General features: G+C 42.9%; 61 protein-coding genes (2 of these 61 cut by a window edge). All 61 read right to left on the reverse strand.

The genetic code is table 11. The features are described from left to right. Positions 1 to 1,796: the 5' portion of a PolC-type DNA polymerase III gene (locus P343_RS21955; protein ID WP_051384704.1), read on the reverse strand. It extends 2,515 nt beyond the left edge of the window; 1,796 of the gene's 4,311 nt are visible here — the first part of the coding sequence; it begins with the start codon at positions 1,794 to 1,796; the stop codon falls past the left edge of the window. A gap of 389 nt (positions 1,797 to 2,185) precedes the next feature. After that, positions 2,186 to 3,829, reverse strand: coding sequence for a proline--tRNA ligase (locus P343_RS21960; protein ID WP_023508872.1), 1,644 nt, complete (start codon positions 3,827 to 3,829; stop codon positions 2,186 to 2,188). Between the two features lie 128 nt (positions 3,830 to 3,957). After that, positions 3,958 to 5,220 (reverse strand): RIP metalloprotease RseP, encoded by a 1,263-nt coding sequence (gene rseP / locus P343_RS21965; protein ID WP_023508873.1) that lies wholly within the window; start codon positions 5,218 to 5,220, stop codon positions 3,958 to 3,960. 19 nt (positions 5,221 to 5,239) lie between these two features. Next, on the reverse strand, positions 5,240 to 6,388 hold the full coding sequence (dxr, locus tag P343_RS21970; protein WP_023508874.1) for a 1-deoxy-D-xylulose-5-phosphate reductoisomerase: 1,149 nt from the start codon (positions 6,386 to 6,388) through the stop codon (positions 5,240 to 5,242). A gap of 15 nt (positions 6,389 to 6,403) precedes the next feature. Continuing rightward, complete coding sequence (locus P343_RS21975; protein WP_023508875.1) at positions 6,404 to 7,195, reverse strand: phosphatidate cytidylyltransferase; 792 nt, start codon at positions 7,193 to 7,195, stop codon at positions 6,404 to 6,406. After that, positions 7,192 to 7,977 (reverse strand): isoprenyl transferase, encoded by a 786-nt coding sequence (locus P343_RS21980; protein ID WP_023508876.1) that lies wholly within the window; start codon positions 7,975 to 7,977, stop codon positions 7,192 to 7,194. Before P343_RS21980 ends, P343_RS21975 begins: the two co-directional genes overlap by 4 nt. 109 nt (positions 7,978 to 8,086) lie before the next feature. Then, the gene (gene frr / locus P343_RS21985; RefSeq protein ID WP_023508877.1) at positions 8,087 to 8,647 is read right to left on the reverse strand and encodes a ribosome recycling factor; all 561 of its coding nucleotides are present in this window, start codon (positions 8,645 to 8,647) and stop codon (positions 8,087 to 8,089) included. Positions 8,648 to 8,650: 3 nt separating this feature from the next. Continuing rightward, positions 8,651 to 9,376, reverse strand: coding sequence for a UMP kinase (gene pyrH / locus P343_RS21990; protein WP_023508878.1), 726 nt, complete (start codon positions 9,374 to 9,376; stop codon positions 8,651 to 8,653). 157 nt (positions 9,377 to 9,533) lie between these two features. Then, a complete protein-coding gene (gene tsf, locus P343_RS21995) occupies positions 9,534 to 10,415 on the reverse strand; it encodes a translation elongation factor Ts (protein ID WP_023508879.1) in 882 nt (293 codons plus the stop codon). Positions 10,416 to 10,509: 94 nt separating this feature from the next. Next, the gene (gene rpsB, locus P343_RS22000; protein WP_023508880.1) at positions 10,510 to 11,265 is read right to left on the reverse strand and encodes a 30S ribosomal protein S2; all 756 of its coding nucleotides are present in this window, start codon (positions 11,263 to 11,265) and stop codon (positions 10,510 to 10,512) included. Between the two features lie 145 nt (positions 11,266 to 11,410). Continuing rightward, positions 11,411 to 11,998, reverse strand: coding sequence for a hypothetical protein (locus P343_RS22005; protein ID WP_023508881.1), 588 nt, complete (start codon positions 11,996 to 11,998; stop codon positions 11,411 to 11,413). After that, the gene (locus P343_RS22010; protein ID WP_023508882.1) at positions 11,995 to 12,786 is read right to left on the reverse strand and encodes a FliA/WhiG family RNA polymerase sigma factor; all 792 of its coding nucleotides are present in this window, start codon (positions 12,784 to 12,786) and stop codon (positions 11,995 to 11,997) included. The genes P343_RS22005 and P343_RS22010 overlap by 4 nt, the downstream gene beginning before the upstream one ends. A gap of 32 nt (positions 12,787 to 12,818) precedes the next feature. Beyond that, complete coding sequence (locus tag P343_RS22015) at positions 12,819 to 13,301, reverse strand: chemotaxis protein CheD (protein ID WP_023508883.1); 483 nt, start codon at positions 13,299 to 13,301, stop codon at positions 12,819 to 12,821. Beyond that, positions 13,298 to 13,912, reverse strand: a complete 615-nt coding sequence (locus P343_RS22020; RefSeq protein WP_023508884.1) for a chemotaxis protein CheC — start codon at positions 13,910 to 13,912, stop codon at positions 13,298 to 13,300. Before P343_RS22020 ends, P343_RS22015 begins: the two co-directional genes overlap by 4 nt. Before the next feature lie 3 nt (positions 13,913 to 13,915). Next, positions 13,916 to 14,389: a chemotaxis protein CheW gene (locus P343_RS22025; protein ID WP_023508885.1), complete on the reverse strand. Its 474-nt coding sequence runs from the start codon at positions 14,387 to 14,389 to the stop codon at positions 13,916 to 13,918. A gap of 13 nt (positions 14,390 to 14,402) precedes the next feature. Then, complete coding sequence (locus P343_RS22030; RefSeq protein WP_023508886.1) at positions 14,403 to 16,472, reverse strand: chemotaxis protein CheA; 2,070 nt, start codon at positions 16,470 to 16,472, stop codon at positions 14,403 to 14,405. Position 16,473: 1 nt separating this feature from the next. Beyond that, complete coding sequence (locus P343_RS22035) at positions 16,474 to 17,556, reverse strand: protein-glutamate methylesterase/protein-glutamine glutaminase (protein ID WP_023508887.1); 1,083 nt, start codon at positions 17,554 to 17,556, stop codon at positions 16,474 to 16,476. After that, a complete protein-coding gene (locus tag P343_RS22040) occupies positions 17,553 to 18,443 on the reverse strand; it encodes a P-loop NTPase (RefSeq protein WP_023508888.1) in 891 nt (296 codons plus the stop codon). The genes P343_RS22035 and P343_RS22040 overlap by 4 nt, the downstream gene beginning before the upstream one ends. 1 nt (position 18,444) lies before the next feature. Then, positions 18,445 to 19,539, reverse strand: a complete 1,095-nt coding sequence (locus P343_RS22045) for a flagellar biosynthesis protein FlhF (RefSeq protein ID WP_023508889.1) — start codon at positions 19,537 to 19,539, stop codon at positions 18,445 to 18,447. Beyond that, a complete protein-coding gene (flhA, locus tag P343_RS22050; protein WP_023508890.1) occupies positions 19,536 to 21,569 on the reverse strand; it encodes a flagellar biosynthesis protein FlhA in 2,034 nt (677 codons plus the stop codon). The genes P343_RS22045 and flhA overlap by 4 nt, the downstream gene beginning before the upstream one ends. Before the next feature lie 18 nt (positions 21,570 to 21,587). Continuing rightward, entirely contained in the window at positions 21,588 to 22,667 is a 1,080-nt protein-coding gene (gene flhB, locus P343_RS22055) for a flagellar biosynthesis protein FlhB (RefSeq protein ID WP_031263596.1), read from the reverse strand. 14 nt (positions 22,668 to 22,681) lie between these two features. Further along, entirely contained in the window at positions 22,682 to 23,455 is a 774-nt protein-coding gene (fliR, locus tag P343_RS22060) for a flagellar biosynthetic protein FliR (RefSeq protein ID WP_031263598.1), read from the reverse strand. An 18-nt stretch (positions 23,456 to 23,473) separates the two neighbouring features. Beyond that, complete coding sequence (gene fliQ, locus P343_RS22065; RefSeq protein WP_023508893.1) at positions 23,474 to 23,743, reverse strand: flagellar biosynthesis protein FliQ; 270 nt, start codon at positions 23,741 to 23,743, stop codon at positions 23,474 to 23,476. A gap of 16 nt (positions 23,744 to 23,759) precedes the next feature. Then, positions 23,760 to 24,434 (reverse strand): flagellar type III secretion system pore protein FliP, encoded by a 675-nt coding sequence (fliP, locus tag P343_RS22070; RefSeq protein WP_023508894.1) that lies wholly within the window; start codon positions 24,432 to 24,434, stop codon positions 23,760 to 23,762. Continuing rightward, the gene (locus tag P343_RS22075; RefSeq protein WP_023508895.1) at positions 24,427 to 25,116 is read right to left on the reverse strand and encodes a flagellar biosynthetic protein FliO; all 690 of its coding nucleotides are present in this window, start codon (positions 25,114 to 25,116) and stop codon (positions 24,427 to 24,429) included. The genes fliP and P343_RS22075 overlap by 8 nt, the downstream gene beginning before the upstream one ends. Positions 25,117 to 25,122: 6 nt before the next feature. After that, positions 25,123 to 25,485 carry a response regulator gene (locus P343_RS22080; RefSeq protein WP_023508896.1) on the reverse strand — a complete coding sequence of 121 codons (363 nt, stop codon included), beginning with the start codon at positions 25,483 to 25,485 and terminating at the stop codon, positions 25,123 to 25,125. 103 nt (positions 25,486 to 25,588) lie between these two features. Further along, positions 25,589 to 26,788 (reverse strand): flagellar motor switch phosphatase FliY, encoded by a 1,200-nt coding sequence (gene fliY / locus P343_RS22085; protein ID WP_023508897.1) that lies wholly within the window; start codon positions 26,786 to 26,788, stop codon positions 25,589 to 25,591. Next, positions 26,781 to 27,779 carry a flagellar motor switch protein FliM gene (fliM, locus tag P343_RS22090; RefSeq protein WP_023508898.1) on the reverse strand — a complete coding sequence of 333 codons (999 nt, stop codon included), beginning with the start codon at positions 27,777 to 27,779 and terminating at the stop codon, positions 26,781 to 26,783. Before fliM ends, fliY begins: the two co-directional genes overlap by 8 nt. Positions 27,780 to 27,811: 32 nt before the next feature. Continuing rightward, the gene (gene fliL / locus P343_RS22095) at positions 27,812 to 28,246 is read right to left on the reverse strand and encodes a flagellar basal body-associated protein FliL (protein ID WP_023508899.1); all 435 of its coding nucleotides are present in this window, start codon (positions 28,244 to 28,246) and stop codon (positions 27,812 to 27,814) included. Further along, positions 28,225 to 28,503: a flagellar FlbD family protein gene (locus tag P343_RS22100; protein ID WP_023508900.1), complete on the reverse strand. Its 279-nt coding sequence runs from the start codon at positions 28,501 to 28,503 to the stop codon at positions 28,225 to 28,227. The genes fliL and P343_RS22100 overlap by 22 nt, the downstream gene beginning before the upstream one ends. A 17-nt stretch (positions 28,504 to 28,520) precedes the next feature. After that, complete coding sequence (locus P343_RS22105) at positions 28,521 to 29,300, reverse strand: flagellar hook-basal body complex protein (RefSeq protein WP_023508901.1); 780 nt, start codon at positions 29,298 to 29,300, stop codon at positions 28,521 to 28,523. Positions 29,301 to 29,371: 71 nt separating this feature from the next. Continuing rightward, positions 29,372 to 29,767, reverse strand: coding sequence for a TIGR02530 family flagellar biosynthesis protein (locus tag P343_RS22110; protein WP_023508902.1), 396 nt, complete (start codon positions 29,765 to 29,767; stop codon positions 29,372 to 29,374). Next, positions 29,760 to 30,233 carry a flagellar hook capping FlgD N-terminal domain-containing protein gene (locus P343_RS22115; RefSeq protein WP_023508903.1) on the reverse strand — a complete coding sequence of 158 codons (474 nt, stop codon included), beginning with the start codon at positions 30,231 to 30,233 and terminating at the stop codon, positions 29,760 to 29,762. The genes P343_RS22110 and P343_RS22115 overlap by 8 nt, the downstream gene beginning before the upstream one ends. Before the next feature lies 1 nt (position 30,234). Then, positions 30,235 to 31,545: a flagellar hook-length control protein FliK gene (locus P343_RS22120; RefSeq protein WP_023508904.1), complete on the reverse strand. Its 1,311-nt coding sequence runs from the start codon at positions 31,543 to 31,545 to the stop codon at positions 30,235 to 30,237. 30 nt (positions 31,546 to 31,575) lie between these two features. Beyond that, positions 31,576 to 32,202 (reverse strand): MotE family protein, encoded by a 627-nt coding sequence (locus P343_RS22125; RefSeq protein ID WP_023508905.1) that lies wholly within the window; start codon positions 32,200 to 32,202, stop codon positions 31,576 to 31,578. 17 nt (positions 32,203 to 32,219) lie between these two features. Continuing rightward, positions 32,220 to 32,657 (reverse strand): flagellar export protein FliJ, encoded by a 438-nt coding sequence (gene fliJ / locus P343_RS22130; RefSeq protein ID WP_023508906.1) that lies wholly within the window; start codon positions 32,655 to 32,657, stop codon positions 32,220 to 32,222. After that, a complete protein-coding gene (gene fliI / locus P343_RS22135; RefSeq protein WP_023508907.1) occupies positions 32,647 to 33,975 on the reverse strand; it encodes a flagellar protein export ATPase FliI in 1,329 nt (442 codons plus the stop codon). The genes fliJ and fliI overlap by 11 nt, the downstream gene beginning before the upstream one ends. Continuing rightward, positions 33,972 to 34,733, reverse strand: coding sequence for a flagellar assembly protein FliH (gene fliH / locus P343_RS22140; protein WP_023508908.1), 762 nt, complete (start codon positions 34,731 to 34,733; stop codon positions 33,972 to 33,974). The genes fliI and fliH overlap by 4 nt, the downstream gene beginning before the upstream one ends. Next, a complete protein-coding gene (fliG, locus tag P343_RS22145; RefSeq protein ID WP_023508909.1) occupies positions 34,726 to 35,742 on the reverse strand; it encodes a flagellar motor switch protein FliG in 1,017 nt (338 codons plus the stop codon). Before fliG ends, fliH begins: the two co-directional genes overlap by 8 nt. 13 nt (positions 35,743 to 35,755) lie before the next feature. After that, positions 35,756 to 37,348 (reverse strand): flagellar basal-body MS-ring/collar protein FliF, encoded by a 1,593-nt coding sequence (gene fliF, locus P343_RS22150; RefSeq protein WP_023508910.1) that lies wholly within the window; start codon positions 37,346 to 37,348, stop codon positions 35,756 to 35,758. Between the two features lie 36 nt (positions 37,349 to 37,384). Continuing rightward, positions 37,385 to 37,681 carry a flagellar hook-basal body complex protein FliE gene (gene fliE, locus P343_RS22155; RefSeq protein ID WP_023508911.1) on the reverse strand — a complete coding sequence of 99 codons (297 nt, stop codon included), beginning with the start codon at positions 37,679 to 37,681 and terminating at the stop codon, positions 37,385 to 37,387. A gap of 10 nt (positions 37,682 to 37,691) precedes the next feature. After that, the gene (gene flgC / locus P343_RS22160) at positions 37,692 to 38,138 is read right to left on the reverse strand and encodes a flagellar basal body rod protein FlgC (protein ID WP_023508912.1); all 447 of its coding nucleotides are present in this window, start codon (positions 38,136 to 38,138) and stop codon (positions 37,692 to 37,694) included. Position 38,139: 1 nt separating this feature from the next. Next, entirely contained in the window at positions 38,140 to 38,520 is a 381-nt protein-coding gene (flgB, locus tag P343_RS22165) for a flagellar basal body rod protein FlgB (protein ID WP_023508913.1), read from the reverse strand. Positions 38,521 to 38,905: 385 nt separating this feature from the next. Continuing rightward, positions 38,906 to 39,682, reverse strand: coding sequence for a GTP-sensing pleiotropic transcriptional regulator CodY (codY, locus tag P343_RS22170; RefSeq protein WP_023508914.1), 777 nt, complete (start codon positions 39,680 to 39,682; stop codon positions 38,906 to 38,908). Between the two features lie 503 nt (positions 39,683 to 40,185). Further along, entirely contained in the window at positions 40,186 to 41,493 is a 1,308-nt protein-coding gene (gene trmFO / locus P343_RS22180) for an FADH(2)-oxidizing methylenetetrahydrofolate--tRNA-(uracil(54)-C(5))-methyltransferase TrmFO (RefSeq protein ID WP_023508916.1), read from the reverse strand. Positions 41,494 to 41,554: 61 nt separating this feature from the next. Then, positions 41,555 to 43,639: a type I DNA topoisomerase gene (topA, locus tag P343_RS22185; protein WP_023508917.1), complete on the reverse strand. Its 2,085-nt coding sequence runs from the start codon at positions 43,637 to 43,639 to the stop codon at positions 41,555 to 41,557. Positions 43,640 to 43,801: 162 nt separating this feature from the next. After that, complete coding sequence (gene dprA / locus P343_RS22190; protein WP_236620314.1) at positions 43,802 to 44,611, reverse strand: DNA-processing protein DprA; 810 nt, start codon at positions 44,609 to 44,611, stop codon at positions 43,802 to 43,804. Between the two features lie 278 nt (positions 44,612 to 44,889). After that, entirely contained in the window at positions 44,890 to 45,183 is a 294-nt protein-coding gene (locus P343_RS22195) for an EscU/YscU/HrcU family type III secretion system export apparatus switch protein (RefSeq protein ID WP_023508919.1), read from the reverse strand. Next, the gene (locus P343_RS22200) at positions 45,180 to 46,706 is read right to left on the reverse strand and encodes a hypothetical protein (RefSeq protein ID WP_023508920.1); all 1,527 of its coding nucleotides are present in this window, start codon (positions 46,704 to 46,706) and stop codon (positions 45,180 to 45,182) included. Before P343_RS22200 ends, P343_RS22195 begins: the two co-directional genes overlap by 4 nt. A gap of 23 nt (positions 46,707 to 46,729) precedes the next feature. Further along, positions 46,730 to 47,491 (reverse strand): ribonuclease HII, encoded by a 762-nt coding sequence (locus P343_RS22205; RefSeq protein ID WP_023508921.1) that lies wholly within the window; start codon positions 47,489 to 47,491, stop codon positions 46,730 to 46,732. Positions 47,492 to 47,556: 65 nt separating this feature from the next. Continuing rightward, on the reverse strand, positions 47,557 to 48,426 hold the full coding sequence (gene ylqF, locus P343_RS22210; RefSeq protein ID WP_023508922.1) for a ribosome biogenesis GTPase YlqF: 870 nt from the start codon (positions 48,424 to 48,426) through the stop codon (positions 47,557 to 47,559). A gap of 114 nt (positions 48,427 to 48,540) precedes the next feature. Next, complete coding sequence (gene rplS, locus P343_RS22215; protein WP_023508923.1) at positions 48,541 to 48,882, reverse strand: 50S ribosomal protein L19; 342 nt, start codon at positions 48,880 to 48,882, stop codon at positions 48,541 to 48,543. Positions 48,883 to 49,021: 139 nt separating this feature from the next. Further along, entirely contained in the window at positions 49,022 to 49,771 is a 750-nt protein-coding gene (gene trmD / locus P343_RS22220) for a tRNA (guanosine(37)-N1)-methyltransferase TrmD (protein ID WP_031263601.1), read from the reverse strand. Further along, positions 49,761 to 50,288: a ribosome maturation factor RimM gene (gene rimM, locus P343_RS22225; RefSeq protein ID WP_023508925.1), complete on the reverse strand. Its 528-nt coding sequence runs from the start codon at positions 50,286 to 50,288 to the stop codon at positions 49,761 to 49,763. The genes trmD and rimM overlap by 11 nt, the downstream gene beginning before the upstream one ends. A 108-nt stretch (positions 50,289 to 50,396) precedes the next feature. Beyond that, positions 50,397 to 50,627 carry a KH domain-containing protein gene (locus tag P343_RS22230; protein WP_023508926.1) on the reverse strand — a complete coding sequence of 77 codons (231 nt, stop codon included), beginning with the start codon at positions 50,625 to 50,627 and terminating at the stop codon, positions 50,397 to 50,399. Positions 50,628 to 50,647: 20 nt separating this feature from the next. Continuing rightward, on the reverse strand, positions 50,648 to 50,920 hold the full coding sequence (rpsP, locus tag P343_RS22235; protein ID WP_023508927.1) for a 30S ribosomal protein S16: 273 nt from the start codon (positions 50,918 to 50,920) through the stop codon (positions 50,648 to 50,650). Positions 50,921 to 50,964: 44 nt separating this feature from the next. Beyond that, a complete protein-coding gene (gene ffh / locus P343_RS22240) occupies positions 50,965 to 52,308 on the reverse strand; it encodes a signal recognition particle protein (RefSeq protein WP_023508928.1) in 1,344 nt (447 codons plus the stop codon). A 12-nt stretch (positions 52,309 to 52,320) separates the two neighbouring features. Further along, positions 52,321 to 52,656, reverse strand: coding sequence for a putative DNA-binding protein (locus P343_RS22245; RefSeq protein WP_023508929.1), 336 nt, complete (start codon positions 52,654 to 52,656; stop codon positions 52,321 to 52,323). Between the two features lie 162 nt (positions 52,657 to 52,818). Continuing rightward, entirely contained in the window at positions 52,819 to 53,820 is a 1,002-nt protein-coding gene (gene ftsY, locus P343_RS22250) for a signal recognition particle-docking protein FtsY (RefSeq protein ID WP_023508930.1), read from the reverse strand. Between the two features lie 49 nt (positions 53,821 to 53,869). Further along, the gene (smc, locus tag P343_RS22255; protein ID WP_023508931.1) at positions 53,870 to 57,442 is read right to left on the reverse strand and encodes a chromosome segregation protein SMC; all 3,573 of its coding nucleotides are present in this window, start codon (positions 57,440 to 57,442) and stop codon (positions 53,870 to 53,872) included. A gap of 185 nt (positions 57,443 to 57,627) precedes the next feature. Continuing rightward, positions 57,628 to 57,671: the end of a ribonuclease III gene (gene rnc / locus P343_RS22260; RefSeq protein ID WP_023508932.1), read on the reverse strand. It continues 685 nt past the right edge of the window; 44 of the gene's 729 nt are visible here — the last part of the coding sequence; the start codon falls outside the window, past its right edge — the gene reads right to left on this strand; it ends in the stop codon at positions 57,628 to 57,630.

A 57,671-nucleotide genomic window follows, 5' to 3' on the forward strand; every position in this document is an offset into this window, starting at 1 on the left:
TCATTGAGCTGGTCATGGTAACTCATGCCTTTTTCTGCGGCGTCCTTCAACATTTTCCAGGCTAGATAGCCGGTCGCCTCAGTGTCGTAGATCGCGCGGTGATGATGAGTGAGCTCAATATTGAATGCTTTACAGAGCGTGTCCAGCTTGTGGTTTTTAAATTCCGGATAGAGAAAACGGCCAAGTTCAAGCGTGTCAATGACCGGATTTGAGGCTTTTTCGTACCCGAGTTTCTGATAAGCTGTGTTTAAAAAACCCATATCAAAGGTCGCATTATGGGCAACTAAAATAGCGTCCCCGGCAAATTTTCTGAACTCCTCCACGACTTGGTCCGCATCAGGAGCGTCCGCCAGCATTTCATCCGTAATACTGGTTAATTCAATTATTTTCTGTGAAAGTGGATGGTGAGGATTTGCAAATTGGTCAAACTTTTCCAACACTTCACCATTTTTTATCTTAACTGCGGCTAGTTCTATTATCGTGTCATAAACTGCCGATAGGCCGGTCGTCTCGACGTCGAACACAACATAGGTATCATCAGAAAGCAAACGATGTGCCGTGTTATAAGCGATCGGAACACCATCGTCGATCAGATTGGCTTCGACGCCATATAACACCTTAACTCCATTTTTCTGTCCTGCAGAATATGCTTCAGGATATGATTGCGCAACTCCATGATCGGTGATTGCTATGGCACGATGACCCCAGTCCTTAGCCCGCTTAATTAGCGCAGAAGCTGTGACCACAGCATCCATCTGACTCATGACAGTATGGGCGTGAAGTTCAACACGTTTATGCCCTTCAGGAGCGGTGTCCTCTAGTTTATTTGGGCTGATTTCCTCTATATCGTTAGCGATCATGACAAGATCTCTTACAAAGCTGTCATTCTGAACGCCACCGCGTACTTTTACCCACATGCCTTTATGAAGCCTTCCGAATTTTTCCGCATCCTCCTTGTCACGAGAAAAAACTTTAACCATTAATGAATCGGTATAATCTGTGATCTTAAATAGAAGCAAGGTGCGGCCGCTTCGCAGCTCACGGGTCTCAGAATCGAAGATATATCCTTGTATCGTGATTCTACGTTCTTCATCCTGTATCGTTTCAATTGAGACAGGTTCATCATGAATATCATAGCCAACTTTAAAAGGTCCTTGTGCTGCTTCTCCTGAACTTTCATCAGCGTCTTTTTTCTTTTGTCGTTCAATCATCGCCTGAACTACTTTTTGCTGATCTTCTGCCTCACGTTGTTTGACAAATGAATCATAGGCTTTTGAACGGTCTTCGGAATCAATTTTAATATCTAGTGAAAGCGGAGGAAATCCATAGACACGAATTTTTTCATTCAGTGCTTTAGGAATTTTTCTTCTTAATAGTCCTGATTCTGTTTCACTGTTCGCTGAAAGTGTAAGGAGCCGATCATGAAGCTCCGGCTGCTGTCGATTCAGACATACTTTCAATGCGGGAAACTCAGTACATAGTTGTGTGCTGACCGCCTGCCAATAATCAGCAAAAAGTCGGTCCGCGCCATTAGTATCCCTCGCCTGAAAAGACAAAGTCACTTTGGAAACAACGGATTGAAAGTGTTGTTGGAGGCTGGATTCAAGCCACTCATACACTTGAAAAGGGATCACACCATTCAGCAAAAAATCAAAATGCCAACGGCGTTCTGTACGAAAGACAGACAATTTTTCAATTTCGCCTTGATCGAAATACTGTTCAACCCATTCGCGGGGCGTTTCGATATGCTCAAGAAGCATCATCAAGCGGCCATGTTTCGATGTCGGATCAGTCATCAACAATCCTCGTCTCCTTTCTTTCTATTATTCTACTAAATCTAAAAGGTGAATGCCATCAGCTTGACGGACACTATCCGTTACATGAAGATCAAGCTGCTATGATCAACATGATAGAACCCTTGTTATATACTGTTTAAACAAGAGAATCTGTTATTGAAAATTCTCGATCATCGGAAATCCGCATGCTTTCTGCGGACGAACCGTAAGTATCCTCGTTCGGTACCTTGCTGCGGGGTCTCACCTGGCTCTCAATCAGCGAGTACCGTCTCGCAAGAGTTTCGAAAATTTCTTTTCTATAAAATATTGAGCATGATCAACGGTAAAAATGATCACAGTCTAACAAAAAGAAAAAAGGAGCTCTAATGGCTCCTCAATTCGTCCCTTGCTTAATCAAGCGCGTTCATTAATTCATCGACGTCTGTTGACAAAGCTTCAACACTTGTTTCAATTCTTTCCTTGTTCTTGCGGGAAGCAAGTTCAACGATCTGATCAGCCGCCTTTTTCCCGACAATCACTTGTACCGGACAGCCGATTAATTCGCTATCGGCAAATTTGACCCCTGGGCGTTCTTTGCGATCATCCCAAAGCACATCATAGCCTTGTTCCATGAAGAACTGATACAGCTTCTCCGATAGTGAATATTGGTCTTCATTCTTCGGATTTACCGTAATCAGATGAATAGCAAACGGCGCTAGCGATTTTGGCCAAATTAAGCCGCCTTCATCATGATACTGTTCGCAGATTGCTGACAGCGTCCGAGAAACACCTATGCCATAACACCCCATAATCAGCGGTTTCGCTTTTCCATCCGCATCAAGATACGTCGCATTCATGGCTTCAGAATACTTGGTTCCCAGCTTGAAGACTTGTCCTATTTCAATACCTCTTGCGAACTTGATAGTTCCTTTTCCATCTGGAGACGGATCTCCTTCCTTAATAAAACGGAAGTCATTATAACTCTCGATAGACAAGTCACGATCCGGATCAACATGGACATAGGTTATGTCTTCAGCTTTATTGTACAACACTGCTTGGGACAAATGTTTCAATCCGTTGTCTGCGAACACACGGATCTCCTCATCAAGATGCATTAGATCTAAGCTATCACCTTCGAAAGGTTCAATGAGATCGGTAGCCAAAATATTCTTTAACTTGACATCATTCATTTCATCCGTTGCCTTAATAAACACAACAACTGTCTCTGTCCGTGTTTTGAATGCTTGAGCAACAATCGGTGTATCTTCATCCACAACCTGCTTACCGGGAACACGTTCCAAAGAAAGTGCATTCCCCTTTTCTGCAGTGTCTGTATCGAGTACTGCTGCCATTTCCAGATTTGCCGCAAAATCAGAACTGTCCGAATAGGCTATCGTATCCTCTCCAATTTCTGCCAAAGCCTGAAATTCATGCGTATCTTTACCACCAATTGCTCCGGAATCTGCTAGTACAGCACGAAATTTCAAACCGCATCGCTCAAAAATCCGGCAGTAGGCATTGAACATGTCCCAATAGGATTTATCCAGACTTTCCGGTGAATCATGAAAAGAATAGGCATCCTTCATAATGAATTCTCTACCGCGAAGCAATCCAAAACGTGGTCTCTTTTCATCACGGTATTTGGTCTGAATCTGGTAAAGATTCATTGGTAATTTTTTATAAGAGTTGAGAAAATCACGGACAAGACTTGTTATCAGTTCTTCCCCAGTTGCGCCGAGTGCAAAATAACGACCATGCCTGTCCTTCAGTCTCATGAGCTCCGGACCATAAACATCCCAGCGACCTGTTTCATGCCATAATTCTGCTGGCTGCATAGCTGGCATTAGTAATTCCTGCGACCCTGCTCGATCCATTTCCTCACGAATAATCGTTTCAATTTTTTTTATCACTTTATAGCCAAGCGGCAGATACGAGTAAACACCCGCTGCATTCTGTCTGATAAATCCACCGCGCAGAAGCAAGCGATGACTAGCAGATTCCGCATCTGCCGGCGTCTCTTTCATCGTTGGAATGAACATTTGGCTTTGTTTCATTGTTTACCACCTCAACTATTTGAAATCTTATCTATAAGAGGTTGTTCAAAAAAATCTGGGAAAGTAGTATTTCCTCTTAACAAATCCTTCCCACTTTCTTTTTTGAACAGAGTTATTTTTAATGGATCCTAGCGTGAAAAGAGGTTTTGCAGATCGTTCCAGGTCACAAGCAGCATTAACAGCATCAGAAAAGCGAACCCGATAAAATGAACGAGCGCTTCTTTCTGTGGCTCAACGGGTTTGCCGCGCAGCGCTTCGACAATAAGAAACATCAGACGTCCGCCATCTAATGCCGGAAGCGGAAGTAAATTAATGACTGCTAGATTTACACTCAGAAAGGCCGTCCAGTTCAGTACGAAAAACAATCCTTGAGCGACAACTTCTCCTGTTGCGTGATAAATACCGACCGGCCCGGCAAGCTTATTCAAGTCAAATCCTCCGGTGATCAGCATTTTCAGACCAACAAGTTCCATCTTGACCCAGTAATAGGTCTGGCTGACACCTGCTCCAACTGAGCCGATCAATGAGTGGCGTGTTGGTTGATAGACGCCAATGACGCCTTCCGCCTTGCCGTTCTCTGCCTTACGTTGACCGGTGATTAGTTCAACTTGCTGTTGACTGCCATTTCGTTCAAAGGTTAACATAACCTTTTCTTTCGGATGCTTACTGACATAGTTGACGATATCCTGCCAACTATTTGTTTGTTTACCGTCAATTTGCACAATGCGGTCACCGGCAACAAGGCCTGATTTTTCCGCAGGATAACCCTTTATTACATTACCAAGCTGCGGCGCATCGGAAGGCACTCCCTGGATGCTAAAATAGATGATAAAGATGATCACAGCCAAGAGTAAATTCATAAACGGACCTGCAAATATCGTCAGAAACCTCGCCAAAAGGGACTGTGACGAAAATTGGCGATCACGCGGCGCAATTTGAAAATCTTGGTTGTCCGCTACGTAAGTCGCATCTCGATTTATTGCATAACGGGTGAGTGGCGCATCTTCATCTTCATATCCTGAAAGGCAGAGTTCATTTTCAAGATCGCATTGTTCAACGGTCAAAAATCGGGCATCCGGGTACTTCTCTAGATGATCGCTCACAATACGGCAAACATTTCCATGCGTATCAAGGTAGATACCGATATTTTGTCCGGGTTTCACTTCGAAAGTTTCCGGATCTTCACCCGCCATGCGCACGTAGCCTCCAATCGGAAGCAGGCGCAATGTATAAACCGTTTCTCCTTTTTTGATTGCAAAAATTTTCGGACCAAATCCGATCGCATACTCCCGACACAGAATCCCGGAACGTTTAGCGACGATCAAGTGACCAAATTCATGGATAGACACAAGAAGCCCGAAAATGATGACAACGATTATCAAAGTTTCCACGAGCTTGACACCTCTGCCTTTAGTTTATTTTATTCATGACAAAAGCGCGGGTTTCCCGATCTACTGCTTCAATTGTTTCCAAATCAGGCATTTGAACGACTTGATGATGCTCAAGAGCCGTCTCAACAAACCGTTCAATGTCTAGAAACGCAATTTTTCCTGATAAAAATGCTTGAACCGCTATTTCATTAGCCGCGTTTAATACGGTCGGCATGGAACCGCCTGCTTTTCCTGCGTGATAAGCTAATGATACGCTTGGATAGCGTTGCGTGTCCACTTTTTGAAAATGAAGTGTTCCTATTTCCCATAAGTTTAGCTGTTTTGTTAGTTTCAGTTCAAGTCTTGAAGGATAAGTGAGCGCATACTGAATCGGAACAAGCATGCTCGGCAATCCGAGCTGCGCAATGACACTATGATCAGCATATTCAACTAATGAATGAACAATACTCTCTCTGTGTATTACTATATCAATTTTTTCATAAGGCATCCCAAATAGCCAGTGTGCTTCAATAACTTCAAGTCCTTTATTCATCATCGTTGCCGTATCGACAGTGATTTTTGCCCCCATCGACCAATTCGGATGATTCAAGGCATCATTAATCGTCACACCTTCGAGTTCCTCACGTTTCTTGTCTCTGAAACTGCCGCCTGAAGCGGTCAGAATCAGCCGAGAAATGGCCGAACGGTCCTGACCCTGCATTGATTGAAAAATAGCGGAATGCTCGCTGTCAACAGGAAGGATTGATACACCGAACTCTTTTGCTTTCTTCATCACTAAGTGTCCTGCAGTGACAAGCGTTTCCTTATTTGCCAGGCCAATTGTCTTTCCAGCTTCAATCGCAGCTAGTGTTGGTTCAAGACCAATACTGCCGAGAACTGCGTTGACCAATATATCGCTCTCAGGGATAACGGCAGCTTCAATCATGCCCTCAACACCGTAAACCAGCCGTATTTCTTTAGTTAACGCCGGTCTTATCTGCTCAGCGACTGTCTTATTCTTTACCGCGACCAGTTTTGGATGAAATTCCTGAATGAGTGGCAGAGCAATGTCGATATTTTCTCCAAAAGCAAGAGCAACTGCAGAAAATTGATCAGGATGTTCACGGATCACATCGAGTGTCTGAAGTCCGACTGAACCCGTCGCACCAAGTAAACTGATTTTTTTCAAAGCGCGTTCCCCCTCTTAACCAATCAATCCAAAAATATAAAGCAACGGAAGTACAAAGATTAAGCTGTCAAATCGATCTAACAGTCCACCATGACCTGGAAGAATGTTTCCTGAATCTTTGATTCCATAAAACCGTTTTATTGCTGATTCTGCCAAATCCCCGATCTGACCGAATACAGAGATCAGCAATGTGACACCGGTGAGCGCAAACCACGAGGTGAAAAGCGGTTCACCAACAATCAACTGGAACAGAAGTGCTGTGATCAGCGCAAAAAGCACTGCTCCCGCCGAGCCTTCCTTAGTCTTATTCGGACTGATGTTTGGCGCAAGCTTGTTTTTACCAAATTTCCTTCCAACAAAATAAGCTCCGCTGTCTGTTGCCCACATGACTATCTGGACAAACAACACCAGTTCAAGACTATCGATCCGCATACGAACAAGCAAATAAAACGGAATACTTATGTAAAAAACAGACAGGAAAAGATAAGCCGATTGCGCAAAAGAGAACTTATTTTTCGTCATCACACTAACACTGATGAGCAGCAAGGCTAAAGTAACGAACAATTTAAGCCAAAGGTTTTGAAAAACATTTGGTAAGACTAGGGCACCGGCTACGATAATAGCTACAGCGACCGCACCAATAAGGACAGCAGGTGAAGATGCACCAAGTTTATTCAATTCAGCAAGTTCTAAATAACTGATCACAGCGATCGCAGCGATTAAGAGTGCGAAAGGAATTGAACCGATCCAAAGTAGTGCGAGATAAACAGCACCGTACAAAAGGCCTGTAATTACTCTTTGTCTCAATTTTTCTCGCTTCCTTTCTCTAAACCGCCGTATCTGCGCTGTCTGGCAGCGAATGATTGAATCGCATTCCGTAAACTCTGTTCATCAAAATCAGGCCAATATTCTTCTGAAAAGTAGAGTTCCGTATAAGCAAGCTGCCATAGCATGAAGTTACTTAACCTTAACTCTCCGCCTGTGCGGATTAAAAGGTCAGGATCTGGAAGAGATGAACACATTAAATGTTGAGAAATAACTTGTTCCGTCACTTCTTCGACGACCAGCTCTTGTTCTTGAACTTTTCGCACGATCGTTTTCACTGCATCAACAATTTCCGCATGGCTTCCATAGTTCAGGGCAAAGTTCAACACCAGTCCTGTGTTGTTTTTTGTCCGTTCAATGGCACTTTCCACAGCTTTAAGTGTATATGATGGCAAGCGTGATAAATCACCCATTGCCTGAACTCGAACATTTTGTTCTATGAGCTCGACCAGATACGTATTTAGAAACTGTTCTGGCAGCTTCATCAAAAAATCAACTTCATTTTTCGGACGTTTCCAGTTTTCAGTCGAAAAAGTGTAAAGCGTGAGCACCTTAACGCCTAAGCGATCCGCTTCTTTCGTGACTCGTTTAACTGTTTTCATTGCTTCGCGATGACCAGCAATTCTCGGTAATCCCCGCTTTTTTGCCCAACGTCCGTTTCCGTCCATGATAATTGCTACATGCTTTGGAATTTTAAGATCGCGTTGTTCATCACGGTTCGTTTTGTCCTTTTTCCCCATATTAAAGGAAAATTTTTCAAACATTGATTTTCCCCCATTACTGATACTGAAACATCCGAACATAGCCAGACGAAAAGTGTTTCCATTCAGAACTGCATGCGTGGACGTGGTGTCAGCTTGGTTAATTTCCTGTTTAAATGTCCATCATTTCTTTTTCTTTTTCGGATGCAATCTGATCGATGTTTTTAATTGTGTCATTCGTCAATTTTTGCACATCGTCTTCAGCTTCACGAACATCGTCTTTGGTCAATTCATTGTTTTTCGCCAGTTTCTTCACTTGATCGTTTGTATCCCGGCGCACATTGCGTACGGCAATCTTAGCTTCTTCTGCCATTTTTCTAACCAGCTTGACCAATTCTCCACGTCTTTCTTCGGTAAGCGGAGGAATCGCAATACGAATGACCGTTCCGTCATTCGTAGGCGTAATGCCTAATTCAGATTTCAAGATCCCTTTTTCAATGTTTGCAAGTGCTGTACGATCATAGGGCTGTACAAGCAACAGACGAGCTTCTGGAACCGTAATTGATGCCACCTGATTGAGTGGTGTTTCAGCTCCGTAGTATTCAACGGTCACCTTATTAAGCAAAGATGGATTTGCGCGTCCTGCTCGTATGGTCACCAATTCGCGTTGGAAAGCTTTTACAGCTTTTTCCATACGTTCTTCCGCTCCTTTAAGGAGTTCTGACTGAGCCATAAATTATCGCCCCTTTACTATTGTACCGATGTCTTCTCCCAGAACGGCACGCTTAATATTGCCCTCTTCAGAAAGAGAAAAAACAATCAGTGGAATATCGTTATCCATGCTAAGTGATGACGCTGTAGAGTCCATAACTTGCAGGCCTTCATTGAGTACACGTAAATAAGAGATTTCTTTATATTTCTTCGCTGTTTTATCAACTTTAGGGTCTGCTGAATAGACACCATCGACATTATTTTTTGCCATCAGAATAACATCGGCTTCAATTTCAGCGGCACGCAAAGCAGCTGTTGTATCTGTCGAGAAATAAGGATTACCTGTTCCTGCGGCAAAAATAACAACGCGCCCCTTCTCAAGGTGACGGATTGCCCGCCTGCGAATATAAGGCTCGGCGACTTGCCGCATCTCAATTGAAGTCTGCACACGCGTTTCTACACCAATACCCTCAAGACAATCCTGAAGAGCCAATGCATTCAGGACCGTTGCCAGCATACCCATATAATCAGCCTGTGCACGATCCATCCCCATTTCGCTTCCTGCTTTGCCTCTCCAGATATTCCCCGCTCCACAGACAATTGCGACTTCAACACCGAGGTTCACAACGTCCTTGACTTGCTTCGTAATGGAACGAATAATACCAGGCTCAATACCAAAACCGCCCGCGCCAGCAAGTGCTTCTCCACTCAGCTTTAAAATAACCCGCTTATATTTCGCCTTCTCTGGCATGTTCAACTGCACCTCACAATGGCATATTTTAAAAAATGGGACACGTGACCCGTGCCCCATTGTGTTTCCTTGCTCTGTTTCATCGGGTGTTGAAAACCGCAAACGGTTTTGACGGTTACTATCAATATCGTCTTCAACATTCACCTTACAGGCGCAATTATTGTTTCATTTGAGCTTTGACTTCGTCAGCGAAATTTTCTTCTTTCTTTTCGATACCTTCGCCTACTTCAAAGCGTACAAAAGCGAGAACATCCGCGTTCTTGCTCTTCAGGAATTCACTAACTGTTACATCGCCGTCTTTAACAAACGGTTGATCAACCAAGCAGATGTCCTTGAAGAACTTCTTAAGTCTTCCGACAACCATCTTTTCAACAATGTTTGCAGGCTTGCCTTCTCCAAGTGCTTCTTGTGTCAGCACTTCTTTTTCGTGAGCCACGACGTCTGCCGGAATTTCATCTTCCTTCAAATATTGAGGTCGAATTGCAGCCACATGCATCGCTACATCTTTAGCAACCGCATCGTCATTGCCAGACAATTTAGTCAGAGCAGCAATTCTTCCACCCATGTGGAGGTAAGCGCCAAATACTTCAGCATCCGTTTTTTCCACAATTGCAAAACGGCGTAGAGAAATTTTTTCTCCGATTTTAGAAATTGCAGCTGTAATTGTATCTGCCACAGTTTCTCCATTTTCCGTTGTTTGGGTAAGTGCTTCTTCAACTGTCGCTGGTTCTTTATCAAGAAGATGCTGTGCAATTAAATTAATCAACTCTTTAAATTCAGCATTCTTTGCAACGAAGTCTGTTTCAGAGTTTACTTCCAAAGCAACAGCTTTATTGCCGTCAATTTTGATTTCAGCCAATCCTTCTGCTGCGATGCGTCCGGATTTCTTAGCGGCTTTCGCCATTCCTTTTTCACGAAGAACATCAATTGCTTTCTCAATATCTCCGTCTGCCTCTGCGAGCGCCCGTTTACAATCCATGATTCCAGCGCCAGTCAGTTCTCGTAATTCTTTTACTTGCTTTGCACTAATTGCAGCCAATTGGCATCCTCCTTTTATATCGTTCCTTAGTTTTCGTGAAAAGAGTGATAAAGGGCACGCCCCTTATCACCCCTCTTGATGCTTTGTACCAAAATTATTCTGCTTTAACTGGTTCTTCAACAGCAACTTCAACTTTCTCTGGTTCAACTGCTGCTTCTTCCGTTTCTTCGCCCTGATTTGCTTCCAAAATTGCATCGGCCATTTTACCTGTCAGCAGTTTCACAGCGCGAATTGCGTCGTCATTTCCTGGAATGATGACATCAATTTCATCTGGGTCACAGTTTGTATCAACGATCGCGATGATCGGAATATTCAGCTTATGTGCTTCAGCAATCGCAATTCTTTCTTTGCGTGGATCAATGACAAAAAGCGCTTGTGGAATGCTTTCCATATCCTTGATACCGCCAAGAAATTTTTCAAGACGTGCCCATTCTTTTTTGAGTCCGACAACTTCTTTCTTAGGGAGCACATCAAAAGTGCCGTCTGCTTGCATTTTTTCAATGTCTTTCAGACGTTTGATTCTTTTTCTGATGGTTTCAAAGTTGGTGAGTGTACCGCCAAGCCAGCGCTGGTTGACAAAGTATTGGCCGGAACGTTCTGCTTCGGATTTCACAGAATCCTGAGCTTGTTTTTTTGTGCCGACAAACAGAATTTTGCCGCCGTCAACTGCGATATCTCTGACGAATTGATACGCTTCTTCAACTTTCTTAACGGTTTTCTGCAGATCGATGATGTAGATACCGTTTCTTTCAGTAAAGATATACGGTTTCATCTTTGGATTCCAGCGACGGGTCTGGTGACCGAAATGTACGCCGGATTCCAGTAATTGCTTCATTGAAATAACTGACATGAAAAAATTCCTCCTATGGTTTTATTCCTCCGTCTGCGTCATTTTCGTGTGCGGCTGAATGATTTCAGCACCTGCGCATAAATCAACAGACGTGTGTGATTGACACCAAACGTAACTATATCATAATACAAGCATCATGGCAAGATTATGATTGTACTTTCCCCTGTAACTTAAGTAAAAGTTCAATTTCGCCCTTACCCCGGTTCATTTCTTTTGCGATATCGGTTATTGAGTACCCTTTTTCCTTCAGTCTCGTAGCCTGCAGATATGGGGATTCCTCAATCATATCTTGAACATCATCAATTGGCGGCACCCATTTATCAGCGGACGTTTCTGATGTTGCATTCTGTTTGCTTGTTGTTGCCGTTTTATTCAGTTCTTCTTTTTCCTGACTGAGTATCGCCGAGAATTTCTTTTCATTGTCTGATGAATCGATTGCGGAAGCTTCTTCATGATTTTCATTCTTTACTTTGCTCGTCTTACGCGTCCGCTTTGCTCTTGACGGTTTCACTGATTCGGCGGATGCCCGCTCATTCAATAACACGCGCAAATCTGACAGGAACTGCTCATTTTCTAATCGAACCGCTTCCATGTGTTCAGCAAGAAGTTGTTGTGTTCCCTGGCTGTCTTGATCTTTATCCTGAAGCAACCGGATTCTCTGATAGAGATGCAGGATAAGATAAAATGCCAAAAGCAGCAAAACAAAATTCAAAGTCATCCAAAATGCTGTCATTCCTTCACCTGACTTTCAGCTGTAGATTCTATTTCACGTGCTTTTAAAAATTGCCGCAGTTTAAAAAGTGCCTTGCTGTGAATCTGCGAAATCCGCGATGTTGAAAGCTTAAGTACTTGACCGATTTCTGTTAAAGTCAATTCATCAAAATAAAACAGGGAAACGACCATTCGTTCCTTATCGCTTAATTTGTCAATTTCTTCAGCAAGCTGCATTCGGTTTTCTTGATCTACAAGCTGTTTTTCGGGTAGCACCGCCCTGATGTCCACAATTGCTGATGGCGGATACTCACTGCTTTTACCAGAAGAACCGTCATCAAGCGAAAGCAGGTTAGAAAGCAGGCTCTCAGATAATATCTGTGACACCTCTTCAGTAGACATTTCGCAAACTTGCGCGACTTCATCCAGCGTAGCGCTTCGCATTTTTTCCTGTTCAATTTTTTCCGCAGCCTTTTCGATCTTCTTACTTTTTTCACGAATAGACCGTGGCATCCAATCTTCCTTACGCAGACCATCAAGTATTGCGCCGCGAATTCGGAAGGAAGCGTATGTATCAAATTTAAGGTCCCTTTGACGGTCGAACTTTTCTAATGCGTCATATAGTCCGAAAAGGCCGAAACTCTGAAGTTCGCCCCGATCAATATTCCTAGGCAATCCTGAACCGATTCGCTGCACATGGTACTGAACAAGAGGCATATATATTTCAAGAAGACAATTTGCAGCTTCTACGTCATGGGAATGTACCCACCGATCCCAGTACTCTGACTCCATGGTTTCAGATTTTCCCAATTGTCTTCCCTCCTTCTTTACTCAAGCCATTCTTAAATAACACTTTTACCCTTAAATATTGCATGAATCGTTAACTTACAGGATTGTGTAAAAAATTCAACTGTCCTGCCATAATCAGCCCCAGTTTCTTCGGCAACTAGTGGAATTCGATAATTGTCAAGTTGGGTTCTGACCGCCTCAACGTTTCTTTTTCCAATACTACCCATCGGAAGCGCACGTGTGGCTTTAAACATTTCGGCCCCGCCAGCAATTTTCGCTTTAAGCTGGAATAGCGGACAGCCATAATACTCGGTCATCTTAGTAACCAGCTCCGGTATAGCCGTATCCGCGTATTTTCCAAGAGGATACGCATTTGAACGTGCTAATGCAGAGTCCGGAAGCATCACATGAGCCATTCCAGCGATCAAGCTTTGTTCATGGTAAATAACGACACCAACACAAGACCCTAGCCCCAGAGTTTTCAACGATTCCGGACATTCGGCAAATTTAATCTCTGAAAGACCGACATGGATCAAATAGATGACTTCCCTTCGGCAATGTTGAAAATGACATCTAGTGAATCTGGAAGCGGGAGAAATAAAAATTCTCCATTCAGCTTGTTTCCTTTCTGTCTGTCAAAAAGCACGGCGTCTATGAGAAGCGCCGACTCATCATAAAGCGAAAGTTCAACGAGCCCTTCACTTAATATCGCTCCTGCCATGTCTACAGCATAGACTGGCGGCGACTGGATTAAGGGTATGGATAAAAATGTAGATAGTGCGGCCAAATAGGAGCCACAGAGAATATTGCTGATTTCACAAAAAGCAGATTTTCCCATTCCTTCATCTAGGACATTTCCATTTGGAACAAGTTCTTGAATTAGTGCATCCGCCTGAGCCACATCAAACATCATGAAGAAAAAACCCTTAAGTCCGCCGTCAACTTGAATATAAGAAGCTGCCACATGATTTTCCGCATCTGCATCAATCAATTCAGCAATTGGCAATACACGTACCGACGGAATCTTCAGATCAATGGGTTTATTAAGGAGCACCGACAAAGAAGATGCCGCATGAGCTGCGCCTATATTACCCGACTCCATCAATAAATCCAGGTGTGCTGGACCAAGTTCATTTAAATTGTGCATTTGTTATGCCTCTATTTTCTGCAAATCGGCGACGTCATCCTGATTCAGCACACGATCCAGATTCAGTAGAAGCAACAGTTCGTTGTCACCGATCTTCGCCACACTGTTGATGTATTTCGCCGATGTTCCTCCGATAATATCCGGTGTTTTTTCCACTTTGTTCGTGTCAATATCTAGAACCTCTTTCGATGTATCAACGAGCAATCCTACTTTCATTTCATCGACAGCCACAACGATAATTCGACTTTCTTTTGTCAGTTCGGTTTTTCCCATATTAAATCGCTCACGAACATCAATAATAGGAACGATCAATCCACGGAGATTCATGACGCCTTTGACAAATTCAGCGGCGTGAGGCACACGGGTAATGGCGTCAACCTTTTCTATTGACAGGACCTGTTCAACGGGCACACCGTATGTTTCAGTATTCATCTGAAACAAAATAACTTTCAAACTTGACTCTTCTTGATTTGCCATCATGCTCTCCTCCTCAAGCTTTTTCCCTTAAGAATTGTTTTTGTTGATTCGCTGTAATAGCCTGACAGTCGATAATTAATGCCACTTTGCCGTCACCGAGAATAGTAGCTCCTGAAAAACCAGGAACATGCTTCAGATAATTTCCAAGCGGTTTAACGACAATATCTTGATAGCCTAGCAGTTTATCAGCAACGAGGGCAACCACTTTATCGCCATGACGAACAATCACCACGGAACTTCCCTTGTGAGAATCATTGTTTTCATCTTCTAGTCCTATGCCGATGTCTAAGAACTCTCTTAAATGAACAATGGGCACAACCTGATTCCTAAATTGCATGACCTCGCGTTCATGGATCATCATCACATCAATATGCCTTCTAAGCGCAGTCTCGATAATTGATGTAATCGGTATTGCATAAATTTCTTCCTGACATTGAACAAGCAGGGCATTAATGATTGAAAGCGTCAACGGTAGCTTGACAATAAATTTCGTTCCCTGGCCAGGCGCTGAATCAACTTCGACAGTGCCGCTAAGAGAATGAATCTTGCTTTCGACGACGTCGAGACCCACTCCTCTTCCAGATATATCGGAAATTTTATCAGCAGTACTAAAACCAGATTCAAAGAGCAGATGATAGATTTCTTTATCCGTAAGCTGATTTGCAGCTTCAGCAGTCACAATATTCTTCTCAATTGCTTTTGAGAGTACTTTTTCCCGGTTGATGCCTGCTCCATCATCTTTGATTTCTACGAATACATGATTGCCGCTATAATAGGCACTCAAAGAGAGTTTGCCTTCTGGATTTTTACCGTTTGCCGACCTTACTTCCGGTGTCTCAATTCCGTGATCCATCGAGTTTCGAATCATATGCATTAACGGATCGCCCATTTCTTCAATAACCGTTCTATCCAACTCGGTCTCTGCCCCGCTGATTACAAAGTTCACTTTCTTGTTCAATTCTTTTGAAAGGCTGCGTACCATTCTTGGAAAACGGTTAAAGACTTGTTCAATTGGTTCCATGCGCAAGTTAAGAATGGTTTCTTGCAATTGATTCGTCACACGTTTGATCGTGCCGATCGTATCTTTGAGTTCAGGATTTTCAATAGTTGATGCAATTTTTTCAAGACGGCTGCGATCGATAATCATTTCTTCAAAAAGGTTCAGCAAATGATCAATCCGGTCTAGATTCACCCGAATTGTTTTTGCTACAGCTTGATGAGCAGCAGGCGTTTTTTTATCGCTGGATTTCTTGTCTGGCTCCTTCTTTTGCTCTGGAACTTCTGAATTTGATAAATTGGTAATTGGTGTTACAGCAACCTGTTCAATCTCAGAAATTCCATTCACTTTTGTTTGAACCTCTTGATCGCTTGTTTCTGTAGCAATTAAGAATATGAGCTGATGCTCAAAGGCTTCTTTTTCAATCTCTTCTGTAGAAGGCCTTGTACCAATGACGGCACCAATTTCTTCTAATGCGTTTGAGATCATCAGTGCTCGTGCCGCCTTCAGGACACAATCCTTATTCAAGGTCACAACCGTTTCGAAAACATGAAGGTTCTGAGATATTGCTTGTGAAGCAATGTCTTTCTCATAATCACTTAATATCATAACCCCCGATTGCAATTTGGACGATTGATTGCTAGATTCAAGCTTAGCACCAGATGAAGCACTTTCCGCTGGATGTGCATCGGAATCAGCTGAATTTTCACCCTTTGTGATTGATTGAAGCTTATTAACTGTGGCAGTCACATCTCGCGCGTCAGTTCCATCCTGCTCAATTGAGTCAGCCATTGCTTCGAGATGGTCAAGTCCTTCGAAAAGAACATCAATCATTTGCGAGCTCACAGTGATGTTTTGATGTCGAAGTGCGTCAAAGACATTTTCCATGATGTGTGTGAGTTCCATCATGTTCTGGAAACCCATTTGTCCGGAGCTTCCTTTTAATGTGTGTGCAGATCTGAAAATACTGTTAATTAGGTCAGGATCATTCGTGTTTTGCTCAAGAGTCATCAATTTGTCATTCAAGTTCTGCAAATGCTCTCTTGCTTCGTCAAGGAATACACCCAAATACTGGCTCATGTCCATTTCATTCATCTCCCTGTAATCCGAATTGGCTGCAGATCGCCTCAGCCATATTGTGCAACGGCTGAATCTCATTTACTTTTCCAGTCTCTATTGCCGCTTTTGGCATGCCAAACACTGTACAGGTCTCCTCGGACTCAGCGATGGCGTGCACCTTTTTCCCAGACGTACATAAATCAAGGATTCCTTTTGCCCCATCCTTGCCCATTCCTGTTAAAATTGAAATGACAAAGGAGCATCCTTGAAGTTCCTCTAAAGATTCAAGAGTAACATCAACTGAAGGACGGACTCCATTGACCGGGGCCGAATCAGATAAACTAACTTTATATTGCGCGTACCCATTTTCTTCAATCCGCATGTGCCTCCCACCTGGAGCCACATAGCAATGACCTTGTTGCAGCACTTCCCCGTCTTTCGCCTCGCTCACTTTCAATGATGAGAGCCGGTCAAGTCGATCCGCAAGCGACTTTGTGAATCGTGGCGGCATATGCTGCACAATCAATACTGGTGCTGGTAATTTACTATTCAGGCAGGGGACTACTGATTGAAGTGCTTTTGGTCCGCCAGTAGAAGTACCGATGAGTACAATGGAAGAACCGCTAAACGGAACACGTGTCAATGGTTTGCTGCTGACATTGACTTCACGCTTTTTATCGATGATCCGACTTGGATCTCCCATTCTAATCCTCGAAACTGCCGCCTGTTTAATTTTCACTTGCAATTCATGCTCGATGCGTTCAACATCCGAAGGCTTTCCGGAAGGTTTGAAAATAAAGTCAAAGGCACCACTGCTAATCGCTTCAATAACATAGTTAGCATTTTCATATGAAGCACCGCTAACCATAATCGTCGGCGTCGGGAGCAGCTCCATAATGTCGTGCAGGACACTCAATCCATCTTTATCACCGGGAAGGATGATGTCCAGCGTCACTACATCAGGCTTAAAACGGAACAATTTTTCTAATGCGTCCTTTCCGTCTCTCGCCGTCGCGACAACTTCCAGCATTGGATCCTCTTCAATCATCGCCTTTATGGTCTGACGCATGAATGCCGAATCATCAACAACCAATACTTTGACGGTTTTCATGCCCTGTTTCCCCCTATCAATTTCAGATATTTCCTGACTTTGTCAGCGAATGAAGGAACCACCACTTTTGGATGGAAGCGTTCTCCGCACTGGATAAGAAACGCGCGAACGAGCAATCTCATTTCCACACAATATCTGGACTGCGGGGCGCTTAACATGCATGGAAACTGCTTCCGTACAGATTTAAGCAAATCAATATCTCTGTGGATTGCAGAAAGCCATGAAGGCGAGTTTCCTAGAAAACGGTTAGCTACAGAAGACAGGCGCTTCCATGTTTCCCATCCTTCGCTTTTCTTCATTATTTGATTGACAACGCAAGAAATATCAATTTCTTTGTTTTGAGCATATGCTATTTTCATCACTGAATAGCTATCAGCCATAGCAGTGGGTTCAGGCGTCGTCACAAGAATTAGCCGATTTACCGCAAGCATGAAATGAAGCATGTCATCAGAAGCTCCCGCACCAAAATCAAAGAGAATAAAATCATAATATTTCCTTATGCATTCAAGCTGGTTCAAAAATTCTTGTAAATATTCTTCGTTAAGATGGAACAACGAAGATATTCCGCTTCCTCCGGCAATAAAAGCAACATGGGGCGATGTATTGACAAGTATGTCTTTGAATGGCAATTTGTTTTTTAACGCATCGACAATATTAAATTGGGCTGTTTTCCCCATAAGCTGTTCAATATTCCCCATACCAACATCTAGGTCAATGATCAACACTTTTTTATTCAATTGTCCGAGAGCAATTGAAAAATTGACACAGAAAACAGACTTGCCCACACCACCTTTGCCGCTGGCAATACCAACTACTAGAGTTTCATGATCTTCATGCCTCTCACCGGAAATGCGCATTCTCAATTTTTCGGCCTGATCGTTGCTCATCTCAATCACCCAGCATCAGATTAATCAATTCACGAACATTCGGATAACGTAAATCATCGGGAACATCTTGTCCATTTGTTATGTATGCGATATGCAGTTGTGGATGCCGCAGCAAGGTACTCACAATCGCTCCGTAAGAAGTGGTTTCGTCAATTTTGGATAAGATTATTTTCGAAAGATTCAAGGATTGAAACTGATTAATCAATGCATTCATATCCTCATATTTAGTTGTTGCTGAAACGACTAAATAGAGACCGATTTGGGATCCATCGCCAGCCAGCTTAAGTAATTCGGATATATACGCTCGATTTTGGAAATTGCGGCCGGCTGTATCGATAAACACATGATCAAAATGTGAAAACTTATTAATCAAAGCATGAAAATCCTGTTCTGTATAGGCAATTTCGATTGGAGCGCCTAGAATATTCGCATACATCTTCAACTGGTCGATTGCGGCTATTCGGTAAGTATCCGCCGTGATAAAGGCAATCTTTTTTCCTTCATCAAGCACTGCGCGACTTGCCAATTTTGCTAATGTGGTCGTCTTCCCGACACCAGTCGAGCCGACAAGCATTACAAAATGATCACTCAAAGCTGCGCTCTGAAACCGTCTCGGATCGAGTCGCTGTATAAGCTGTGCTTTTAACACGTTAGTGAGCTCTTCCTGATTCATTTGTTCATCGCTTTGATACCATTTCTTAATTAAAATTTGCATCAATGGATCCGTATCCAGCTTCAACATTCCTTGATCAAGTAGTTTGCTTCGCAGCCTTTCGATTGCATCAGGATCTGAAAAAAGTCGATCCACTTTTGCATCTGTTCGTCGAAATGGTATGCCCAACTCAGGCTCTGGATACTGGTAAGGCAATAACTCCTTACTTTCTTTTTCGGCTTTTTTTCGCTTTTTATTAATGGCTGATTCAGGCTCTGGATCACTTGCAGCCAGAACCTCAATGTTTTCTTTCTTAAACAGGTTGAAGAACCTTCCGCTGGTCACTTTCTTTGTATGAAAAATAACCGCATCGCTTCCAAGTTCCTGTTTCACTTTTTCGATTGCCTGAGCCATGGTCGGCGCAATAATTTTTTTCATTTTCATGCTGCACTAAGCACCCCAATGCTCTGTACTTCAACATTAGTCTCAAGTTCATTATAAGACAGGACGCGAATATTCGGAAAATAACGTTCTGTTAATTGGTGAACATACATGCGAACAGCCGGTGAACAGAGAATAACAGGGTCACTCTCCAAATCGACCCATTTCTCCACAGAAGCCGTTAAGTTTTTTAAAGTTTGTGATGTAGTCGCGCCATCTAAGGCAAGGAAATTGCCATGTTCCGTCTTCTGAACAGAATCGGCGATCTTTCGTTCGAGATCGGGACTGAGTGTCAGCACCTTAAGTGTCTCTCCTGGTTGCGTAAACTGCTCAGTAATCTGGCGTGACAAGGACTGACGTGCATATTCTGTTAGCAAACCAGTATCCTTAGTCATTTGAGCATAATCAGCTAATGTTTCAAAAATGATTGGTAGGTTTCGTATAGAGATATGTTCCTTGAGAAGGTTTACCAATACTTTCTGGACGTCGCCAATAGTCAAAGGATCGGGAATCACAGCGTCTACAAGTGCCGGATACTGCTCTTTCAAATGATCGATCAGCTGCTTCGTTTCCTGCCGTCCGACGAGTTCATTAGCGTGTCGGCGCATCACTTCCGTCAAGTGCGTGGATACCACAGACGGAGGATCGACTACTGTATAACCCGAAAGCTCAGCCTGTTCTTTTGTCTGTTCATCGATCCAAAGTGCCTTAAGTCCGAAAGCTGGTTCAACAGTCTCAATCCCTTTTATCGAATCATCTTCAATTCCCGGACTCATAGCAAGATAATGATCGGGCATCAGTTCACCTTTGGCTACTTCACTGCCATTAATTTTAATCCTGTAGTTGTTCGGCTCAAGCTGAATATTATCGCGAATACGTACAACAGGTAGCACAAAGCCAAGTTCGAGAGCGAGCTGACGCCGGATCATTACAATTCTATCCAGTAAATCTCCTCCCTGAGAGCTGTCTGCTAAAGGAACAAGTGCGTAGCCAAATTCAAATTCAACTGGATCCATATGTAAAAGATTCATCACATTTTCCTGGCTTTTGAATGTTTCTTCCGCTTTTTTGTCCTCCACTTCGGCAGCTTCCTGTTGCTGATTGCCGCGATTTCTCCGGATCAGAAAACCCGCTACAATTAAGATGAGTGCGATTGGCAGTGTTGCGACCAGCCCAATTGGCGTGAGCCCAAGGATGAAAATCACAGCACCGGCAATGATCAGCATGATCGGATAAGAAAGCAACTGATCCGAAACTTCTTTACCCATATTATTTTCTGAAGAAGAACGTGTGACAATGATTCCGGTTGCAGTGGAAATAAGCAAGGCCGGTATCTGGCTGACGATACCGTCTCCGACAGACAGCAAGCTGAAATTTTGGGCAGCGTCTGATAGTGACATCCCTTGCTGGAGCACACCTATGATCATACCAACGATTAAGTTGATCGCCACAATAATCATGCTGGCGATCGCATCACCTTTTACAAACTTGCTGGCACCATCCATCGCTCCATAAAAATCAGCTTCCCGGGTTATTTTTTCCCGGCGCTTTTTAGCTTCTTGATCATTGATCAAGCCAGCATTCATATCGGCATCTATACTCATCTGTTTTCCTGGCATCGCGTCCAAAGTAAAACGTGCAGCAACTTCTGCGACACGTTCAGCACCTTTGGTGATAACGATGAACTGAACAATAATCAGAATCAGAAAAACTACTAAACCTACAATAATATTTCCTTCAACAACGAATTGCCCAAACGCTTCAATAACTCGTCCTGCGTCCCCTTCGGTAAGAATCAAACGTGTTGTCGACACGTTTAGTGCGATTCGGAACAAGGTCATGATAAGAAGCAATGAAGGAAATACCGAAAACTCCAGAGATTCCGTAACATTCAGTGTGACAAGAAGAATGACCAATGCTAGCGAAATATTCATGATAATGAGAAAGCTAAGCAATGAGGCCGGAAGCGGAATAATCAGCATCATGACGATCATGACCACACCAACCATCACGATATAATCTCTCGTTTTCATTGATTTCCTCCTTCCAATTCAGGCTTTACCCTTTAATCGATATACATAGGCCAAAATTTCTGCAACGGCTTTGAAAAACTCTTCAGGTATGGCGTCTCCTATCTCAAGCTGGTGATAAAGCGCCCTTGCCAAAGGTTTCTTTTCAACAATGGCAATCTGATGTGTTCTGGCTACTTCTTTTATTCTAAGCGCAATGAAATCCGCGCCTTTTGCAATAACTTGAGGTGAACTCATTTTTTTTGCATCATATTTTAGAGCAACGGCAAAATGTGTTGGGTTTGTAATGATGACATCAGCATTCGGCACTTCCTGCATCATCCGTCTGAGTGCCATCTGCCTCTGTCTTTCTTTGATTTTTGATTTAATTTGCGGATTTCCTTCTATACTTTTAAATTCATCCTTGATGTCTTGCTTAGACATCCGCATGTTCTTCTCATAGTCATACTTTTGGTAAAGATAATCAAGCAGCGACAATGCAATCAGTGCAATAGACACAGCTATGCCCATGTTGAGCACGATATTTGAAATTATCCGGACACTTTCGATAATTGGCTGGCTTGCGGATTGAGCAATAGATTGGCGATTCATCCAAAGGATCGAAAAAGCCACGATCCCAATAAACACAATCTTGAGCATCGATTTTAACAATTCAACGATCCCTCTGAGGGAATAGGTTCGTTTCAGCCCCTTCAGCGGATCAATGCGCTCTGCTTTGAACATGAGCAGCTCAGGAAGAAACAAAAAACCAACCTGAAACAGCTGTGTGCCAACACCAACCACTAAAGCAAGAATTAAAATCGGCAACAGCAGCTTAAGTACTTGAAGAGATAAACCCCCAAACATTCGGTGGATATTGTTCTCGGTGACCGCCATGCCTAGATTCATATTATAAAATTGTCCCATCATCTGGGAAAGTTCCTCAATCAATTTCCCGCCGGCTAATCGAAAATAAAGAAAGAAAGCGAGCATACTGATAGCCGTGCTAAGATCAACACTTTTAAAGACCTGTCCTTTTTTCCTGCTTTCCTCCCGCTTATGCGGGGTCGCTTTTTCCGTTTTTTCGCCAGCGAAATATTGTAAGTTGACTGAATAACGCAGATCGGCCATGTCGCTTAACTCCCCAATAAATGCATAAAATTATTGAAAATTGAAGTCATGGACTCAAATATAATCCGGAAAAGACCGATAAGCGATGGAAAAACAACTAGCATGACTGCAAAACCTGCCAGTACTTTAAGTGGCAGACCCACAACAAATACATTAACTTGAGGTACCGTTCGGGCTACGAGTCCAACCGCAATGTCAACTAGGAATAGGCATCCGACAATTGGCATCGCCAGTTGTGCAGCGATCAAAAACATCTGTGCCGTTATTTGTGCAACAAATTCTGCGGTATTTCCAGAATTGAACGCAATACCTAAACTATTTAACGGTATCAGTTGAAAACTGGACAAGATGCCGTTGATTAGCATATGATGCGCATTGACACCCAAAAAAAAGAGCAACTGCAGAACATAGAGAAACTGGCCGGTCAGCGGAGTTGGGACCCCACTCTCCGGACTGATAACATTGGCAATCGCAAAGCCCATTTGCATATCGATGAATGCTCCTGCAAGCTGAACCGCATAGGTAATGATTCCAGCGACGAATCCCATGGTCAGACCAACCAGGACTTCCTTGAGAATAAGCAGTACAAAACGCCCATCAAGAGGAACTGCCTGATTCTCAAATAGTGTCACATCTACCAATAATGCAAGTACCGCCGCCAATCCGATTTTCACCGGCGCAGGTATCGTCCGATAAGAAAAAATGGGCATGGTGACCAAAAAGCTGGTAAGACGGGCAAGAATCAGCAAAAAAACAGGAATAGCGTTAATTAATGACAATGAATTCATGTTCCCTTTCTATCTGATAAAGTTCGGCAGATTCACAAAAATATTTTCCGTGAATGAGAGCATCTTTGATAGCATCCAAGGACCAAACAGGATAAGTCCGAAGAGAACCGCCACAATTTTCGGGATGAAAGCTAGAGTCTGTTCCTGAATCTGAGTCGCCGCTTGAAAAATGCTGACAATTAGACCAATCACAAGCGATAGGATTAAGATCGGTCCGCCAACCATTAATACCGCCATGACACTTTGATCGGCGATTGATAGTATCATTTCAGAACTCATCCGGACTCATCCTTTCTCAAAAACTCTTAAGTAATGATTCAACGATCAAATACCATCCATCTACCATAATAAATAGCAGAATTTTAAAAGGAAGTGAAATCATGACAGGAGGGAGCATCATCATTCCCATTGCCATTAGAATGCTTGCTACCACCATATCGATCACTAAAAACGGGATAAAAATCATGAATCCCATTTGAAACGCTGTTTTTAGTTCACTGATTGTGAATGCCGGTACAAGTGCAGTGAGCGGAATATCGCTCACTTTCTTCGGCTGCTTGTACTTCCCGTAACTAAGAAACAGCTGCAAATCTTTCTCGCGTGTCTCTTTTGCCATAAATTCTTTAATCGGTGACTGGGCCTTTGACAACGCTTGCTTCTGAGTAATTTCATGTTTCATGTAAGGCTGAATGGCTTGAGTATTAATTTGTCCATAGACAGGTGCCATTACAAAAAATGTAAGAAACAGAGCAAGGCCGACTAACACTTGATTTGGTGGCATCTGCTGTGTAGAAAGTGACGTTCTCACAAAAGAAAGCACAATGATGATCCGCGTAAAACAGGTCATCAGCACAAGAATCGCCGGAGCAAGTGACAGCACCGTCAATACAAGCAAAAGCTGTAGCGTAGTCGCGACATCCTGAGGTTGGCTCGTGAAAAAGTCGGCAGGAATACCTGGTATACTATTCATTTTTCCTGACCTCCTGAATCAGAGCACTCAATTGATTGGAACGCTCTTTTTTCACTGCATCCAGCTGCTCTTGAAATGCATTCTGAAGTGATGGCGCGTTTTTCAGCAGATTCCCCTTCGCTTCATTACGACGCAGCGTGTGATCCGTAGTCCACTTTAATGCTTTAAGTACATTTTCTTCAAAATGATCAGATGGAGCAGCTTGTTGTGTCAGTGATTGAATGGCTTCAGGATCTGTAATTTCTTTAATTAACTGAACCGTCTCACCCACACCGACAACAAGTATTTCATTTCCTACCCGAACCAATTGAAGTGATCGGTTAGCTCCTAGCGAAACGCCACCCATATTTTTCAGCGCATTCACTTGCGCAAATTTACCCGTGCGTTTCACAACAAAATGGTAGAGCAAATAAATCAGTGCCAAGACAAGCAACAACGAAAAGAATAATTTCAGAAAGGTCAAGAAGAGATTGCTATTTCCATAAGTTGCTGATCCGTCTTGTTTCACTTCTCCAGAACTGCCACTATCCGCCGGGGATTTTTGCTTATTCTGCCCGCGATCAATCCAGGCTTTGACTGTACCGTTTCCCGAATCTGCATAAGAAACAGAACTGTAACTAAAGCCCAAAAGCAGAGCTGCCAAAAGTACAAATAAAATTTTTAACCAATGAGCCTTTTTCACAAATACTCATCCAATCGCTTTCTTGATTGCCTCAATGACGCGGTCCGGTTGAAAAGGTTTAACGATAAAGTCTTTTGCACCAGCCTGAATAGCGTCAATTACCATCGACTGCTGACCCATGGCCGAGCACATAATCACTTTGCAATTCGGATCCAGGCTTTTGATCTTTTTCAGTGCATTAATCCCGTCCATTTCAGGCATGGTGATGTCTAGTGTCACCAAATCGGGTTTCAACTCTTCATACTTTGCTACGGCTTCATTCCCATTTGCACCTTCAGCACATACCTCAAAACCGTTCTTAGTCAAAATATCCTTAAGCATCATTCTCATAAAAGCAGCATCATCAACAACAAGTATGCGTCCTGCCACGCAAATCCCTCCAGTTCATTCGTTAGAATAATATTTAGTCCGCCAGATTCACGGTTTGTGTAACCGGCAGAGAACTCCTTACAGTTAGCTCTTAATTAAGGTCTTACAGGTTTTTCAATCGATCACTTTGATCGAGTATTTCTGTAATTCGAATTCCGAAATTCTCATCAACAACAACCACTTCACCTTTCGCGATATACTTCTGGTTGACTAGAATATCGATCGCTTCCCCAGCAAGCTTATCCAATTCAATGATTGAACCTGGCCCGAGTTCCAAAACGTCCTTGATCGTTTTTTTTGTGTGTCCAAGTTCAACGCTGACGTCCAATGGAATATCCATCAGCAAATCTAGGTTTCGCGACGCGGTTTGTTCCCTTGGTTTCGGTTCTTCATCAAAATTGGAGAATTGTACCGGGCGCACATCCTCCTGCGGAATTGATTGCTCTTTTGCTGCGTAGCTAATCGGCACTTCGGGAGCAAGTGTCGCTGCATCTTCTTTTTGAGCAGGATAATGAACCGGTTCCGATGGTGTTTCTTTTTTTTCATCTACTTCTGTTGATGAGGTTGTACCGATCTCGGTACTGCTCGTACCTCCTGTTTCCTGAAGCAACAAATTGACTAGTTGTTTGCCAAAATCAATCGGAATCAGTTGCATGATATGGGAATCAACGAGATCACCGATAATCAACTGAAAAGAAATTTCAAACATGATCTCATCTTTTGGGAGATATTCAATCCCTTGTTTTGCCTTGACATCCATTAGATTTAATTTAGGCGGTGAGATATCAATTCGCCGATTGAACACTGTTGACATTGCAGTGGAAGACGAGCCCATCATTTGGTTCATTGCTTCTTGCACAGCGCTCATTTCCATATCACTGATTTGTTCGTTCGGGTTCTTCCCATCTCCGCCCATCATCAGATTGGCGATCACACTTGCATCATGTGTCTTAATAACAAGCATGCATGAACCTTGAAAACCCTCAGTATAGTTTACAAGAACAGACACATGAGGAACTGGAAACTCGGCGGAAAGATTATTACGGTTCACGAGATGAACTTTCGGTGTCGTAATTTCCACTTTTTTATTTAAAATCGTAGATAAAGCAGTAGCAGCACTACCGAATGAAATATTACCGATTTCGCCAAGCACGTCTTCATCAAGATCCGACATGTCTTGATCTCCAAAATCTTTCACTACATTATTTTGTTCCGGCGGGTGCATTGCGGGTTCTTGATCTCCATCCGAGTGGTGACCAAGAAGCGCATCAATCTCTTCTTGCGAAAGTTGTCCGTCACTCATTGACGTCATCCTCCTCTGTTATCGTTTTAATGATTTGGACAGCGATTCTTTTGTTTCGTTTCCCAGGCTGAGCGATAAACTTTGGGGAACCTCCAACATGAATTACCATTGGCTGATCCAAATGCTGATCTAATTTGATGACGTCACCCACACTCAGATGCAATAGCTCATCAACTGTTATCTGTGAATGTCCAAGATTCGCAGTCACATTGACGTATGAATGTTCGACGCGCTTCTTCAGCGATTGGTACTCTTCTGTCGTTGCGTCATTTTTCTTCTCGCTCATCCAGTAGTGCATGGACAACTTAGGAATAATCGGCTCAAGTACAACATGAGGTAAACACAGATTGATCATTCCGCTGGATTTACCGATCATTGCAGAAAGTGAAATAACAATAACCGTTTCATTTGGTGAGACCAACTGCAAGAACTGAGGGTTAGTCTCTAGTTCAATCATAAAAGGGTCAATGTCATGCTCAACTGACGACCAAGCTTCTTTTAATGCAGGAAGTGTGCCATCAAACAAACCTTTCATCAGGTCGGTTTCAATTTCAGTCAGGTTCTCAATCTTATTCATGCTCTCGCCGCTTCCGCCAAGCAACCGGTCAAGCATCGCATACGCTATGTTTGGATTCACTTCAACGATTAAATGACCTTCAAGCGGCGGTGCTTCAATTATGTTCAGGACTGTTGCTGAAGGAATAGAGCGAATGAACTCCTCATACGGGAGTTGATCAACAGACGCCACTGATATCTGAACATATGTCCTTAATTGAGCAGAAAAATAGGAAGTGAGCAACCGCGCATAATTTTCATGAATTCGTGTCAAACTGCGTATCTGATCTTTTGAAAAACGAAGCGCTCGCTTAAAATCGTAGACACGGATTCTTGATTTCTTTTCTTCACTTTTTAATTCTTCGGCATTCATTTCTCCTGTTGAAAGCGCGGAAAGCAGTGCGTCAATCTCAGATTGTGAAAGTATGTCGGCCATTTTTCTTCACCACCCCCCACCTTCTTCCAAGGTTATTGCACAATTTTTTCTGTCGTGTAGACATGAGTCACTGTACCACTTGTTAGGAAGCTATTTATTTTATTCTTGACCATATTTTCTAAATTGGAGAGTCCTGCCTGATCTTGCAGATCCTGCGGAGTCATCCCCGACACCGTATAAATGACCGCATTTTTCACTTGAAATGAGCGTTTCTCAAGCTCATCTTTCGCGTCTTTATTTGACACTTGGATATTAAAATCCAATTTGATAAAATGATCGCCTTTAATATTGGTGGTAATTTCACCAGTTGCAACGGTAAGATCTTTCACTATCTCATCAATGTTCGGATCCTTATTCTCTGCACTCCCGTTACCAACGCCTGACATGATGAAAAAGGCGGCGACTGTTCCAATGATCATCAGAACCATGAAAATAAACAGTATATTCATTCCTCGGCTTTTGAACATCTCAACACACCTTCTTCCGCAGACAAGCCCGACAATAATGAGATCTTTTTGAGAAACTGAATCATCTTCCGGTTAACTTCATCCGGTGATTCTTTGACAATAAGCTTTTTTCCATTTGTCAGAGTGATCGTCGTATCAGGCAACGACTCCACCTGTTCAATTAAAAATGCATTAAGTATGAAGGATTGATTATTAAAATGTGTTAACTGGATCATCCTCGCCACAAAATGTGCCGGGCAGGAAAAAGCCCAGCTCATTCTTCTCCCCTATCTATTTATCGTTTCAATTGCACTAATTCTTGAAGGATCTGATCGGCGGTCGTAACTGTTCGAGCATTCGCTTGATAAGCGCGTTGCGCTTCAATCAGCGCCGTCATTTCATCCGTCAAATCGACGTTTGAACCTTCAAGGGAGTTCTGAACAACTTTTCCTTGTCCATTTGCCGCTGGATTATTACTCATCGTACCTGATCCCTGGGTCGCTTGGTATAAAGAGTTTCCCACTTTCTCTAATCCCGCAGGATTTGAAAATGTGGTCAGCTGCACCGTACCTAAATTGACATTGGCGCCCGCAGTAGTTACTCCGTTAATCACCCCGTTTGAGTCAACAGTAAAAGAGGCAAGGTCCTGGAACGTATTATGGTCCCGATTTGTCGTATCAAGAACTAATGTCAATCCTTGAGAATTAACAAGCCCTGTTCCAGCGCTATTAAGTTTGAAATCGCCGGCTCTGGTATAATAAGTGTTGGTTCCATCAGAAACAGCAAAATAACCTTCGCCGTTAATTGCGAGATCATATGGATTTCCTGTCGGATTGACAACACCATCTGTCAGAATATTGTCAATTGAACTTGCTTGAGAACCAAGACCTATTTGAATAGCATTTTTGTTTGTTGTAGATCCCTGCAAATCCGAACTGAAAATATCTTCAAAGTTAACGCGCCCTTTTTTAAATCCTGTCGTGCTGACGTTTGAAATGTTGTTCCCAATGACGTCCAAATAGGTTTGGAAGTTCTTTAGTCCTGATACGCCTGTTCCCAATGATCTTAATAGCATAATTGATCCTCCTTTATAATAACTGCCTCTGTCATTCAGCAGTTTCAGCTCTCCTATGAAGGTCCAGCTGATCAGTGATTAATAACGATTGTGCCATTGATATTCGAAAAGATCCGTGTGTTGGCTTCTTCAAGCCCCATTGCCGTAATTACCGTTTGATTCGGCATGTTGACAACGAGTGCCGCGTCCTTAGTTAATACAAGTGAGTCGTTAATACCCATTTTCTTTGCTTCTTGCATTTTCGAGTGAATCAAATTCCATTCAGTTTGCGAGATGTGAATGTCGCGTTCATCGATTCGCTCACGTGCGTGTTTTGATAGTTTCAAAGGCAATTTCTCATATTCTTCCTCCAAACTTTCCGAGAAAGAACTCTTTTGAGCGTTTGGTTTCTGATTCTGTTTCGAAACTGATTCTGTATGGCTTGGGATCGTTAACGGCTGATAGGTAAAAGCATTAATCTTAGTCACCCGTTCCCGCTCCTGTCGTATTGCTGACTTCAGTAATGGACGAAGGATCTACTTTGTCACCATCTTCTGTAATATAAGCAACCGTTCCATCCTTAAGAGTGACTGACTTTACAATACCGCTAAACGTATTCGTAACAGTATTTCCACTGTCATCAGTATCCGACTCCGTCCAACTGATCTGCTTTCCAATCATCGATGCTTGTTGTGATAGTGACTGATTTGACTGTGTCGTCACTAACTTGTCAATGGCATTACTCATATTCTGGGTTTGTTCCAAAGTGGTAAATTCAGCCATCTGTGACACAAACTGCTCACTATCCATCGGTGAAGTTGGATCTTGGTTTGTCAGCTGCGCAACAAGCAGTTTTAGAAACGAGTCCTTGTCTAAAGCGCTGTTCGAGCTAGAAGTCGATGTTGTCGAATTATTTGTTGTTGCTGTTGTTCCTGTTGTTCCAGGAATACTCATATCAAATCATGCCTCCTGTCATCCATTCAGAGAATGAATGGTTACTCAGTTGTTCGTCGTTGCTTATCATCTGAACATTTCGATGTTTTTCCTGTTCTTGCTGCTGTTCATCTTTTCTCTCATGATGTTGCTGGTAATCACCCTGTTGCTGACCTTGATTTTGTGCATGTTCAGGCGTAACAGTCTGCAATTGTCGGTTGACATCAATTTGGGCAAATGATATGCCTTTGCCAGCACAGTCATGTTTCAATTGATTCAATCCACTTTCGAGTAGATCTTTTGCCGCTTTCGTCTCAGCCGTGAATTGAGCGATCAATCCCTGATCGCCCCTACTTATAGAAATAGTCAGTTTTCCTAAATTTTCCGGGCTTAAGGAGATGGTAAAATTCTCTGAACTGCCTTTTTCCAGTTTCACAGAAGACTTGCCTAACCATTCACTAATTTGATCAGCGACCTGTTGATGGACAGGTGTTTGTTTCTCTTGCGATTTACCAGACTGATAACTCGACCACAATTCAAGCTTGTTCATCACCCCGGATACAGCTCGAAGATGATCACTTTTATTGCGTGACTCCATACTTACAGAGTTCCATGTTTTTACATGATTGCCATCATTCTTCTGTTTGTCTGTTTCTGGAGATGATAACAAATCTTTATTAATGCTAAAGTTTGATTGCGTATCACTTTTCCGCACTTTTTGAACAGTCTCAAGCTCACCAAATTTGTCACTATTGTTCAAGGCTTGTTGCAGCAGGGGATCCGATTTTGTCTTCGTCTTACCTGATTGCAGGATGATGTTGTTATGAACTTCACTCTCTTGAGTCACTGATTTATCGGGTAAGCTTGGACTCTGGTGCAATTGATTCGCTAATAGCTTAACTTGTGATTGCACATTATTTGAAATAGGAAGTGTTGTCATTTGCCCATCATTATTTTTATCAATCAGCCCATTTAATGGATATTCAGTTGTTTGCAGACGTGATGCTGTATTACTCTTCGAATGACTAAATGATACATTTTTTTGATCTAATACATGATTACTCGTCTCAGATCCTGCGCCATTGAATCGTTTTTCAATTGAATGCTTATTGACCTGGTTAACCGTTTGTTGAACTGATTTTTGTTCCGATGGCTTTGCCAACGATTCCGATTTCTCTTTCCAACGACTAGAACTCAATTGGTGCTGAACAAGTTGTATAGCCGATAAAAACGTATTTTGTTCTTCGTTCTTGGTGTTTTTCTTTTTCTTTGTTGCTTTTCCAGCAACTTCCTGAATCTTGGAATCTTTGAGTTCAACTACGGTCATGTTCATTTTCTCACCTCCTTTCAAAGGTTACCTGACTCAAGGCGATGTCGTTGTCGTTGTTGTCGACGTACCTGATGCTGTACTTGAACTTGTTGTATTTGCCTTCAATAGGGGCGTTAAGGCAGCTGCTTTATTTACATCCATATTTTCGAGTATTGCAGCCTTCGTTTTATCATCCAACAAATTTATGTATTCTGCTGCCTGCTGTACAGATAGCTTGCTAAAAATTGCTCCTGCTTTTGCCGGATCCATCGTTTTATAGGTCTGGGCATAAACCGCCTGACGAGCGGTGGCAGCTTGACTCTTTGCCTGTGTGTTTTTTGCATTGGCATCATTTTGTGCTTGTTTCAATTGATTTTTCAGCTGAGCAACTTGATCCGCCAATTTGCCGTTTTCACTTTGCAATTGTTTAATTGTGGCATTCTGATTTGCATTTTCCGCTTTTAATTGTGCTGTCTGTGATGAGCCTCCAGACGCGGCATGCTGACCCTGAGAAGTTGTTTCGTTTCTAAAAATAAGGCTTTTTGCCTCAGTAACCGGGTCGAGACCTGCAAGTTTTAAAAACAATGCCGCGAGAAGTAGAAAAAACAGAATGGGAACCAAAATTGCCAAGAAAATCTTTAACAATTTTAGGCCAAAACCGGTATGTTTTGTCTCTTCCATTTGGCTCCACCTTCCTTTTATTGGTTTGCTGTACGTTGTCCAGCAATATCATCCATTTGTTTCATTTCTGCCTTAGCCACTATCTTGTGATAAATTCTTTGCTGCTTTTCTCTCATTTTTTCATACTTTTTAACTTCAATCGCTTTATCTTGCAGCCTGGTTTGGAAGGTTTCCAGTTGTAATTTGGCTCTATGATATTGCTTGCTTGTTTCTTCTATTAAAAAATCAATTTTTTCAACATCCGAAATACCCATCTTCATTTTATCTATCGTAATTGCTTGACTCATTTGCTGTTGGAGACCTGTCTGTACAACTTTCTTCTGTTCCACCAGTTCAATTAGGTTATGCGCTAATTTTTCAAAAGCATCAAACAGTTTCTTGTACTGTACTTCGAGATTCTGCTTCTCACTTTCCGCAAGCTTCATCACTCGTTCAAAGCGATACTCAAATGCCATTTGAAGTCATCTCCTGCCCAAAATCATGAATCAATTGATTGACTGCATCCTGAAGATTTACATTTAGTTTCTCGGATTGGCGCAAATAGGCGAGTACCTTTGGCTGAAAATGGATAGCTTCATCAATGGCAGCTGAACTCCCCTGCTTGTACGCGCCAATATTGATTAGATCCTCGGACTCTGAGTACTGTGAAAGCACAGAACGAAATTTTAATGCCGCCTTCAAATGATCAGGTGAACAAATTTCGTTCATGACACGACTGACGCTTTTTAATAGATTAACAGCCGGGTACTGACCTTTTTGGGCGAGCGCCCGATCAAGAACGATATGCCCGTCAAGAATACCGCGCGCTGTGTCAGAAATCGGTTCATCTAAATCGTCTCCATCAACCAAAACGGTATAAAATGCGGTAATGGTTCCAAAAGCATTCGTGCCCGTCCGCTCTAAGAGCTTAGGCAATAGCGCAAAAACAGAGGGTGGATAGCCTTTGGTCGTCGGCGGTTCGCCAACTGCGAGCCCTATTTCGCGCTGACTCATCGCAACACGCGTTAGAGAATCCATCATCAGGAGCACATTTTTTCCTTTTGCACGAAAGTACTCAGCAATCGAAGTCGCAACAAGTGCGCCTTTAATTCTCATCAACGCCGGCTGATCACTAGTCGCCACGATGACAATTGAACGTTTCACGCCCTCTTGGCCAAGATCCTTTTCTAAAAATTCCTTGACTTCTCTGCCCCGTTCACCAATTAACGCGATGACATTCAAGTCAGCCGACGTATTCCTGGCAATCATACCCATTAATGTGCTTTTTCCAACACCGCTTCCGGCAAATATTCCAATTCGCTGTCCTTTGCCAACAGTAAGCAAGCCATTAATTGAGCGAATGCCAAGTTCGATGGGTTCACTTATCCGCGGCCTTTTCATCGGATCTGGAGGCTCTTGATTGGTAGCCACACTATCAACGGGTTTTGTAAAAGTCATACCGGAAACCGGGCGGCCCAGACTATCACAAACTTGCCCGATCAACTCTTCATTCACTTTCACTTCCAGCGGTTTATCCGTGGCCTCGACTAGGCATCCTGGTGAAATCTGTGCAACTGATGTATAAGGCATTAATAGAATATTCTCATCTTTGAATCCCACAACCTCAGCCATGATTTTCTTTCTTCCGCTTTTGATATGTATGAGACAAACATCACCGACAGAGGCTGATGGTCCTTTTGATTCGATCAGAAGACCAACGACTCGGTTGATTTTTCCATATCGACGGTAACTATCGACTGATGGGAGTTCGTCAATCAACTGATTCACATTCATGAGCCCATTTCCTCCATCAGTTCAGTAAGTTTCTCTTTGATCACCTGGAGTTGACTATCTACCCCTGCATCAATCTTTCCAAATGAGGTTTCAATCGTGCAGTCGTTATCTGAAAAGTCACTATCTGCATAAATGAAGATTTTCGCATCTTGAACAAGATTGCTGAATTCAGCCTGATGCTGATTGAGATGATCAAAATGAATAGGAGCAACAGTTATTTTGATCGTCTCTTGATCTCTGACTTCACGAACAGCTTTTGCGACGAGCGCAAACCATTTATCTTCATCCAAGGACACCGACGTGCCTATTATTTTCTCGGCAACCGCAACCGCAAGTTTCAAAATTTCGGGTTCAGCTTTTTTTATGTATTCATTAAAATAGTCTTGCGCTTGTTCAACAAAGCGGTTTCCCTGGTTGATCAACGCAGCATAATGCTCTTTTGCTTCTTGAGACGCTTTACTGAATCCGTCAGCATACCCTTCCTGTACGCTTTTCTGATAAGCTTCTTCCCGTTTGTATTTCGCATCCTCATCCTCTTTTGCAATCCGTTGTTCAATTTCAAAACGCTTTGCGTCCGCCTCTTTAAGGATACGCTCTGCTTCCATCTTCACTTGACTGATTTTCTCGTTGAGCGTTTTTTCAATCGATGCTTGATCCATTTCCGTATTCAAAGCATCGAGCTGAGGATCAATAATCGCGGAAATTTGCACGACTCTGGCTTTTCCGTCAGGCTGCGCGCGCTTAATCAGATTAGACAATAACGTCATCTCCTTTGCCGCGCGCAATCACAATCTCTCCGGCGTCTTCTAGTTTCCGTATGGTATTGACAATTCTCGTTTGTGCTTCTTCAACATCATGCAAGCGGACAGGACCCATATATTCCATTTCTTCTTTAAAGCTTGCAGCCATGCGTTCGGACATATTGTGAAACAGCAAGTCTTTCACTTCATCACTGGCAGTACGCATCGCAAGGATAAGATCTTCATTCTCACTCTCACGAATGACGCGTTGAATCGCGCGATCATCCAAGACAATGATGTCTTCAAAGACAAACATCCTCTTCTTGATTTCCTCAGCAAGATCAGGATCATGCTTTTCCAACTTTTCTAGGATGTTACGTTCTGTCGTCCGGTCAACACCGTTCAGAACACTAACAATTGAAGTGATGCCTCCTGTTTGGGTGTAATCCTCATTTACAGAAGAACTCGAAATCTTCTTTTCTAATATTCGTTCAACTTGCGAAATCGTTTCAGGAGATGTCCGATCCATTTGTGCAATCCGTTGTGCGACATTCGCTTGCAATTCAACCGGCAGGGCAGATAAAACGGCTCCCGCTTGATCTGGATCCAAATACGACAAAACGAGCGCGATCGTCTGCGGGTGCTCGTTCTGGATAAAGTTTAGGATTTGCTGAGGGTCGCTTTTCCTCATAAAATCAAAGGGTTTAACTTGAAGTGTTGAGGTCAGCCTTTGAATCACTTTGTTAGCTTCATCGGACCCCAAGGCTTTTTCTAGAATTTGTTTTGCATAGCTGATCCCGCCCTGAGATATGTATTCCTGAGCTAACGCGGTCTGGAAAAATTCATCAACTACTTGAGTTTTCGTTTCTGCATCTATTTTTCGTGCATTGGAAATTTCCAGCGTCATGTCTTCAATTTCTTGTTCTGTGAATTGCTTGAAGATGTTTGCGGAGACATCGGTCCCAAGCGCGATCATCAAAATAGCTGCCTTCTGTTTTCCGGTCAATTTTGTTTTTCGTTCAGGCATATCCTCCGCCTCCTCACTTATCTTCAGCCATCCAGCTTCTTAGAAGCTTGACGAATTGATCAGGTTTTTGTCTTGCCATTTTTTCAAGTTCATTGTATTTTTTCTGCTCCGGATTTTCTTGATTAAGCATTGCTTCGTAATCTTCCGGCTGTGGAATATCTTGAACAATGGTTTGTTCATCTTCATTTTCTTCAGCGTTTCTTCTTCTGCGAATTGCCATCCACAGAATAAGACCAATAACTAAAGCCAGAAGAACGCCTCCAACAATATATAACCAATTAAAGCCGTTGGATTGTGGTTGAGTGATCGCTTTCCCGTTGAATCTGCCTACAGTCACCGATGTCTTTTGATTAATGGCAGCGTTTGTCAACTCCTGGCCTTGCGGATCTGAGATTGATGTTTTAATAATTGAATTCAGAATCTGTCGAACATCATTCACTCTCTGAGCAGAAAGTGAATTATTGTTATTCGCGTTAGGCGGCTCAATCATGACTTGAATACCGAGATCCGTCACTTTGTATGGGCTGTTCACCACTTCGCGATGAATCCGATTAAATTCATTATTCACTCGATCTTCGACTTTCTGATAGGTTCCATTGCCACTCGCGCCATTTTGATAGGTTGGAACATCGGTTGTTCCTGTCCCTGCCTGTCCTTGGGCACCTTGACCTGTATACGTTTCGGCAATGTGCTCGGTGCTTGTCTGAAGGCCTTCCATTGTTTGTTGATTTACAGGTTCCACAAGATCTTGTTTTTCTTTGGACTGAGTGAAGTCAACAGCAGCAGAAACATTAACCATGACCTTGCCCTCGCCCATCATCATCGTCAGCATCTGTGTGACCCGACGCTGCACATTGCTTTCGATATCGCGAATGATGGACTGCTGCTGGTTATAAGCAGATAAAGTCGATCCGTTTGATTCATTATTCTTCAGATCATAGTAATTGAAATATTGATCCATAATGACGATATTATTAACAGGCAGATTCGGTACACTCTTAGATACCAAGTGGTATAACCCATTAACTTGTTCGGAGCTAAGTTGGCTGCCAGGTGCAACATTCAGCACAATTGATGCGGAAGCTTCACTGTTTTTGTCTTGGCCACTGACCCATACATCATTCTGCGGCAAGGTAATCATCACTTTTGCCGATTTTACACCTTTTGTATTAGAGATAAGATTAGCCAGCTCAGTCTGCATCGCAGCACGTTGAAGTACATCAAATTGTTTGTCGGTTATTCCGAATCCTGCATTTTGACCAAAGAAAGAATAGTCAATCTGACCTGTTTTCGGGATGCCTTGTGAGGCCAGTTCTACTTTAAGCTGATCAACCTGCTCCTTGGGAACGCTAATAGTCGTCCCACCATCTGACAGTTTGTAAGGAACTTTCTTGCTATCCAGTGTATCTTTGATTTGACCTGCTTCACTTTCGGACAAACCACTATACAATGGGGAGTAGTGTTTAATATTCGTTAGAAGTAAAATAAGAATTATCGCTACGAGAATTACCGCAGAACCACCGATAATCAATCCCTTATTTTTCTTCGATAATTGTGTCCAAAACGTTTTTATTCGATTAAACCATGTTGATAGCCTTTCTTTCATAACTGCTTCCCCCGTTCATTGTTCGCCGGATACCGATCAAACCTGCATTCTCATAATTTCCTGGTAGGCTTCGATCACTCGGTCGCGAACCTGAACAGTTGTTTTTAAAAGTACATCCGCCTTTTGCATGGCAATCATTACATTATGTAAGTCAACATTGCTGTTCCCACTGGCTAGCTCTGTAACCATTTGATTAGCCGTCTGCTGAGATGTGTTAACTGTCCCTAAAGCATTTTCCAACGCGCCGGCAAACCCGCTTTGAGCTTGGGCTGTTGTCTGTTTACTCGATGAGACCGCCTCTGCTGACGAACTAAAATTGATAGGATTTATCAACGATTAATCCCTACCTTCCTATGTCTAACGCATGCGTAAGCATGTTTTTGTTAGCGTTCATTACCGTGACCCCAGCCTCATATGAGCGATTGGCATCCATCATGTCAACCATTTCCTTAAGTGGATCAACGTTAGGTTCTTGAACATAGCCATTTTGATCAGCGTCTGGATTTTGAGGATCATACTTCATAGGAAAAGCTGTAGGATCTTCAGTAACTGAAGAAACTTCAACACCACCCGATGAAGAACCTAATGAATGTTGTAAAATCGAGTCGAATGAATCAGGTCCAATTGACTTTAAATTGACCACTTTACGAGTATAAGGTACCCATTTCCCGTTCACCATGCGTCCATGTGTTGTGTCTTGGTTCGCAATATTCGCCGAAACAACATCCATCCGGAAACGTTGTGCGGTCAGACCGGAGGCAGATATATCAAGTCCGCTGAACATACCCATTTTATCTTGAACCTCCTAGTACAGTGTTGAATTTTTGAAATTGATCGCTTGCCGCTTGGCTAAGTGCCTGGTAGAGCAACTGGTTTTGTGCTAGCGATGACATTTCATGATCAATATCAACGTTATTTCCGTTATTTTGTACTGTGCCAAAAGTATCTGTCACAGTACTGAACCCAGAGTCATCAGAAGTCGAAAAATTAAAGTGGCGTACATTCGTTCGATTCGCTTTCAACTCACTCTGCAGAACATCATTAAAGACTACTTTTTTCGCTTTGTAATTAGGCGTATCGACATTTGCTATATTCTGAGCAATAGCATTTTGTTCTGCCATCGCTCCATTCAGCGCGTGTTCAATAGCTGTTAGTGGAGTTATTGAAAACATTGGCCGACATCCTTTCTTTACCTGTTATTCCCACAAACTATCATTGGTACCTACGTCTATTTTATCAACTTTTTGACTAATGTCTACGATAACGTACAGCATTCGACTTCTTTCAACTTTTCTCGCCCTCACAATATAGTTATTTAGTCCCTAGAAATTCAAGTAAATGACATGAAAATATTAGAAAAATATCTTGTTACCGTTTTCATGATGAACCACAATTAAAAAAAACAGTTCATGAGCACTATATGACCATTGCAAAAGTTGCATATATTTACTCTTTGTATGCAAATTGAAGATACAAATAAGGACTTTTGGTTACAAAATAAAATTTGTACCAAAAGTCCCTCTCAAATTCTTACTAATTTAATTAATGGTGATGCTCTTATTCACCCTTAATTCGATTCAGCTCATAGAGAAATTTATCATTTAACACTTTAATATACGTACCCTTCATACCAAGCGACCGTGATTCGATAACTCCTGCACTTTCCAGTTTTCTAAGCGCATTGACGATTACTGAACGTGTGATTCCGACACGGTCGGCAATTTTGCTTGCAACAAGCAATCCTTCTTTTCCGTCCAGTTCTTCAAAAATATGCTCAATTGCTTCTAATTCACTATAGGAAAGCGAGCCGATAGCCATTTGCACGATCGCTTTTTCGCGCGCCTCTTCCTCAACCTCATCTGTTTTTTCACGCAGAATTTCCATACCAACAACTGTCGCACCATATTCTGCTAAAATCAGATCTTCATCTGTAAATGTTTCGTTCAATCTCGAAAGAATAAGTGTCCCCAGTCGTTCTCCACCACCGACGATCGGGACAACGGTTGTCAAACCGTTTTCAAACAGATCCTTATTTTCATCGGGAAAAACACTGAATTCACTATTTACATCAAGATTTGGCGATGTCTGCGCAACCATAAATAAATTTTGTGTGTACGTATCAGGGAATTGCCTGCTCTCAAACATCTTTTGCATGCGTTCATTCTCAAACTCAAGCTTCAGAGATAAGCCCAGGATCTTGCCACGGCGGCTTACAACGAACGTATTCGTTTGAATGACATCACGGAGCGTTTGAGCCATTTCATTAAAGTCGACTTGTGTTTTTGTTCCTTGAAGCAATTGATTAATCTTCCTCGTTTTTTCTAATAATGTCATCTTTATTCCTCCTGAGTAACCTAATAGTCTTTTTTAAAATAAACTGGTTGAGATTATGGTTCTTACAATGATCGACAGCTTTTTTTGCCAGCGAATCCAAGGGACCACCTCGTGTCCTGAAACTAAAATCAGGTATCGCAAAAGAGTAAGCTTTAAGCAATTTTCCCAAAATTGTATGTAACCCTCTCGCACCAATGTTATCTGATGCCAATAGGTAGATTAAACTGCCAATCTTGCCTGTCCATATTTTCGTCAGAATATTGAATCTTTAAACATCTCCAAAAATCAGAGCTTCGGCATGACCGGCATTTGTCACACTGAACCTCTTCTCTCTTGATATTTCGGCTAAGATTCACGTTATTTTAATAGTTTACCGTTTTCATTCGGAAAAACAGCGCTTTGATTTGGCAAATGATAAACTATTCTAAATAAACAGTAAAAAAGGGGACAGACAAATCTTGCTAGTTCATGTTAGCACATGTTTTCCTAATTAGCAATAAAATTTACAGTTTAATAACAACATTCTGAATTGTATTCAAGGCGCGTTCAGCATAACGAGCAGCCCGTTCACTCTTATCCCTAATTCGTTCTTGCAGGGGCGGCAACAAACCAAAGTTTGCATTCATCGGTTGAAAATTCTTAGGATTTGCTGTTGTGATGTAGTGAACCATACTGCCAATTACCGTTTCTTGTGGGAAAACCACAGGATCAGATCCTGTCACCAATCTAGCAGCATTGATCCCTGCGATCAGCCCTGAGGCAGCAGATTCAACGTATCCTTCAACACCTGTCATCTGCCCTGCAAAAAATAAATCTTGCCGCCTTTTCGTTTGATACGTCGGCTCAAGCAGAAGCGGTGAATTCAAAAAGGTATTGCGATGCATCACACCATAACGAACAATCTCAGCATTTTCAAGTCCTGGGATCATTTGGAACACTTTTTTCTGTTCACCCCATTTTAAGTGCGTCTGAAATCCGACAATATTAAATAGGGTGCCGGCTGTGTTATCCTGGCGTAGCTGTACAACGGCATATGGCCGTTTGCCGGTTTTAGGATCTTCCAATCCGACAGGCTTTAGTGGTCCGAACAGCAATGTTTTCGCTCCCTGTCTTGCCATGATTTCAACAGGCATGCAGCCGCTGAAATATTTCTCTTGTTCAAATTCCTTTAATGGCGCTGTTTCAGCAGTGATCAGTGCTTGGAAAAAAGCTTCAAATTCCTCCTTATTCATTGGGCAATTTAGATAGGCTGCATCTCCTTTATCATATCGGGATTTTAAATACACTTTATCGTGATCAATGGTTTCTCCAGATATAATTGGCGCCGCTGCATCATAAAAATAGAAATATTCCTCTCCGGTCAATTGTTGCAGGTTTGCTGAGAGCGATTCCGATGTCAGAGGTCCTGTTGCAATAACCGTCGGGCCTTCCGGGATTTCCAACATCTCTTCATCAACAACTGTCACATTTGGCATTTCTCTGAGCTTTGACGTCACAATCCCCGAAAAATCATGACGGTCGACTGCTAATGCCCCGCCTGCGGGCACAGACGCTGTGTCTGCCGCCGCCATGATTAAGGAATCGAGCCGACGCATCTCTTCCTTTAAAATGCCAACTGCATTCGTCATACTGTTCGATCGTAACGAATTGGTGCAGACTAATTCTGCAAATTGACCCGTGTGGTGGGCCGGTGTCTGCTTTCTCGGTCGCATTTCAAACAGAGTCACCGGTATGCCTCGTTTCGCGATCTGCCAGGCTGCCTCGCTTCCTGCCAGCCCTGCACCAACCACATTTACCGACTGTCTTGCCATTCTTACTCCTCATTTCTTAGCAGATCATGTGCGGGATGCATGTAATCGGTACATGATCCGCTTATTGCGTTTCCTCTTTATAATCACATTTCGGACATTCAACTGTTTTTCCATTCTTTGTTTTCTTCTCTACGAGATAGGAACCGCATTTTGGACATTGTCTTTGAATCGGTTTATCCCAAGACACAAAATCACATTCAGGGTAACGGTCGCAACCATAAAAAATACGATGTTTTTTGCTGCGCCGTTCTACTACTTCTCCTTTGCCACATTTCGGGCAAGACACGCCTGTCTTTTTCAAAATCGGTTTTGTGTTTCTGCATTCCGGAAAGTTTGAGCACGCCAAAAACTTTCCAAATCTACCCATTTTATAGACCATTTCATGGCCGCATTTTTCACAAGTAATGCCTGCAGGCTCGTCTTTTATAGATACAGACTGCATTTCTTTTTCTGCTGTGGATAGACGTTTGGAAAAGTCCTGGTAAAAAGCATCAATGAGCCCAATCCAGTTTTTCTTTCCTTCTTCTACCTCGTCCAAGTTCGTCTCCATTTGTGCCGTAAAATCAATATTAATGATTTCCGGAAAAAAATCAACGATTAGATTTAAAACGACCTCTCCTAATTCAGTAGGCACAAAACGTTTCGCGTCCATTGTTACATAATTACGCCTTTGAATCGTATCAATAGTCGGTGCATAGGTAGAAGGACGTCCGATGCCGATTTCCTCCATGGACTTAACGAGCGTTGCTTCTGTGTATCTTGGCGGCGGCTGAGTGAAGTGCTGCTTCGGATCCGTCTGATCCTTAACCGCAATCATTCCATCCACAAGCTCCGGCAAATAGTTTTCATGCGACACCGAATCTGATTTCTTTTGATCATCGCTGCCTTCAATATAAACCTTCATAAAGCCTTGAAACTTAACCTTTGATCCTGCTGCTCTGAATATCACACTATTCTGTACGAGATCAGCGCGCACCGTATCAAGGACAGCCGGGGCCATCTGACTCGCTACAAATCGTTCCCATATGAGCTTGTAAAGCTTATACTGATCGCGGCTTAAATAATCTTTAATATCTTTTGGCTGCCTGAGAACAGATGTCGGACGTATGCCTTCATGTGCATCTTGAGCATTTTCAGACTTCTTTTGTTTCTGCGGTCTATTGTTAAAGTAATTATCACCGTAATTTTCCAAAATAAATGATTTTGCTTCAACTTTAGCAACATCGGAAATTCGCGTTGAATCCGTTCTCATATACGTGATTAAACCTGTACTCCCCAGTTTGCCAAGCGCGATTCCTTCATAGAGCTGCTGAGCGATCATCATCGTTTTTCGTGCTCGGAAATTCAGTTTTCGCGCTGCTTCTTGTTGAAGAGAGGAAGTGATGAACGGAACAACCGGATATCTTAAGCGCTCCTTTTTTTGCACATTCTGGACAGCAAAATTCGGGCTCTTGATCTTTTCCAAGACATCCTTCACATCTTGCTCGTTCTTGAGCGCTTTCTTTTTTCCATCAACACCATAAAATGCAGCTTCAAACGTTTCATTATCAACATGAAAAATTCCGTTGATCGACCAGTATTCTTCAGGAATGAATGCCTTGATTTCCTTCTCGCGCTCAATGATCATGCGCAACGCAACAGACTGCACTCGTCCTGCGCTCAAACCCTTTTTCACTTTTTTCCAAAGTAACGGACTTATATTATAACCGACAAGACGGTCAAGAACACGTCTTGCCTGCTGTGCATCAACTAAATCCATATTTATTTTCCTAGGTGTTTTAAAGGCTTCCTTTATTGCTGGTTTGGTTATTTCATTAAAAACGACCCTGCAAGCCGAATGATCGTCAATATCAAGACTATGTGCTAAGTGCCAGGCAATCGCTTCTCCTTCACGGTCGGGGTCAGCTGCGAGATAGACTTTCTTCGCTTTCTTTGCAGCACTTTTTAAATCCTTGAGAACAGGACCTTTGCCGCGAATGGTAATGTAGCGCGGCTTAAAATGATCGTCGACATCGATGCCCATCTGGCTTTTAGGGAGATCACGTACATGTCCCATCGATGCTTTAACCTCGTATTTTGGACCGAGATAACGTTTTATTGTTTTTGCTTTAGCGGGAGATTCCACAATGACTAAATAATCATTCATGATGTTTCTCCCCCTTTCTGTGAATATTCAAATCTTCACTAATCTTAATGATTGATGAAAGCTTTGTCAAACCTTAACAAATAGAAAATACAATAACAAATTAAATTTCATAGTAATCAACCAGAATAAAACAAATTTTCAATCATCAAAAGCAAAATAAAATCATTCATCTTGTGTCCATGACAGTTCATCAATAATATCATGCCAATCACAAACAAGTTTCGCTCCTTGCTGAATTAAGCGGTTTGTTCCACCACTATTTTCTCTGAGAATTGAACCCGGTATGGCGAAGACATCACGCCCTTGATCTAGTGCCTGATCAGCGGTAATCAATGAACCGCTTTTTTCTTTTGCTTCTATTACAAGAGTGCCTAATGCCATTCCACTAATAATTCGATTTCGTTCTGGGAAACGCCAACGCTCGGGTCTTGCTGATGGGGGATATTCGCTGATGACAAGCTGTGCATCGCATAATCGCTGATATAACTGGCGATGCTGTAAAGGGTAAGGATGGTATAAGCCTGAGCCTAGAACAGCAATCGTTCGGCCCGCAAGCGAGAGCTGATGTGCCATGCCATCGACACCCATCGCCATTCCACTAATGATGGTCCATCCCTGTTCAATAATCGGATCAAGTACATTTTTCATGATTTTACCTGATTCAGCGCTTGGATGCCTTGTACCCACAACACTGAGCGTTTTTTTATCTTTTAAAAGTTCAGTTCTGCCTTTTGCATACAAAATATAAGGAGGATCATAAATCGTTTTCAAAAGTTGAGGATAATGAGGATGATGAAATGGAATAGGTGTGATTCTTTCTTTCTGAAACTGTTGACACAGTTCAAAAGGCTTAATAGATTGGAAATCCTGCAAAAAGCATAGTGCTTGTGAGGAAGACATTCCGAAACTCTTGATTAAATCATTGGGTGTATACCTGTCCAACTGTTGGAGCGATGGATCTGAATGAATCATCCTCCAGACCTTCCGCCTGCCTATACCTTGACAATGATTAAGCACTATTAATTTAACCGTCAAAGTATCTATAAGACGCACCTTCTTCAACTATGATATGGTTTTTTAAGAAAAATAAAATAAAATGAATAAATAATAGAAAGAATCGGGAAGGCAATGGTACCTTTCCGAAATGGAAGGGTTATGAGAAGTTTCTGCTGGTTTTTCGTTCAAGTTGTCATAAAAAATGAAATACCGAGGACCAGCCTTGTCATCATCAGATGAAAAAGACTGATTACTCAGTTCTGCTTACTTTTGTCCTGGGATGCCTGGTCATCAATGTTGTAAATAAATGTGAAGATTTCGGCAACAATTTGGTAGAGTTCCGGAGGAATCATTTGGTTGAGGTCAAGTTTTCCAAGCATTGAAACGAGCGCAGGATCCTCTTGGATCGGAATACCATGGGCTTTTGCTGTATCAATAATTTGTTGTGCGACCGCACCTTCTCCTTTTGCAGAAATGTGAGGTGCCTGATCCACATATCGGGCATAATTTAACGCGATTGCTTTTTTCTTTTTATCTGCATGCGTCATACTTTCACATCCAAGCGGTAGTTTGACTCTGTGAGAGGACCTGATGCCTTCTTAACAAGATTTTGGTCAATCTTATCTGTTTGTGTCAGTGAAACAAGCTGATAACCATTCTCCTTTAATCGTTCCTTCAACAAAGGTTCCCCGGATTTCAGCCATGAACGTAAATCCTTTTCATTATTCTGAATGGTTAATGCCACGTTATGATTTTGAACGCGAACGCTGATTAAAGTTTCTTTCAGATGATCGAGTTCAAGCCACAACAAAATCGTACAGGAATCTGGATCAAGTGTCCCCTTCCGATCTCTTTTTCCTTCCCAATAGATCGATACATTGGTCAACTCTTTTTGAAAAGGGATGGGAATCTGAAAAGCGAATTGAGCAACGAAAGGATCTGCAGAAACCATCTGAATTTGTTCTCCGGTTATCTTTTGTACCATTTCATGTGCCATTTTTCGCAACGAAAAAGGCGCCTGCTGATCTTGAACGACTGCGAGCAAATTCTCCTTCAGTGAATTGCTTTTTCCTGGTGCCGGTCCATTATTGAACCACTCTGCTATTTGATGCTCATAATCAAAACCGATCAGTTTCAATGTTTGAAGCAAAAGATCACGATGATCGGCAGTGCCAAGCTGAGACACACTTTCCTGGATATGCCCTGTGACAAAACGTTGAAACGATTCAATAAAGGACTGCGGCGAACGATTTATATTCAGATCTTTCAGCAAAGCTGTGGTTTCTTTCAAAGAAAATGAACCCGACAGAAAACTGTCAATTTTGATTTGGATCGACTGAGTGAACTGCGACTCAGGAATTTGCCCCTTAATAAAAGACTTCAACAATGCATCGCCTTTGTCCTGCCCAATTCGGGTAAAAATTGCAGCCAGACCATCAGCCTTATTTGATTCAGAAAATGCGGTCAATGATGCCTTCAGCTTCTCGATTGTCGCTGTTTGCGCCGTTGTGTTCTTAATTTCTCGCAAAATAGTGTCCAGCTTCGCACTTAACGGCTCAGAACTCACTAATTCTTTGGCCGTCTGAAAAAAAGTATCGGTCAAAGGAAGCTGTCGATTAATCAGCCAGCGGATTGTCTGCATGTCCTTTGAAAAATCACCACTTGTTTTTAAAAGTGCCCGAGCCTGGAGAATGGCGTCACGAGATATGGGATCTCCATGGTCGAGAAACGATTGAATTATTCTCCTATTAAGAGGCTCATTTTTCAAATTTAGTGCAGTTAGGACATCTTCTGCCATGGTTAATGCAGATACGCCAACAGTTGGTTTGCGGTTGACCACTTTGGCAAGAAGCGGGTTGCTGCTGCCCTGCTGGATCTGGAACAAATAGTCCTGTCCAACCTTCAATGGAGGTTCGATGGAAGCGACTTTTGCCACAACCTGTTTTGCTCCGAGTTGAACAAGCGCTGTCCTGTCTGGTAAAATATCGAGAACTTTTCCCCTAAGTATCTGCTCAGGAGCGTAGGTACCGATCATCTGACTTTGGCTGATCGCGTAAGGCTGAAAATTCACAGGATCACCTTCTTATGAGGTTTTCAGGGCTTTAGCGGTGCAAAGGTCATGCGGTGTTCTGGGCATGTCCCAAGCCTTTCAATCGCTTCCAGATGCGCTTTTGTTCCATAGCCTTTATGTGATGCAAAATCATAACCGGGATAAATCTGATCGAAATCACTCATCATTCTATCTCGCGTCACCTTTGCCAAGATTGAAGCTGCGGCAATCGAGTTGCTCCGGGCATCCCCTTTTATTAAAGATGTCTGTGGAATGGCGAGCGGTAATTCCATCGCATCAATGAGCAAATAATCCGGTTGAACATCTAACTTGGCGACAGCCCTAACCATTGCTTTTTTTGCCGCTTGATAGATATTAATCTCATCAATTTCTTTTGCTGAGGCAATCCCTATTCCGAAAGATTCTGCTGATTCACGAATTCGATCAAATAAATAATCCCTTTTTCCAGACGACAGCTGCTTGGAATCATTAATACCAGGAATAACCGCATCTTGCTTTAAAATAACACATGCTGCGACCACCGGTCCGGCAAGCGGTCCCCTACCGGCTTCATCAATCCCGGCAATATGCTTTGCTCCATCAATTCTCAGCTCGTGCTCAATACGATTCATTTGGTGATATTTCTCAACAAGCGCTTGGAGTTGCACTTGCCGTTCATCCCATTTTCGCAGCACCTGACGAACGCCGACGCGCGGATCATTCTCCAGTTGTACTCGTTCTTCCTCGGATAGATGAACGATTTCTGAAAGTTTCATTTTTATTTCGGCAATGGTCTGTTGTTGCATCTTTCTCTTCCCCTATAAATTCTATATCGGTGAATCTGTATCATTTGTTAATGATTTTCCTAAGGTTAAGGCCACTCCAAAGTAAGCGGACCAAGTTTTTGGCTACGGTAATCACGGACAATAATTTCAGATACGCGGTCATAGTCGATATATCCGCCACTCATCAGGCATCCTCTTTTTCTGCCAATATCATCAAACAACCTGATGAGCACATCCTGATCTTCCTCCGTTCCGGCCAATTCGGGCAGATCCTCTAATGTATAGCGTTCAGCCAGAGGTTCGCGATAATGCGTCAGCATTGTCTTTAATAAAAACAGAGCGATTTCCTGAAAATCCAGGAGTTCCTCCTTAATCGCGCCCGTCGCCGCAAGACAGAGACCGACACGCGGATCTTCAAACTTCGGCCACAAAATACCGGGAGTGTCCAAAAGTTCCATTGTTGAACCAACCTTAATCCATTGTTGGGCCTTTGTGACACCGGGACGGTCACCGATCTTCGCAATCTTTTTCCCAGCCAGTCTATTGATCAGCGTTGATTTTCCAACATTGGGGATGCCAAGAATCAACGCACGGTCTGCGTGCGGACGAAAACCACGTTTCTCCAGTTTTTTCCGCCTGGCGGCTGTAAGCTTATGCACCGCGTCCGGAATGGTGGCTACGCCCTGTCCGGTTTGGCTGTTAACGAGATGAACCGTCAAGCCTTGATCCTCAAAGTCTTCTTTCCATTGTTTCGTGGCCTGACGATCTGCCATATCGATTTTATTCATCAGAAGAAGCCTTGGTTTACCCGAAGAAATTTCTTCGACAAGCGGGTTTCTAGAAGACGAAGGGATTCTGCTGTCCACAAGTTCAATGACGACATCAATTTGCTTGATTTTTTCAATCATTTGCCTTTTTGCTTTAGCCATATGGCCGGGATACCATTGAATTGTCATCATGTTTCCTCCTTTCAAAACCATGTAACATATTTGCGAAAAAAAAAATGGAAGGGCCTGGTCATCCCAAGCCCCTCCTTTTCTTTACTGTGACCATTTAATTTCCAATCATGCTTATCTGCTCTTAATACGTGCTTTCTTACCACGCAGGGCACGCAGATAATAAAGTTTCGCACGACGCACTTTACCGTAACGTACCACTTCGATCTTGTCGATCTTCGGGGAATTTACAGGGAATGCACGTTCTACACCGACACCATAAGAAATCTTTCGTACCGTAAAGGTTGCACTGATGCCGCCGCCATGACGCTTGATCACAACGCCTTCAAAAACCTGAATACGTTCATGTGTACCTTCAGTGATCTTCACGTGCACTTTCAGCGTATCCCCAGGTCTGAAAGCAGGGATATCCGTACGCAACTGTTCTTTGGTAATTTCATCAATAATATTAGACATAATAATGGCCTCCTTCCGTACAAATGCTCTTACATTCCCAAAGAATGCAGCGGAACATCGTATTCACTGGCAATCGCCACAAAAAACATCTTACCACATTCAAATCTATGCATGCAAGTCTTTTCAGCAGATGTAAAGGTTACTCCGGTTTTTTTTCTGTTTCTTTTCTAAATTGAGTAAGCCATTTCTTTTCTTGAACCGCTAGATCTCGCCCCTCCAGCAAATCAGGCCGACGCTCAAAAGTGCGTCTTAGTGATTCCTTCCAGCGCCACTCGGCGATCCGTTCATGATTTCCGGAGAGCAAGATGTCTGGAACCTTCATACCGCGAAAATCCGCCGGCCGTGTGTAATGCGGGTGCTCCAGAAGACCATCGGAAAAAGAGTCCGTTACTGCGGATGTGTCGTTGCCCAGCACGCCAGGGAGCAGCCTAACGATACTGTCGATCATTGCCATTGCTGCGAGTTCACCGCCGGTCATAACAAAATCACCGATTGAATATTCATCTGTGACTAAATGCTCCGGTATACGCTCGTCAAATCCCTCGTAGTGACCACATATAAATATAAGTTTATCTTCTTTTGACAGCATCTCCGCATCTTGTTGTTTAAACGGCTTTCCTTGAGGCGAGGTAAGAATGATACGTGGCTTTGAATACTCACCAGCACGCAGAGCATCGACTGCGTCGAACAATGGCTGCGGCATCAATACCATGCCCGCTCCGCCTCCGAATGGATAATCATCGACCTTATTATGCTTATTTGTAGTAAAGTCACGAAAATTTGTAACAGCGTACGAAACCGCACCTTTTTCGGCAGCTTTTCCTAAAATGGATACGTTCAGTACACCTTCAAACATCTCAGGAAAAAGAGAGAGAATATCAATCTTCATCATCAATCAGCCCCGGAATCAGGTGGACCGTCACCTTTTTTTGCGCCACATCAACGTTCTTAACAACATCGGAGATATAGGGAATAAGCACATCTTTCGCACCTGTATCAATCACCCAGACATCATTAGCTCCTGGAGACAATATTTCTTTGACACGTCCCAACTCACGACCTGTATCGGTCACCACTTCTGAGCCGATGATTTCATGGTAGTAAAATTCGCCTTGCTCAAGTTCTGATAGTTGTTCCTTTGCGACATAAAGAGAAAACCCTTTATATTTTTCTACATCGTTGATCGAAGGATGATTTTCAAAAGTAAGACAATCAAACTGTTTATGGCGACGATAACTCTTAACCTTGAGCGTTTGCTCACCGCTATTTTTCTGATCACGGATGTGCAGAATTGCTCCTTTAGCATAACGCTCTTCCGGAAAATCCGTAGCACTAACGACCCGCACTTCACCTTTAATGCCTTGCGTATTTACAATTTTCCCGACGTAAAGCCATTGTTCGGTCATCAAACAAACCTCCTTATTCAGAAATAAACCAAGTGCTGTCTTATTTGGCAGACTTGCCTATGTATGGTGAAAAAGAGAAGGGCACCTTTCCCCTTCTCTTTTTCTATATTATTCACGAATCAAGAAGCGCACATCCAGTCCTTTGGCACTGCCCACGGCAGAAACAACAGTTCTGACAGCTTCAGCGACCGAACCATGTCGTCCAATCACTTTACCCATGTCTTGCTTGGCAACCGTGAGGACATACGTGACATGATCCGGCTCTTCCTGCTTCTCAATCTGAACATGTTCATGATCATCTATGAGCGGGAATACAATGGCTTTGATTAATTCTTCCATTTATCTGCCGCCCCTTGTACTTATTTTTGCAGCTTAGAAAGATGAAACTTCTCCATGATGCCTTGCTTTGAGAAAAGGTTGCGAACCGTGTCCGATGGCTGAGCACCTTTCTGCAGCCAGTCAAGTGCCTTTTCTTCATCAACAGTGAACGTTTTTGGTGTTACAACTGGATTGTAAGTGCCGATTTCTTCAATGAAACGGCCATCGCGAGGCGCACGTGAATCTGCAACAACAACTCTATAAAATGGGCGTTTTTTTGCTCCCATACGTTTTAGACGAATTTTAACTGACATACTAAACAACTCCCTGATTCTAATAGTTTTTTAATGGTTTTCATTTACATAAACGGTAAATTAAAAGGATTGCGTTTCTTGCCTTTTGCCTTGCCCATAAACTGTTTCATCATTTTCTTCATGTCTTTGAACTGCTTGAGCAACCGATTGACATCTGCGACCGATGTGCCGCTTCCAAGCGCAATACGTTTTTTGCGGCTCGCATTAATCATATCCGGATCCGTTTTTTCCTGAGAAGTCATTGATCGGATGATCGCCTCAGTCTGGCCAATTTTCTTCTCATCAATCTGCATGTTCTTCATGCCTTTGAATTTATTGGCACCAGGCATCATTGCAAGCAAATCTTCCAACGGACCCATATTACGGATCTGGCCAATTTGATCAAGAAAATCATCCAGAGTGAAGCTGACCGAAAGCAGTTTCTGCTGCATGTCACGCGCTTTCTCCTCGTCGATGTTTGCCTGTGCTTTCTCTATCAGGGAGAGTACATCTCCCATTCCGAGAATGCGCGACGCCATGCGGTCAGGATGAAAGGGTTCAAGTGCATCCATCTTCTCGCCCATACCGACGAATTTAATTGGCGTGCCAGTCACCGATCGAATAGACAAGGCGGCACCACCACGCGTGTCACCATCCAACTTGGTCATAATGACACCGGTTAAATCCAGCCGCTCATTGAAAGAGGTCGCGACATTTACTGCATCTTGTCCAGTCATCGCATCAACAACCAGAAAAATTTCATCTGGATGGCTGACCGACTTAATCTGATCAAGTTCATCCATAAGAGCTTCATCAATATGGAGACGGCCCGCGGTATCAATCAGGATCAAATCATGATGATCCGCCTTTGCCTGTTCCATTCCCTGACGGACAATTTCAACCGGGCTAATTTGATCGCCTAATGAAAATACAGGTATATTAAGCTGTCCGCCTAGAGTTTGCAGCTGTTTGATCGCCGCCGGACGGTAAATGTCCGCGGCAATCATCATCGGCTTCTTATTGTGAGTTTTTCGGATATAATTAGCCAGTTTCGCAGCAGATGTCGTTTTACCGGCGCCTTGCAGACCGACAAACAACAGAACAGTCGGAGGCTTCAGGGCGAGGTTAAGTTTGGTTTGTTCGCCGCCCATCAAGTCGGTCAGTTCTTCCTGAACGACCTTGATCACCTGTTGTCCAGGTGTAAGGCTTTTCAGCACTTCCTGTCCAACCGCACGTTCCTGAACACGTTTGACAAAAGACTTTACCACTTTAAAATTGACATCCGCTTCAAGTAGTGCCAAACGGATCTCACGCGTCATTTCCTTAACATCCGCTTCGGATACTTTGCCTCTGCCGCGGATTTTCTTCATCGTTGCCTGCAGCCTGTCTGACAGACTCTCAAATGCCATACTTCTCACTTCCTAATCTAAATTCTCCAGTTCATCAATAAAAGAATCTAGTTGCTTGCTTTCTTCACTATTCAAATGATCAGCCAGATCCCTCATTTTCGAAATCAAAGAAAGCCGGACCTTGTATTTACGAAACAACCCCAATTTTTCCTCAAATGCTTCGAGAGCACTTTCAGCCCTTTTCAGGTTATCATAAACAGCTTGTCTCGTGACTTGGTTTCTTTCCGCAATTTCACCAAGAGAAAAATCATTAAGATAGTAAAGATTCAAATACTCTTGTTGTTTTGGGGTGAGAAGTGGCTGATAAAAATCGTATAGGGCGTTAACTCTCAAAACCTTCTCAAGCATGGCAAATCCCCTTGGATGTAAAGGCATTTTACTTTACGGGAATATATTACAGGATTTTAGAGAACGTGTCAAGTTTTCTCCTTATACCCGTAGTGCAAGACATCAAAAAGAACCGAGCACCAGCCCGGTTCTTTCCGTCCCTCGATAAGGCAACTGCCCAGCTTATTCAGCAGATGATTCTTCATCCTCGGCCTGAAACAGTTCGGCAAACAACCCGTAAATAAATGCATCGGCATCAAAGGTTTGCAAGTCATTCAGTTTTTCACCTAAACCGACCAGCTTGACCGGGATATCCAGTTCATTCCGGATTGCGAGTACGATTCCGCCTTTGGCAGTTCCGTCAAGTTTGGTCAGCACGATGCCTGTAACTTCAGATGCCTGACGAAAAAGTTTCGCCTGGCTCAGTGCGTTCTGTCCGGTTGTCGCATCAAGAACCAGCAGAACTTCATGCGGCGCGCTGGGGCATTCGCGTGCAATTACACGCTTGATTTTTTCCAATTCCTTCATTAAATTAACTTTATTCTGAAGTCGCCCGGCTGTATCGCAAAGCAACACATCCACCTTTCGTGACTTTGCTGCCTGCATCGCATCAAATACTACAGATGCCGGATCCGAACCTTCTTGATGCTTAATCACATCGACACCAGTCCGGTCCCCCCACACCTGAAGCTGATCGATCGCACCAGCCCGGAATGTGTCTGCCGCTGCCAGCAGAACGCTTTTCCCTTCATTCTTCAGCCGGCCTGCAAGTTTTCCAATCGTCGTTGTTTTTCCTGCACCATTGACACCGACCATTAAAATGACGGTCAACCCAGAAGGATTCAACTTCAATTCGGTTTCTTCACTGTTTTTGGTGAGAAATTCAGATAGGACTTCGACAATGACATCCTTAAGTTGGGCAGTATCTTTGATGTTGCGTGTCCGTGACTCGTCCTTAAGACGGTCTACCAGATCCATTACAGTCGTTATCCCCACGTCAGACTCAATAAGTATTTCCTCGAGTTCTTCAAAAAAATCCTCATCGACTTTTCGGTACCGCTTAACTAGGTTGTTCATGCGATCCGAGAATGATTTTCTTGTCTTGGACAGACCATCCTTAAATTTATCTGTAACAACGTTAGTACTCCCAGTAATCCGGTCTTTCAGCTTATTAAAAAAATTCATCTGCTGGATCCCCCAATCTGTGAATATATTTTGTCACCACTTACGTGCTTTATCCATTGCCTGCAGTGAGCAGTTCATCTGTCTCTTCAAGCCGCACGGATACAAGCCGTGAAACACCTGATTCCTGCATCGTCACGCCGTAAAGCACATCAGAACGTTCCATCGTTCCGTGTCTATGCGTGACGACAATAAATTGTGTATCCATACTAAACTTTTTCAGGAATGCGGCATAACGATCTACGTTCGCATCATCCAAGGCAGCCTCTACTTCGTCCAGCACACAAAACGGAACCGGCCGGACCTTCAGAATCGCAAACAGAAGTGCGATCGCTGTCAGTGCACGCTCCCCACCAGAAAGCAGGGAAAGCCTCTGCAGTTTTTTGCCGGGCGGTTCTGCGAGAATATCAACGCCGCTTGTCAACATGTCCGCCGGTTCGATCAGCTGAAGATCGGCTCGTCCGCCACCAAAAAGTTCTCGAAAAACAATTTGGAACTGCTGCCTGATTTTATTGAACGTTTCGGTAAAGCGTTGCTCAACGACCTGATCCATCTCGGACATGACATGATTAAGCGTCTCACGCGCTTTCATAAGATCTGCTCTCTGGGCTGAGAGAAATTGCTCGCGTTCCAGAACGGTATCAAATTCTTCGATCGCTCCAAGATTTACCGAGCCCAATTCTTCAATCGCCAGCTTGATCAGCTTAACTTTTTTGCGTGCTTCAGGAACTTCAATAGTTAATTGATAGTTTTCTCTTGCCGCTTCAATCGTTAGTTCATAATCTTCTCTTAAAGTATCTAACAGATGATCAAGTTGGACGTCCATTCGTCCAAGAACAACATTTTTCTCCTGGAAGACAGAGCTAACCTCGTTCAGTTCCGTACGTCGCTTCGATAAATTGGATTCATTAGAAGCGAGCGCTGAGTGCCGCTCTCGTCGTGTCTCCCGCTTGTTCATGAGCGCATTCATGAGTGCATCTTTCTTGCTCTGCGCTTCTTCAATTTGCTGATCAATTTTCTGAGTATGCTCATGCTGGCTCTCAATCTCAGAATCAATGCCGCTTGCCGATGAACGGAGCGCTTCAATCGAAGCGTTCAGTTCACCAACCCTTGTCTTTGATTGCGATTCCTTCTCTTCCAGATGCGTTACAATTTGACTTTGCTCAGCCATACGGACCTTAAGTGACGTAATCTCTGACTGGAGTGCCTGTTTTGATGAATCAATATCTTGCCTGTTTTTGGTTAATTTGCCGATCTGCGCGGTCAATTCCTCGCCTTTTTTGGCATTAGCAGACACACTTGCATCAATATCACGCAATCGTTCGGCGATTTTTGTTTGCTCTGCTTCAAAATCACCGTTTTCCCTAGATAATAGGTGATATTTTTCAAGACCTGCCTTTTCCTCGGTTTCAGCATCCCGTTTTTCGGATTCAACTTGACGAAATTGCTCCAGAGCTGCCTGCAACGCTTTTCGAACGCTCTCGGTCTCTAACTCATCTGCAGCAATTTGATTTTTTAATTTTGAAAAGTCAGCTTGAAGCTGTTCCCTTTTTGCTTGCATTTCCTTGATCTGTGCCGTCAGCTCATCAATCTCAGCACCCCTGCCAATCAAGCTTGCTTGATGTTGCTTGACACTCCCCCCGGTCATGGCACCTCCGGGAGCAACAACATCCCCGTCTAAAGTAACAACTCGATAACGATAATGAACCTGCTTGGCAAGCTGATTTGCTCCTTCCAAATCTCGAGCGATAATCACAGCACCAAGTAAAAATTCAACAATTTGCTGATAACGGGGATCGTAGGAAACTAGATCGGCTCCTGTACCAACAAAAGCAGGTTGGCCCTGAATTCTGCTTCGTTCCGCCGGCTGAATGACTTTAGACTTAATTACGGATATTGGCAAAAAAGTTGCGCGACCTGCTTGATGCTGGCGGAGAAATTGGATAGCTTTTCTTCCGGCAGACTCATCGGAAACAACAAGATGCTGGGATGATCCTCCTAAAGCCGTCTCAACTGCTGTTCCATACTTTTTGTCGACATGAATTAATTCAGCCACGGCGCCGTGAATACCAGGAAGATGCTTCCTGTTTTTCAGAATGACTTTAACTCCTTGATAGTAACCTGCGTAATCTTCTTTAAGAGCCTCAAGCATCTCTTTCCTTGATCGCGCCTGCTCGATATAGTTGCTGATTTTGTCGACAGCTTCTTTTTCCTTTGTATACCGAGTCCGCTCTTCTTCCAAACGCGACCTGAACATATCATGCTGCGTTTGCAATTTCTTTCCTTCAGCACCAATTTTGTTCAACTGTTTCTCAAGAGCCTCTTTACGTTTCCCTGCTTCTTCAGCCAGCGTCTTAATTTCTTCAGTATTTGCCTGAATACGGTTCTTTTTGGCACTAAGGGATTTGTCCTGATCGGAGAGATAACGGCGTTCATTACGCATCGCCGCTTGCTGATTCAAAACTTCAATATATTCCGCTTTCAATCGTTCAATCCGATCATCAAGATTCTGTTCAAAACTGCTAAACTCTGTTTGTTTTTTTGCTAGCTTCCGTTGAAAATCGGCTAAAGTTTCTTTTTCTGATCGATATCCACTGCTTGTTTGCTCCAGTAACTGACGTTCCTTCTGCAGCTGTTCTTCCAAACGGCTGATTCTGTCTTTAAGTTCTTCTGCATTATTATGTGCATGCTTATTTCTTTCGGTCAAAACCTGCTTTCTACCAAGCAATTTCTCGAGATTTTCAGTTGATTCCGCCCACTCGGTTTGCATCGTTTCGATTGTATGATCCAATTCTTCAAGGAGAGACCTGTTCGATCGATAGTTCCCATCAAGCTTTTCAATCGCCTCTGCCAACGCCACTTTTTTTGTACTAAGTGATTCGACAGACTTTTTCGTTTCTTCCCACTGAGAATGAAGCTCATCGATATCGTGAGCGAGAAGTGCAATATCCACTTCCTCCAACTCACCTTTTTTTTGTAAATAGTCTTTGGCAATTGACGCCTGTTGTTCCAAAGGACCAAGCCGAGCATCAAGTTCATGCAAAATATCTTCAACACGGTTTAGGCTGTCTTCCGATTCATTCAATTGCTTCTCAGCAGCCTGCTTTCGCAGTTTATATTTAAGCACACCAGATGCTTCTTCAAAAATTCTGCGCTTGTCCTCCGCTTTGCTGTTCAGAATTTCATCGATCTTTCCTTGACCAATAACTGAATATGCCTCTTTACCAAGACCGGAATCCATAAATAAATCCACAATATCTTTCAACCTGCAGCTTTGCTTGTTAAGCTGAAATTCGCTTTCACCTGAGCGGAAAACTCTCCGTGTAACACTAATCTCGCTAAAATCCATTGGAATATAACGGTCACTATTATCCAATATAAGTGTCACTTCAGCCATATTTACCGCTTTTTTTGCATCACTGCCTGAAAAAATAATATCTTCCATCTTCGAACCACGTAATGACTTTGCCGACTGCTCACCGAGCACCCAGCGTATTGATTCTGTTATATTGCTTTTTCCGCTTCCATTCGGCCCAACCACCGCAGTTACGCCAGGGACGAATTCAACAGATGTTTTATTGGCAAACGATTTAAAACCCGAAACATCCAGTCGTTTGAGGAACATCCCGATCCCTCCGTTTCTTACCTTTCTGCCCATAAATGACTTGTTCAAGCCTGCCGCTGCAAACTTAATCATCTATTGACCAGAAATGAATTGATAAATAATAATATTTTGGCTACTCACATCTAAGATGGAGTCTATGATTAAATCGAGTAACAAAAACAGCCGAGTGATCCCGGCTGCTTTTGTTACTCGGCGATGTTTCTAAGCGCCTTACATGCAGCGCTTTGTT

It is taken from the genome of Sporolactobacillus laevolacticus DSM 442, from assembly GCF_000497245.1.
GTDB lineage: Bacteria > Bacillota > Bacilli > Bacillales > Sporolactobacillaceae > Sporolactobacillus > Sporolactobacillus laevolacticus.

Bases quoted from the DNA above. Each gene is read 5' to 3' on its own strand.
- P343_RS21960 (WP_023508872.1), bottom strand. From the start codon at position 3,829: ATGAAACAAAGCCAAATGTTCATTCCAACGATGAAAGAGACGCCGGCA.
- P343_RS21980 (WP_023508876.1), bottom strand. From the start codon at position 7,977: ATGTTTGAAAAATTTTCCTTTAATATGGGGAAAAAGGACAAAACGAAC.
- frr (WP_023508877.1), bottom strand. From the start codon at position 8,647: ATGGCTCAGTCAGAACTCCTTAAAGGAGCGGAAGAACGTATGGAAAAA.
- pyrH (WP_023508878.1), bottom strand. From the start codon at position 9,376: ATGCCAGAGAAGGCGAAATATAAGCGGGTTATTTTAAAGCTGAGTGGA.
- rpsB (WP_023508880.1), bottom strand. From the start codon at position 11,265: ATGTCAGTTATTTCAATGAAGCAATTACTGGAATCCGGCGTACATTTC.
- P343_RS22005 (WP_023508881.1), bottom strand. From the start codon at position 11,998: ATGACAGCATTTTGGATGACTTTGAATTTTGTTTTGCTGCTTTTGGCA.
- P343_RS22020 (WP_023508884.1), bottom strand. From the start codon at position 13,912: ATGCACAATTTAAATGAACTTGGTCCAGCACACCTGGATTTATTGATG.
- P343_RS22025 (WP_023508885.1), bottom strand. From the start codon at position 14,389: ATGGCAAATCAAGAAGAGTCAAGTTTGAAAGTTATTTTGTTTCAGATG.
- P343_RS22030 (WP_023508886.1), bottom strand. From the start codon at position 16,472: ATGGACATGAGCCAGTATTTGGGTGTATTCCTTGACGAAGCAAGAGAG.
- P343_RS22035 (WP_023508887.1), bottom strand. From the start codon at position 17,556: ATGAAAACCGTCAAAGTATTGGTTGTTGATGATTCGGCATTCATGCGT.
- P343_RS22040 (WP_023508888.1), bottom strand. From the start codon at position 18,443: ATGAGCAACGATCAGGCCGAAAAATTGAGAATGCGCATTTCCGGTGAG.
- P343_RS22045 (WP_023508889.1), bottom strand. From the start codon at position 19,539: ATGAAAATGAAAAAAATTATTGCGCCGACCATGGCTCAGGCAATCGAA.
- flhA (WP_023508890.1), bottom strand. From the start codon at position 21,569: ATGAAAACGAGAGATTATATCGTGATGGTTGGTGTGGTCATGATCGTC.
- fliQ (WP_023508893.1), bottom strand. From the start codon at position 23,743: ATGAGTTCTGAAATGATACTATCAATCGCCGATCAAAGTGTCATGGCG.
- fliP (WP_023508894.1), bottom strand. From the start codon at position 24,434: ATGAATAGTATACCAGGTATTCCTGCCGACTTTTTCACGAGCCAACCT.
- fliY (WP_023508897.1), bottom strand. From the start codon at position 26,788: ATGAGTGACGGACAACTTTCGCAAGAAGAGATTGATGCGCTTCTTGGT.
- fliM (WP_023508898.1), bottom strand. From the start codon at position 27,779: ATGGCCGACATACTTTCACAATCTGAGATTGACGCACTGCTTTCCGCG.
- fliL (WP_023508899.1), bottom strand. From the start codon at position 28,246: ATGTTCAAAAGCCGAGGAATGAATATACTGTTTATTTTCATGGTTCTG.
- P343_RS22100 (WP_023508900.1), bottom strand. From the start codon at position 28,503: ATGAGCTGGGCTTTTTCCTGCCCGGCACATTTTGTGGCGAGGATGATC.
- P343_RS22105 (WP_023508901.1), bottom strand. From the start codon at position 29,300: ATGCTATTAAGATCATTGGGAACAGGCGTATCAGGACTAAAGAACTTC.
- P343_RS22115 (WP_023508903.1), bottom strand. From the start codon at position 30,233: ATGAGTATTCCTGGAACAACAGGAACAACAGCAACAACAAATAATTCG.
- P343_RS22120 (WP_023508904.1), bottom strand. From the start codon at position 31,545: ATGAACATGACCGTAGTTGAACTCAAAGATTCCAAGATTCAGGAAGTT.
- P343_RS22125 (WP_023508905.1), bottom strand. From the start codon at position 32,202: ATGGAAGAGACAAAACATACCGGTTTTGGCCTAAAATTGTTAAAGATT.
- fliJ (WP_023508906.1), bottom strand. From the start codon at position 32,657: ATGGCATTTGAGTATCGCTTTGAACGAGTGATGAAGCTTGCGGAAAGT.
- fliI (WP_023508907.1), bottom strand. From the start codon at position 33,975: ATGAATGTGAATCAGTTGATTGACGAACTCCCATCAGTCGATAGTTAC.
- fliG (WP_023508909.1), bottom strand. From the start codon at position 35,742: ATGCCTGAACGAAAAACAAAATTGACCGGAAAACAGAAGGCAGCTATT.
- fliF (WP_023508910.1), bottom strand. From the start codon at position 37,348: ATGAAAGAAAGGCTATCAACATGGTTTAATCGAATAAAAACGTTTTGG.
- flgC (WP_023508912.1), bottom strand. From the start codon at position 38,138: ATGGGTATGTTCAGCGGACTTGATATATCTGCCTCCGGTCTGACCGCA.
- flgB (WP_023508913.1), bottom strand. From the start codon at position 38,520: ATGTTTTCAATAACTCCACTAACAGCTATTGAACACGCGCTGAATGGA.
- codY (WP_023508914.1), bottom strand. From the start codon at position 39,682: ATGACATTATTAGAAAAAACGAGGAAGATTAATCAATTGCTTCAAGGA.
- trmFO (WP_023508916.1), bottom strand. From the start codon at position 41,493: ATGGCAAGACAGTCGGTAAATGTGGTTGGTGCAGGGCTGGCAGGAAGC.
- topA (WP_023508917.1), bottom strand. From the start codon at position 43,639: ATGAATGATTATTTAGTCATTGTGGAATCTCCCGCTAAAGCAAAAACA.
- dprA (WP_236620314.1), bottom strand. From the start codon at position 44,611: ATGATTCATTCAGATCCATCGCTCCAACAGTTGGACAGGTATACACCC.
- P343_RS22195 (WP_023508919.1), bottom strand. From the start codon at position 45,183: ATGACGCATGCAGATAAAAAGAAAAAAGCAATCGCGTTAAATTATGCC.
- P343_RS22205 (WP_023508921.1), bottom strand. From the start codon at position 47,491: ATGCAACAACAGACCATTGCCGAAATAAAAATGAAACTTTCAGAAATC.
- ylqF (WP_023508922.1), bottom strand. From the start codon at position 48,426: ATGACAATTCAATGGTATCCCGGCCATATGGCTAAAGCAAAAAGGCAA.
- rplS (WP_023508923.1), bottom strand. From the start codon at position 48,882: ATGTCTAATATTATTGATGAAATTACCAAAGAACAGTTGCGTACGGAT.
- trmD (WP_031263601.1), bottom strand. From the start codon at position 49,771: ATGAAGATTGATATTCTCTCTCTTTTTCCTGAGATGTTTGAAGGTGTA.
- rimM (WP_023508925.1), bottom strand. From the start codon at position 50,288: ATGACCGAACAATGGCTTTACGTCGGGAAAATTGTAAATACGCAAGGC.
- P343_RS22230 (WP_023508926.1), bottom strand. From the start codon at position 50,627: ATGGAAGAATTAATCAAAGCCATTGTATTCCCGCTCATAGATGATCAT.
- rpsP (WP_023508927.1), bottom strand. From the start codon at position 50,920: ATGTCAGTTAAAATTCGTCTAAAACGTATGGGAGCAAAAAAACGCCCA.
- ffh (WP_023508928.1), bottom strand. From the start codon at position 52,308: ATGGCATTTGAGAGTCTGTCAGACAGGCTGCAGGCAACGATGAAGAAA.
- P343_RS22245 (WP_023508929.1), bottom strand. From the start codon at position 52,656: ATGCTTGAGAAGGTTTTGAGAGTTAACGCCCTATACGATTTTTATCAG.
- ftsY (WP_023508930.1), bottom strand. From the start codon at position 53,820: ATGAATTTTTTTAATAAGCTGAAAGACCGGATTACTGGGAGTACTAAC.
- smc (WP_023508931.1), bottom strand. From the start codon at position 57,442: ATGTTCCTCAAACGACTGGATGTTTCGGGTTTTAAATCGTTTGCCAAT.